This window comes from Pseudomonas sp. NUPR-001 (assembly GCF_052147955.1).
Taxonomy (GTDB): Bacteria; Pseudomonadota; Gammaproteobacteria; order Pseudomonadales; family Pseudomonadaceae; genus Aquipseudomonas.
Genome location: NZ_CP197353.1, coordinates 294,072 through 349,346 on the forward strand (window position 1 = coordinate 294,072; position 55,275 = coordinate 349,346).

Sequence of the window (55,275 nt, forward strand, 5' to 3'; positions counted from 1 at the left end):
CCTTGGCACGTTCCAGCAGTTGTGTGCGGTCGATCCAGCCCTGCTGGAACGCAATTTCTTCCAGGCAGGCCACCTTCAGGCCCTGGCGGCGCTCAATGGTTTGCACGTACTGCGACGCTTCCAGCAGGCTGTCGTGGGTACCGGTATCGAGCCAGGCAAAGCCACGGCCGAAACGTTCGACGCGCAGGTCGCCACGTTGCAGATAGGCGTTGTTGACGTCGGTGATTTCCAGTTCGCCGCGTGGCGAAGGTTTAACGTTTTTGGCGATTTCCACCACATCATTGTCGTAGAAATACAGGCCGGTTACTGCATAAGGCGACTTGGGTTTGGCAGGTTTTTCTTCGATCGACAGTGCACGGCCATGTTGATCGAAGTCGACCACCCCGAAGCGCTCCGGATCTTTGACCAGGTAGCCGAATACCGTAGCACCGGAGGGCTGGCGGATAGCCCGCAGCAGTTGCTCGCTGAAGCCCTGGCCGTGAAAGATGTTGTCGCCCAGGATCAGGCACACTGGATCGTTACCGATGAATTCTTCGCCAATCAAAAAGGCCTGGGCCAAACCGTCGGGCGAAGGCTGTTCGGCATAGCTGAGGGTGATACCAAACTGGCTGCCGTCACCGAGTAGCTGTTTGTACTGGGGCAAGTCATTCGGTGTAGAGATCAGCAGGATTTCCCGGATCCCGGCCAGCATCAGCACGGAAAGCGGGTAGTAGATCATCGGTTTGTCATAGATCGGCAGCAGTTGTTTGGACACGCCCAGGGTGATGGGGTGCAAGCGGGTGCCGGAGCCACCGGCCAGAACGATACCTTTGGTCATGCAATAAGATCCTTGAAGTTGCTGAAGCCAAGGCGCTGCCCTTGATAACTACCGTCCTGTACCCGTTGGCACCATTCCAGGTTTTCCAGGTACCACTGCACGGTCTTGCGCAGCCCGCTGTTGAAGGTTTCTGTCGGAGTCCAGCCCAGTTCACGTTCGATCTTGCTGGCGTCGATGGCATAACGCTGGTCGTGGCCCGGGCGATCCTCAACGAAGGTGATCAGGTCGGCATACTGCGCCACGCCTGCCGGGTGCTGTGGGGCGAGCTCTTCGAGCAAGGCGCAGATGCCGCGCACCACATCGATGTTTTTCTGCTCGTTGTGGCCGCCAATATTGTAGGTTTCGCCCACCTGGCCCTCGGTGACCACCTTGAGCAAAGCGCGGGCATGGTCTTCAACGAACAACCAGTCACGCACCTGCAGGCCATTGCCATACACCGGCAGTGGCTTACCGGCCAGGGCGTTGAGGATGACCAGCGGAATGAGTTTTTCCGGAAAGTGGAAAGGCCCGTAATTGTTCGAGCAGTTGGTGATCAGCACCGGCAGGCCATAAGTGCGCTGCCAGGCGCGGACCAGATGGTCGGACGCCGCCTTGCTCGCCGAGTAAGGTGAGCTTGGCGCATAGGGCGTGGTTTCGGTGAACAGGTCATCAACGCCATGCAGGTCGCCATACACTTCATCGGTGGAAATGTGATGAAAGCGAAAAGCTGCGCGCGCTTGCGCAGGCAGCGTCATCCAGTAGGCGCGTGTTGCTTCCAGCAGGCTGTAGGTGCCGACGATGTTGGTCTGAATGAAGTCTGACGGGCCATCGATCGAGCGGTCGACATGCGATTCTGCCGCAAGGTGCATGATTGCCTGGGGTTCAAAGCGCTTCAGCACCGCGCTGACCGTTGTCTGATCAGCGATATCGGCCTGGACAAATTCATAGCGGGTATTGGTCGCGATACGGGTCAGCGACTCCAGATTGCCGGCATAGGTCAGCTTGTCGAGGTTCAGCACCTCGTGCTCGGTATTGTCGATCAGGTGACGAATCAGGGCCGAGCCGATGAAGCCGGCACCGCCGGTAATGAGTATTCGCATGTCCAATGACCTTTGATGAATCTGTTGATGTTCGCTCAAGCCTAGCTCGCAAACAGTTATAAGCAGGAGCAAAGCGGTACCGCTGTCCGGGCAGGTTACTGTGCAATGCCTCGTTGTTCATCGCTTTTTACCGGCCATGCTTGCTTATCGGCCAAAGCGGTGGCGATATAAGCAGCAAAAAAAACGAGGTCGTACCATGCCGCTCAGTACCCTGATTCATCGCTCCACGCAGCCCTGCCCCGACGTCAGCGAGCAGCAGGCGCTGCTTTTAGTGCAGGAGCACTACGGGCTTGGCGGTACGTTGCAGTCGTTGGGCAGTCAGCAAGACCTGAATTTTCGCGTCGACAGCGCCCAGGGCCGTTATGTGCTGAAAATCTGTCACGGCGATTATGCCACTGCTGAACTGCAAGCTCAGCACGCGGCCTTGAGTTACCTACGTGAGCGCGGGCTGCCGGTACCAGCCGTGGTGGCTGCAGGTTCCGGTGAGCAATTGCTGGCGCTGGATGTGCAGGGCCAGCTGCTGCGGGTACGGTTGCTCGACTACATCGAAGGGCAGTCGCTGACTCGCCTCAAGCACATGCCGCCACAGCTGATTGCCGAGTTGGGCAGGCTCTGCGCGCGGATCGACCAGGCTTTGGCCGATTTCACCCATCCCGGCCTTGAGCGCACGCTGCAATGGGACCCACGCCACGCCCCGGCGCTGATTGCCCACTTGCTGCCGGTGCTCAGCGACGGGCCACGCAAGGCGCAATTGCTTGCGGTCACTGAAAAGGCCGAACAACGCTTGCGGCCCCTGCTTGAACAGCTACCGATGCAAGCCGTGCACCTGGACATCACCGATGACAACGCCGTGTGGCAGCGTGATGAACAGCGCCAATGGCAGCTACAAGGGGTGATCGATTTCGGTGATTTGCTGCACACCTGGCGCATCGCCGACTTGTCGGTAACCTGCGCGGCCCTGCTGCATCATGCCGAAGGCGATCCACTGCGCATTTTGCCCGCCGTTCAGGCCTATCATGCGCTCAACCCGCTGACCGAAGCCGAACTGCAGGCGCTCTGGCCGATGATCGTGGCGCGCGCTGCGGTGCTGGTGCTCAGCAGTGAGCAGCAACTGAGCGTCGATCCGGGCAACACCTACATTCGTGACAACCTGAGCCACGAGTGGGAAATCTTTGATGTCGCCACCAGCGTACCGTTCGAGCTGATGGAGGCTGCAATTCTGCACGTAACAGGCTTTGCCGCACCTGCCGTGGCGCAGCAAGGCGGGGTGCTGTTGCCAGGCCTGGTGGCGGGTACCGTAAAAACCGTGGACCTGGGCGTGCTGAGCAGTCATTGCCAGGCTGGCAACTGGGAGCAACCGGGGTTTGATCAGCAGTTGCTCCGCGAGCAGGCCGCTGAGCAAGGTGCGGCCTGTTCGCTGTACGGGCAGTATCGCTTGTCGCAAACCCATATCGACAACCCGCAAGAACCCGCCACTTTTGCCCTGAACGTTGAGCTGCAGGCCCCGGCGGGCACCGCGTTGCAGGCACCCTGGGCCGGTGTCTGGCTACAAACGGGCGCCGGTCAGGGATGCTTGAAGGGTGAGCAGTGCAGCCTGTGGCTGCGTGGGCTGGTGAATGCGCCGGAGTCCGGTGCGCAACTGAGCCAAGGCCAGCCGTTGGGCCAGACCGATGGCGTGTTGAGTGTGCAGCTGTGCCGTGTCGCCGACCTGTGCCCGCCCGCCTTTGTGGTGCCATCGCGGGCCGCGGCCTGGGCGGCCTTGTGCCCGTCGCCGCAAGCCGTCTTGGGGTTTGCTTGTGAGGCCGAGCCGCTGGTCGATGCGCAACAACTGCTGGCGCGTCGTGACGCCAGCTTTGCCCGTTCGCAGAAGCACTACTACGAGCAGCCACCGCATATCGAGCGCGGCTGGCGTAACTACCTGATCGACATGCAGGGGCGCTCGTACCTGGACATGCTCAACAACGTCGCGGTGCTCGGTCACGGCCACCCACGCATGGCCAGTGAATCCGCGCGCCAGTGGTCGCTGGTCAACACCAACTCGCGCTTTCACTATGCGGCGATCGCCGAGTTCTCCGAGCGTTTGCTGGAGCTGGCGCCGGACTCGATGGACCGGGTGTTCCTGGTCAACAGTGGTACCGAGGCCAACGACCTGGCGATTCGCCTGGCCTGGGCCTACAGCGGTGGTCGTGACTTGCTCAGCGTGCTAGAGGCTTACCACGGCTGGTCGGTGGCCACCGATGCGATTTCCACCTCGATTGCCGACAACCCCCAGGCATTGAGCACGCGGCCGCAGTGGGTGCACCCGGTGATCGCGCCGAACACCTACCGTGGGGCGTATCGCGGCGATGACAGCACCGCTGATTATCTGCGTGATGTCGACGCCAAATTGGAGGCTTTGGCCAGCGAGCAGCGGCAATTGGCCGGGTTCATCTGCGAGCCAGTGTATGGCAACGCGGGCGGCATCTCGCTGCCACCGGGCTATCTGCAACAGGCGTATGCCAAGGTGCGCGCGGCGGGTGGCGTGTGCATTGCCGACGAAGTGCAGGTTGGCTACGGGCGGTTGGGCGAGTACTTCTGGGGCTTTGAGCAGCAAGGCGTGGTGCCGGACATCATCACCATGGCCAAGGGCATGGGCAATGGCCAGCCACTGGGCGTGGTCATCACCCGCCGGGAGATTGCCGAGGCGCTGGAGGCCGAGGGTTATTTCTTCTCGTCTGCCGGCGGTAGCCCGGTCAGCTGCCGGATCGGCATTGCCGTGCTGGATGTCATGAAAGAGGAAGGCCTGTGGGACAACGCCCGCGATGTTGGCCGCTACTTCAAGGCACGCTTGCAGGCATTGGTCGATAAACATCCGTTAGCCGGTGCTGTGCATGGTTCGGGTTTCTACCTGGGGCTGGAGTTGGTGCGTGATCGCAGCACCCTGGAGCCGGCCAGCGAAGAAACCACCACCCTGTGCAACCGCCTGCGTGACTTGGGCATCTTCATGCAGCCTACTGGCGACTACCTGAACATCCTCAAGATCAAGCCGCCGATGTGTACCACCCGTGCCAGCGTGGACTTCTTCGTCGACAGTATCGACAAGGTGCTGAGCGAAGCGCTCTAGCCCGTGGCTTAAAAGCCGGATAAACCGATAACAATCGGTTTATCCGGCTTTTTTGTGGCTGAAATTTTTGATTTGTCACTTTTAAAGCCGATATTTATCGGATATAAAGTCGTCCATCACCCAGCAATCTGTTTTCGGTCGCCTGCACGGTCAGTCGGCCCGGTTGTCCTTCGAGGAGGTTTCATGAGCCGCACCGTCACTGTCGCCGCCACTCAGATGGCGTGTTCCTGGGATCGCCAGGACAACCTGGCCACCGCCGAAAAACTGGTTCGTGAAGCAGCTGCCAAGGGCGCGCAGATCATCCTGATCCAGGAACTGTTCGAAACCCCGTACTTCTGCCAGAAGCCGAATCCGGATTACCTGCAACTGGCGACGCCGGTTGAGACCAACGCCGCGATCGAGCATTTCCAGGCCCTGGCCAAAGAGCTGCAGGTAGTGCTGCCAATCAGCTTCTTCGAACTGGCCGGGCGTGCGCGCTTCAACAGCATCGCGATCATCGATGCCGACGGCAGCAACCTCGGTGTGTACCGCAAGACTCACATCCCGGATGGCCCTGGCTACCACGAAAAGTATTACTTCAACCCGGGCGACACCGGCTTCAAGGTCTGGCAAACCCGTTACGCCAAGATCGGCGTCGGCATCTGCTGGGACCAGTGGTTCCCCGAGTGCGCGCGCAGCATGGCGCTGCTGGGTGCCGAAGTGCTGTTCTACCCGACCGCCATCGGCAGCGAGCCGCACGACAAGACCATCTCCTCGCGCGACCATTGGCAGCGCGTACAGCAAGGCCATGCCGGCGCTAACCTGATGCCGCTGATTGCCAGCAACCGTATTGGTAACGAAGCGCAAGACGGCTACGACATCACCTTCTATGGCTCCTCGTTCATCGCCAACCAGTTCGGCGAGAAAGTCCAGGAGCTCAACGAGACCGAAGAGGGCGTGCTGGTGCATACTTTCGACCTCGACAAACTGGAGCACATCCGCAGCGCCTGGGGCACTTTCCGTGACCGCCGTCCGAACCTGTACGGCCCGGTGAAAACCCTCGATGGCGCGCTGGAATCCTGATCGTCCACTGACCCTGCTGCAGGCCCCGAATGCCTGCGGCGAACACTGCAAAGGTTTACACATGAAGACCCTGACCAGCACCCCACGCGCCGACGGCTTTTACATGCCAGCCGAATGGGCGCCGCAAACCCAGGTATGGATGGTCTGGCCTGAGCGTCCGGACAACTGGCGTCTGGGCGGCAAACCGGTACAAGCTGCACACGTGACGCTGGCCAATGCCATCGCCCGTTTCCAGCCGGTCACCGTGGCCGTTTCTGCCGCACAATACGACAACGCTCGCGCCCGTCTGGATGCGCCGAACATTCGTGTGGTTGAAATCAGCAACGACGACGCTTGGGTGCGTGACACCGGGCCAACCTTCGTCATCAACAACAGCGGCGAAGTCCGTGGCGTTGACTGGGGCTTCAATGCCTGGGGTGGTTTCGAAGGCGGGCTGTATGCGCCGTGGAACCGTGACGAGCAAGTGGCAAGCAAAGTTCTCGAAATGGAACGTTGCCCGCGCTACCACACCGAAGGCTTTGTGCTGGAAGGCGGTTCGATTCACGTCGATGGTGAAGGCACCCTGATCACCACCGAAGAATGCCTGCTCAACCACAACCGCAACCCACACCTCAATCGCGAGCAGATCGAAGCGGTGCTGCGTGACCACCTGGCGGTGGACACCATCATCTGGCTGCCCGATGGCCTGTACAACGACGAAACCGACGGCCATGTCGACAACTTCTGTTGTTACGTGCGCCCAGGTGAAGTGTTACTGGCCTGGACAGATGATCCTCAAGACCCCAACTACGCACGTTGCCATGCCGCACTTGAAGTGCTGCAGAACAGCCGCGATGCCAAAGGTCGCACCTTTACAGTGCACAAGATGCCGATTCCGGGACCGCTGTTCGCCACTGAAGAAGAGTGCGCGGGTGTCGATCCGGTTGCCGGTAGCCAGGAGCGTAACCCCTCGGTTCGCCTGGCGGGTTCCTACGTCAACTTCCTGATCGTCAACGGCGGCATCATCGCGCCAAGCTTCGACGACCCGGCAGATGCCGAGGCTAGAGCGATTCTGGCCCGAGTGTTCCCGGAGCATGAAGTGGTGATGATCCCAGGGCGCGAGATGCTTTTGGGCGGCGGCAATATCCACTGCCTGACCCAGCAGCAGCCGGCCCCATTCAAGGGCTGAATTTGCGCAAATAAAAAACCCGTCTTCGGACGGGTTTTTTTATGGGCGGGCGACAGTCGGCGTGAGCGCTGGCACACCTCTTGTATTTGTTTTGCATTGTATTTCAAACAGATAGGGCAAATCGGTTCTGTCACAAAGTTTGAGTAATTTAGCCGCTCACGGCCCAGGGAGTACGTGTTGAAATGAATGCAGTAAGTGAGTCGGCTTCGCCCTCATCGGCAATGAACCCGCAGTCACTCCAGCGAGTGGCGCAGTGGTTGAAAGACAACAGAGTTATCCGGGGCAGGAAGTCCGATCACCGTCGAGTGTTGCTGGCGCGTTACCCAACAGGCTTGATCACCGAAGCAGAGCTGGAAGCCCTGCTCGGTAGCTGAATACCTGTAGGAGCGGGCTTGCCCCGCGATACGATGTGACTGACAGATCGCTATCGCGGGGCAAGCCCGCTCCTACCGGGGTGGGTTAGAAGCTGTAGGTGCCGGTCACGACCAAGCTGCGCGGATCACCGAACTGGATCTGCGCGGCACTGGTTGCCGAGCTGTAGTAAGTCTTGTCGGTAATGTTGTTCAGCGCGGCGCGCAGGTCCCAGTCTTTGGCGCGGAAACCGGCCAGCGCGTCCCAACGGCCATAGCCAGGCAGCACCGCAGTGTTCTGGTTGTCGGCGTAACGTTCGCCAACAAAGGTCAAACCAGTTTCGCCGTACCAACCCATCTCCGGCTTCCAGGTCACGAATACGCTGCCATTGCGCTTGGCGACGTTGCTGACCCGATTGCCTTCCTGGCCGTTGCTGTCTTCAACGATGGTGGCGTCCTGAATACCGATCCCACCACGCATGTACCAGTTGCCAACGATGTTGCCGGTGGCCGTCAGTTCAATACCACGCGAGCGCTGCAGGCCGGTCATCAGCGTGACATCCGGCTGGTTCGGGTCGCTGGTGCGGCGGTTGTAGAGTTCCAGCTCGTAAATGGCCAGCGTGGTGCTCAGGCGCTCGTCGAGCCAGTCGCTCTTGACCCCCACTTCTTTCTGGCGGGTCTCTTCAGGGCTGGTCTCGTTGCTGTTGCCCGGGGCGCCTGGGGTAATACCGATCAGGCCACCACCCACTGGCGAGAAGGTCTTGCTCCAGGAGGCATAGAAGGAGTGTTCCTTCCACGGTGAATACACCACGCCCAGACGCGGGCTGGTGCTGTTGCTGTCCTGCTTCTCGGAAAGGTCGTTCTTGAGCTTGTTGGTGGTTTCCACTTCGAATTGGTCGAAGCGCACACCGGCCAGCACTTGCCATTGATCGTTCAGGCGCAGTTGGTCCTGGATGTACAGGCCGCGGCTATCGACCACCGTGTGGTTGTTGCTCGACGCGATCATCTGCCCGTTGTACTGCGCGTTACGGTCAGGGTTGTACACGTTCACGCTCGGCACTGGCGTGGCATTTTTGTACAGCAGCGGGTCACGACGCTGATGGCCGAACTCCACGCCAGTCAGCAAGGTGTGCTGCAGGCCGAAGGTGTCGAAGTTGCCTTCCAGTTCCACGTTGTTGAACAGGTTGCGGGTGTTGAGGTCTTGCTGCCAGCGTTGGCGGGTAACTTGCCCGGTCTTGGCGTTGTAGCCCGTCTGATAGGTGTTGTCGAAATCACTGTTGAGCTTGAACAAGCCCAGGGTGTGGCGCACCTGCCAGTTTTCGCTGAGCTGGTAATTCAGGCGCGAGCGCAGCGATTGCGCTTTGTCGTCGATGAAGTCGCGCTGGGTATCACCGTAGGTGGTGGAGCGGCTGACATCGGCCGGGCGGCCATTGATGCTCGGGATGCCGCGATCAGGGGTACGGTTGTAGCGGCTGTATTCATACTGCACCAGCCAGTTCAGGTCTGGGGTCAGTTGCCAGCTCATCGACGGCGCGAACAGCTGGCGGCTGCCGTCGATGCCATGACGGAAACTGTTGTTGTCCTGGTTGCCCATGTTCAGGCGCAGGCTGATGTTATCGCTCGGGTCGGCGCTGAGGTCGGCATACAGGCTGCGCAGGTCTTCGCTGCCGCCTTGCGCTTCGATGCTCGAACGGCGTCCGGCTTCGGGCAGCTTGCTGATGCGGTTGACGATCCCGCCCTGGCTGCCACGCCCGTACAGGACCGCTGCCGGGCCCTTGAGCACTTCGATGCGTTCAATGTTGTGCAGGTCGCGCACGTATTGGCTGTCGTCGCGGATGCCGTCCAGATAAAAGTCGTTACTGGCATCGAAGCCGCGGATGCGCACACTGTCAAAGCGCGTATCGGCGCCGGTGCTGACGTTCGGGATACCACTGAGCGCCTTGCCCAGGTCATTGCTGCCGTAGTCCAGTACGTTGCTGGTTTTTACCGCGTCGATGGTTTGCGGAACGTAACGTGCTGGTGTCGAAGTGCGGGTAGCGGTGCTGACTTCCTTGACCCGGGGATCGTCCTGATCACGGTCGCTTTCAGCGGTCACCGAAAGCTCGGGCAAGTTCAGGGGAGCGGCAACTGCCAGGGTGGAACCGAGAAACAGGGATACACCCAAGGTCAAGGGTGAGAGGCGGCAGGGGGCAGGCATTGAAAACATCCGAGGGTATTAGACGAAAGCGGGATTGAAAAAGCGCGCGAATGATAATGCGTGCTATTTACTTATGTTATTCGTTTCTCTTCTGCTTTCGTAGTTTTATGTTTCAATTTGTTTCGTGCTTGTCAGGGGCATTTCACGAATTTTTGACATGCTCATCTTTACACGGATAGGATTCGGTCAACGCCTGTAGGCCCATGAGCCAAGAGTCCAGAATAAAAGGCCCGCTGCGAACTTCGCAGGCGGGCTTTTTGTTTTCTGACCCGCGAGCGTCAACCCACGCAGGGGGCGTGGTTTTTGGCGTCGGCCGCAGTGCGTATTTGACTAAGTAATAAGGAAAATAAAATGTTGAAATCCAGGATCAGCCTGGTCGCGCTGGGGCTTATGGCCGCGACTCAGGTTTCGGCCAATGACCAGGCCAACGCAAAGGGCTTTATCGAAGACAGCAGCGCCAGCCTGCTGCTGCGCAACGCCTTCATCAACCGTGACAAGAAGCACGACACCCAGGACCAGCGGGAATGGGGTCAGGCTTTCATCGGTAAGTTCTCCTCTGGCTTCACCCAGGGCACCGTCGGTGTCGGTGTAGATGCTTTCGGTCTGTACGCAGTGCGTCTGGACGGCGGTAAAGGTCATAACGGCGGCGCCGGTATCGACTTCTTCAAGCCGGCTGATGGCGACTCGCCGACCAACCAGCAGAACTCCCCGCACAACCTGGCCCGTGGTGGCGCAGCCGTTAAATTCCGCGTTTCCAACACTGTACTGAAGTACGGTGACCAAATGCCGGAACTGCCAGTGCTGCAGTACGATGACGGCCGCCTGCTGCCAGAAAGCTACACCGGTACCCTGATCACCTCCAAAGAGATCAAGGGCCTGGAACTGAACGCCGGTCGTTTCACCCAGGAAGCGCGTAAAAGTGCTGAAGGCCGTGACAGCGGTGGCCTGAAAGCCATCAACGTGTTTGGCGGTAGCTACAAGTTCACCGACAACCTGTCGGCCTCGCTGTACGGCTCCGACGTTGAAGACGTGCTGAAGAAGCAGTACCTGGGCGTGAACTACGTTCACCCGCTCGCGTCTGACCAGTCCCTGACCCTGGACTTCAACGGTTACAAGACCAAGCTGGATCGCGACTTCGCTTCTGACGACCGTCGTGACAACACCATCTGGAGCCTGGCGGCAACCTACGCCTTCGGCCCGCACTCGATCACCCTCGCGCACCAGCGCAGCACCGGTGATACCGGCTACAACTACGGCTTCTACCAGAACGCCGGCGGTATCGGTGACGGTGGTTCGACCATCTACCTGGCCAACTCCTACTGGTCTGACTTCAACAACGAAGACGAACGCTCCTGGCAGCTGGGCTACGGCCTGGACTTCGGCGCCTTCGGTGTACCGGGTCTGACCTACAAAGTGGCTTACGTGCGTGGTGACAACATCAACACCCGTGGCTTCGGCGAAGGTGAAGAGCGCGAAATCTTCAACCAGTTCAAGTACGTGGTTCAGGAAGGTGCTGCCAAAGACCTGTCGATCAAACTGCGTAGCTCGTTCCTGCGTACCTCGAACAGCATGCGTCAGGCTGAGCTGAACGACGACGGCAACGAAGTCCGCGTATTCGTTGAATACCCGATCAGCATTCTCTGATCGATTCGCGGGGCAAGCCCGCTCCTACCGGTAGGAGCGGGCTTGCCCCGCGAGACGACCCCAGCGTCAAGCCGGGGTCGTATGTTTACGACGTGCAGCGAGTATCACTGGCTGCACCTCGCCTGTCTCCGGCTCAAAACTGTCACTGCGAGCCATCCGCCACATCCGCGCATAAAACTCACTGTCAATCGAGCCGCTGAGCAACTCGCCAGGCTTGAGGAACACGTGCAACTGCGAAAACAGCCGAATCTCGCTGGCACTGATACGCCGTACCAGGTGCTTGGGTTTAAGCTGCGACGGATGTTCAAGCCCCGCAGCCGCAAGCATCTCTGCCAGCGCATGCAAGGTATTGCGGTGAAAGCTGTACACCCGCTCGGCCTTGTCCGGCACCACCAGTGCGCGTTGTCGAAGCGGATCCTGAGTCGCCACCCCGGTGGGGCACTTGTTGGTGTGGCAACTCTGCGACTGAATGCAGCCAATGGCGAACATAAAGCCACGTGCCGAGTTGACCCAGTCCGCCCCGATTGCCAACACACTGGCAATATCGAAAGCGCTGACAATCTTGCCGCCCGCACCAATTCGCACCTTGTCGCGCAGGTTCAGGCCAACCAGGGTGTTATGCACAAACATCAAACCTTCGCGCATCGGCACGCCGATGTTGTCGCTGAACTCGCGCGGCGCAGCGCCGGTGCCGCCTTCCTTGCCGTCGACCACGATAAAGTCTGGAACAATGCCGGTGACCAGCATGGCCTTGGCGATGCCCATGAACTCCCACGGGTGACCCAGGCAAAACTTGAACCCCACTGGCTTGCCGCCCGACAGTTCGCGCAGTTGCGCGATGAACTGCAGCAACTCGATGGGCGTGCGAAAGGCACTGTGCGCAGCCGGTGAAATGCAGTCTTCACCCACCGTTACGCCACGGGTGGCAGCAATCTCGCTGCTGACCTTGTGCCCCGGCAGAATCCCGCCGTGCCCGGGTTTGGCGCCCTGGCTCAGCTTGATTTCAATCATCTTCACCTGCGGGTCACGCGCTTGCCTGGCGAAGCGGTCGGGGTCGAAGCGACCGGCAGGCGTGCGGCAACCAAAGTAGCCGCTGCCAATCTCCCAGATCAGGTCCCCGCCGTGTTCACGGTGATACGGGCTGATGCTGCCTTCGCCAGTGTCATGGGCGAAGCGGCCTTTCTTCGCGCCCTGGTTGAGCGCAGCGATGGCGTTGGCGCTGAGGGCGCCGAAGCTCATCGCCGAGATGTTGAAGATCGACGCCGAGTAGGGCTGACGGCACTGCGGGCCACCAATGGCGATGCGAAACGAGGCGGGGTCGGGGGTGTCGGCCGGCAACATCGAATGGCTGATGAACTCGAAGCCTGGGCGATACACATCGTTGAGCGTGCCAAAGGCCTTTTCGGCGCTTTCGTTCTTCGCCCGTGCATACACCAGTGAACGCTGGGCCCGCGAGAACGGCAGTTTGTCGTCATCGCCTTCGAGCAGGTACTGGCGAATCTCCGGGCGGATGGTTTCGATCAAGTAACGGATATTGCCCAGAATCGGGTAGTTGCGCCGCACGGCATGATGGCTTTGGCGCAGGTCGTTCAGGCCAACCAGGCTGAGCAACGCGCAGATCACCGTGAAGGGCCAGAGCCAGGCATGGCTGGCAAGGAAGGGCAGGCTGATGAAGGTGAAGAGCAGGCAGCCGGCCAGACAGGCGTAACGGCTGGGGAGCGAAGCTTTCATGAATCTTCCGCTGACAGGAGTAATCGTGCCTAGGATAGGGCAAGCACTGCAGCGGAAAACCCGTGAATTCGGTAAAAGACTTTTATCCCCGTGGTGCTTGCAAGGCCCGCGCTAGCGCGTTAGTTCGCTTGCTACTGATCCTTACTCCGCAACTTGCATAACTGCCGTGGGCAGCCTGCATGTTACAAGGCATTTCCAGTATTTTCAGGCGCCTGTGCACCATGTTTGCCACCTCTTCCGCCCCCAGAACACAGGGGTTCGGCCTGCTCTGCCTGGCCAGTTACCTGTTGTCGTTGTCGTACGGTTCGACGTTCTTGTTGTCGCTGCTGGTAAGCAGCCGTGGCGGTAACGAGCAGGATGCCGGGCAGATCATTTCACTGGCCATGCTCAGTACCGTGGTGGCGGTGTTGGTGAGCGGGCACCTGGCCGACCGCTTGGGCTCGGCGCGGGCCATTGTGCTGTCGGCGTTGTGCCTGGTGGCGGCGTGCCTGGGTTTTGCCCTGGTGCCCGGCACTGGCATAGGTTTGATGCTCTGTGGCCTAACCCTGGGCCTTGGTTGGGGCGCCTTTTACACCCTGGGGCCGATTCTGGTCAGCGAACGGGTCGATGCCCAGCGCCGCACCCACAGTTTTGCGCTGCTCTCGGGCAGTATGATGAGCGGCATCGGCTCCGGGCCGCTGGTGGGCAAGCTCGCCAGCCTGTTCGGCTTGCCGGTGCAAACGGCGTTCTTCAGCGCTGCCATGGCTGCATTGCTCGGCCTGCTGATCTTCAATTACCTGGCACGCTTGCCGTCGCCCGCTACCAGCCCGGTCAGCATCAGCCGACGCGCGTGTATCGAGGTGCTGGGCTCCAGGGCGCGCTGGCCGATCGTCATGGTCGGCCTGGGCGGGGCGATTTTTGGTGGCCTGGGCAGCTTTCAAACCTCGTATGCCGGCGCGCATGGACTGGACTACTCGTTGTTTTTCATTGGCTTCATGAGTGCCGCGATCAGTTGCCGGCTGCTGGTTGCTGGCTGGGTGGTCAAGCGCGATGCCTACTGGGCGTCGTGCGTGCTCTCGGGCTTTACCGTGCTGGCGGTGCTGGCGCTGGGCTGGGGGGTAGCGGGTAACCTTGGCTACCTGCTGGCCGCGGCATTGCTCGGGGTCGGTTATGGCCTGAACTACTCGGTGATCAACGGCCTGGCGGCCAACCAGGCACCGCCCGGCCGCACGCCACAAGCCTTGCTGCTGTTCAGCCTGGCGTACTTTCTAGGGGTGTTCGGCTACCCTTGGCTGGCAGGCCGCCTGATTGTCAGCAGCGGCACTGAAGCGATGATGGTCAGCCTGCTGATCATTGCCTTGCTCAACTGGGCGATCAGTGTTGCTCGCCTGTACGGGCGCCGACGCGCCGGGACGCTGTCGGCGCCCGCCTGAGCATTTACTGCTGAGGGGCGATGGTGAACATCAGCTTATCGCCCTCAAGATAAACAAGTGCTTCCTGGCCCAGCACGTCCACCGGGACGGCCGAAACGGCTTCGTGCTCGGGGACGATCTTTTCCAGCGTTTTGTTTACCAGGTCAGCGCGCCAGACGCAGGCAAAGTCGCCACTGTTGTCGAAGTACAGCACCGGCCGGGTTGGATTCCACATCGGGTTTACCACGCTCCAACCGTTATCGTTCTTGTCCATGATCCGGTCGTAGGTGTTGCCGTCGCGCTCGTACGGGTAATGCAGCATCACGTTTGTGTTGTTGTAGTTCAGGTCGGTGGCAATCATCGCCTTGGAAAAGCGCTTGGCACCGGATTCCGCAGAAAACAGCTGGGCCGAAGGCTGGGGTTGCTCCTTGGAGCCCAGGGTGTAAGCCATGCTCTGTTCGGCTTCGCCCTTCACCCGATGCCGGTAATAGAACACCCCGTCGATGATGCCGGCATAACGCTCACCCTGATCATTGGCGCCGATGTTGTTCCAGCCGCTGAAGCGAATGTCGCGGACAATCGGGTGCAGGCCGGGGCGGGCGTCGGAGTACTCGTACAGCGAGCCGAAGTAGCGTCTCTCATAGCTATTGCCAGCGTTACGGACCGTCTGGTCGACGTGTTCGCCAACAAAAACCACCGCGTTCAACACCCCGTCCAGGATTGCCACGTCAACTATCTGGGTATACAGGTGAGGGTTAACGCCTGGGACGGTAGCCAAGGCAAAGCGTTGCCACGGTGCGTCAGTGATCTGCAGGTAGGGCTGTTGGTCTGACGATGGCCGTAAGGTAGGTGCCTCGGCCTGAGGGTCTGGCTGTGCCGGAGTCAGCCGCGTGATTTGTTGATCGTAAGCGTTCTCAATGCATGTGGCCGATTTGCACAGGTTGCGTACTTCGCGCAGCCAGCGCCGTTGCAGTTCGCGGAAAACTTTCTGGTGTTGAAGGGGTTGGTACAGTGCGCTGAGCTGTTCGTCCTTGACCGACAGCGTCGGCGCTGTACACACGGCGGTCTCTACCAGCGTACTGGCTTTGCTGCAGTCGAAACTGGCGGCAAAGGCCGCAGGGCTGGCGAAAAAGGCGCAGGCCAGGGCAGCAGGTAGCAAGCGTGAAAAGGCGTTCATCAGACATCCATGTGCACGAGAGCGGGGCAGCGATGATACGGCAGCGGCGGCCATCACCGCAAAATCATGGCCTGACCAGCGTCACGGTTATCCACAAAACTATTGATCCTGGTTAATTCTTGTACAAATTCCCCGACTAGACTGACCGCTCAGCACCCTCAAAGGGGGAGATGGCATGACGATTATCGTGACCGGCGCCGCAGGCTTTATCGGCAGCAACCTGGTGCAGGCCCTCAACCAACGCGGCGAAACCGAGATCATCGCGGTAGACGACCTTCGCGACGGCGACAAGTTTGCCAACCTGGCCGACAGCGAGATTGCCGACTACTTGGACAAAGACGACTTTCTCGAGCGTTTTGCCCGTGGCCAGTTCGGCAAGGTGCGCGCTGTCCTGCATCAAGGCGCTTGTTCCAGTACCGTCGAAAGCGACGGACGCCTGATGATGGACAACAACTACCGCTTCAGCCGCGACCTGCTGGACGCCGCCCAAGGTCTGCAAGTGCCGTTGCTGTACGCCTCATCGGCGGCGGTGTATGGCGCCGGCAGGGACTTTCGCGAACAGCGCGAATGCGAGCGGCCCCTGAACGTCTACGGCTATTCCAAGTTTCTCTTCGACCAGCGCGTGCGTCGCCAGCTACCGGTTGCCCGTAGCCAGGTGGTGGGCCTGCGTTACTTCAATGTGTACGGCCCGCATGAGCAGCACAAAGGCGCGATGGCTTCCGTCGCCCTGCATTGCTTCAACCAGTATCAGGCGCATGGCAGAGTCAGCCTGTTCGGCAGCTACGGTGACTACCCCAGCGGCGGCCACCTGCGCGACTTTGTCTCGGTAGAGGATGTGGTCAAGGTCAACCTGTTCTTTCTCGACCGCCCGCAGCTCAGCGGTATTTTCAATGTCGGCAGCGGCCGTGCCCAGCCCTTCAACGACGTTGCCCTGGCCGTGATCAACCGCCTGCGCGAACAGCAGGATCTGGCGCCGTTGTCACTGGAAATGGCCTTGCTTGAAGGCATTCTGGAATACAGCGAGTTCCCCGAGCATTTGCGTGGCAAGTACCAGTGCTACACCTGCGCCGACCTTGAGCGTTTGCGCGGCGTGGGTTACCAGGCGCCAACGCTGACCGTCGAGCAGGGGGTTGCACGTTACTGTGACTGGTTGCAGGAAACGGCGGCCTAGTTTTGGGAGCAACTGTCCCACACCACCTGTGGGAGCGGCGGTTCGGCGACCCGACTTGCCCCGCGAACACGGGCGAAGCCCGTGCCATTCACCGCAGTGCCTGCTTCGCGGGGCAAGTCGGGTCGCCGCACCGCCGCCCCCACAGAGCCTAGTGCTGACGCAGGGTTTTGACATCGCCTTTGGCTGAAGTCTCGCGCAGGTATTCGGCCAGTGAGTCATCCATGGCCTGCAGCCAGCGGGTATGGTGCGGCACTGCCGCCGTGCCGGTGATTACCGAGCGGTAGGACTTGTCGCGATAGCCCATGATGTCCTGCTTCTTGTCCGACTTCCATTTGAGGAAGATACGGTTGACCGCGTCGATGTCGAAGCTCGGGTAATCGGTTTGCTCGATCAAGTGCTGGATATAGCGGCCTTGAAATTCGTACATCGATGCCGTTGTTTCCAGGGCTTGCTCTTCGGCACGCCAGCGTTCGCTGTCGCTGTGCATCGCTGTCTGATTCGGCAGGCTGATACGCCCGAGCATGTAATCGCGGGCAAACCAGGCCTGGGCGTCGAACAGGTTGAAGCTGTACCAGAGGTCTTGCATGCCCAGGTACATCAGCTGTGGGTTCTGCTCCCACACCACACCCTGGTAAAGCCCCAGTGGCCACAGGCGGTTGTTGGTTTTCAGCGCCAGTTCATCGGGCAGGAACGGGAAGTGATGCTGGTAGCCCGTGCACAGAATGATCGCATCGACGCGCTTGCTGGAGCCGTCGGCAAAAAACGCCAGGTCGCCTTCCACCCGCTGCAATTGCGGGCGTTCTTCCCAGCCCTTGGGCCACTTGTAACCCATCGGTTGGCTACGCCAGGCGCTGGTAATCGAACGTGCGCCGTACTTGAAACACTGCGAACCGATGTCCTCGGCGGAGTAGCTGCTGCCGACGATCAGCACGTCTTTACCCTTGAACTCCAGCGCATCGCGAAAATCGTGAGCGTGCAGAATGCGCCCGGAAAAACGCTCGAAACCGGCAAAGTCCGGCACATGCGGCGTGGAGAAATGCCCGCTGGCCACCACGACAAAATCGAACACCTGCTCGATGCTCTGGTCGAGGCTGTAGTCGTGGGCATTGACTGTGAAGGTACGGCTGACTTGATCAAAGCGCACCGCTTTAACCGCAGTATTGAAGCGAATGTAATCGCGCACACCGGCCTTCTTCACCCGGCCCTGGATGTAATCCCACAGCACTTCGCGTGGCGGATACGAAGAAATCGGCCGTCCGAAGTGTTCATCGAAACTGTAGTCGGCGAACTCCAGGCACTCCTTTGGCCCGTTCGACCACAGGTAGCGGTACATACTGCCGTGCACCGGCTCACCGTGCTCATCCAGGCCGGTGCGCCAGGTGTAGTTCCACATACCGCCCCAATCGGCCTGCTTCTCGAAACAGACCACCTCGGGCATCGGTGCGCCCTGGGCATGAGCGGATTGAAAGGCACGCAACTGCGCCAGGCCAGACGGGCCGGCGCCGATAATGGCAACACGAATAGTCATAAGATTTCCTGCCAGAAAACACTGAAAAAAATGCAAAGCGTCTCCAGCCCTGAGCGGTAAAAGCCCGAGCGATGGAAAGCGGAAAATTCAGGTGTCAGTGAGCAGGCGGAGGAACAGGGCGCTTGCGCTTGTGGGCCAGCAGGGTGTCGCGAGGTGGAATCGACAGCGTGTGAAACAGCGTCGAGAGGGGGGAGCTGCACAGCGAAAGGTCAGCGGCGAAGGAGGGCCCGAAAGGCTTGCCGAACAGCGCGGCAAACGGGCCCTGGGGGCGAAAGATACGTGTGTTCTCGTTCATGATGGGCTGATTCTGCCTCTTCTCGTTATGGATGCCTTTTTAGCTATAACGGATGGGGGCAGGGATTACAAGGTTGGCGGTCCCTGGGTGGGAGCGGGCTTGCCCCGCGATAGCGTTTTGTCAGCCATATCGCATCGCGGGGCAAGCCCGCTCCTACAGGTCAGTTCAAGGTTTGCTTGTCTGCGGCCGATACCGGTCAATTGTCCGGTAGAAGATGTACACAACAGACCATGAACAAAAATCTGCGTTTCAGTCACAAGATTCTGTTAGCCGCGTCATTGATCGTAATGCTCGCGTTTACCCTGTTCACCCTCTACAGCGATTACCTGCAGCGCAATGCGACACGCGTCAGCCTGGAAAACTACCTGGCTGAAATGGGTAAATCGACTTCCACCAACATCCGCAACCTGCTGGAAGGGCGGATCAATCTGGTGGAAAACCTGGCACAGAACATTGCCCAAGAGCCCGCCAACGCCGAGACGCTGATGGGCCAGAAAGCGCTGATCTCGAGCTTTCTCACCGTCTACCTAGGCAAAGTCGATGGCGGCTTCAGTGTTCGTCCAGACGCCAAGATGCCCGACGGCTATGACCCGCGCCCACGCCCCTGGTACAAGGACGGCATGAGCGCCAACGGCGCGATACTCACCGAGCCTTACATCGACCTGACCACCAACAAGATGGTCATTGGCATCCTCAGCAAGGTCTCCTCCAGCATCGGTGTGGTCGGCGGCGATCTGTCGTTGGACGGCCTGGTGGAAATCATCAACTCGCTGAACATCGGCGGCATGGGCTATGCCTTCCTGGTCAACGACCAAGGCAAGATTCTGGTTCATCCAGACAACACGCTGGTGATGAAGTCGCTGTCGGATCTGTACCCTGAGCGCACACCGAAACTGTCGGGTGAACTGACCGAAGTCGAGGTCGATGGCCAGCCGCGTCTGCTGACCTTTGCGCCGATCCACGGGCTGCCTTCGGCCAATTGGTACGTCGGTCTGTCGGTCGACAAAGACAAAGCCTATGCAATGCTCAGCGATTTCCGTACTTCGGCGATCATTGCCACGCTGATCGCCGTGGCCATCATCATCACCCTGCTCGGCCTGCTGATTCGCGTACTGCTGCAACCGTTGAACACGATGATCCGCGCCATGGAAGACATCGCCGAAGGTGAAGGCGACCTGACCAAGCGCCTGGCCATCCACAGCCACGACGAATTCGGCGCGCTGGGTAGCGCGTTCAACCGTTTCGTCGAACGTATTCACACCTCGATCCGCGAAGTGTCCTCGGCTACCGAGCAGGTCAACGAAGTGGCCTTGCGGGTGGTGAGCGCCTCCAACTCGTCGATGGTCAATTCCGACGAACAAGCCAACCGCACCAACAGCGTCGCGGCGGCGATCAACGAGCTTGGCGCCGCCGCCCAGGAGATCGCCCATAACGCTGCCCAGGCCTCACAACAGGCCAGTGCGGCGCGTCACCTGGCCGAAGAAGGCCAGCAAGTTGTTGATCGCAACATCGCGGCGATGAACCGCCTGTCGGACCTGATCTGCACCTCCAGCGCGCACATCGAGACGCTCAACAGCAAAACCGTGAACATCGGCCAGATCCTTGAAGTGATCACCAGCATTTCCCAGCAAACCAACCTGCTGGCGCTCAACGCCGCAATTGAAGCGGCGCGTGCGGGCGAGGCCGGGCGCGGTTTTGCCGTGGTTGCTGATGAAGTACGTAACCTCGCGCACCGCACCCAGGAGTCGGCGCAGCAGGTACAGAACATGATCGAAGAACTGCAGGTTGGCGCCCGCGAGTCGGTTGACACCATGGGCCAGAGCCAGCACCACAGTCAGGAGAGTGTCGAGATTGCCAATCAGGCCGGTGAGCGCCTGGGCAGCGTGACCCTGCGCATCGGCGAGATTGACGGCATGAACCAGTCGGTGGCGACCGCCACTGAAGAACAAACGGCCGTGGTTGAAGCGATCAACATGGACATCAACGAGATCAACATGCTCAACCAGGAAGGGGTCGAAAACCTGCAATCGACCTTGCGTGCCTGCACCGACCTGGAGCAGCAAGCCGCTCGCCTGAAACACCTGGTGGGCAGCTTCCGCATCTGACCCATTGCTGCCATTACACGCCTACACAGCCAGCCCTGTAGGCGTGTGGTGGCAGCTGTCACTCAGCGTCATCGTCAGGGACTTCATCGGTAACCAATACGCGCGCGTGAGCCGTGTGCTCATTTTCCATGCGTAGCCCGAAGTAGCGGGTGTCATTGGCGTCCCAGAAGGCTTCCACCTGAGCCATCAGTGCGTTTTCGAGCAGCACCTCGGCGCTGCGTTCCAGGATGATCGAGTAACGTGTTTCGGTGTTCATTAAAAAGGGGCTCGCAACGGTGGCGGGGGCTTGAAGAAAAATCGATGCCATTATGCCGCCCCGTCGATTTTTGGCCCTGACCGCTCATCGATTGGAGGGTGTTTCACGACGGCCGTGAACCTGTGGGAGCGGGCTTGCCCCGGGCAAGCCCGCTCCCACAGGGGGCTGCTCGAATAGCCATTCAAGGCAGTTCACCCCACCGGAGCGTTTCAGTACTTTCTTGGTAGTGCCTCAGGATCAAAGCCATGGTTTCCATCAACGTCTGTATCCACGAAGCGCTTAAGGCATGTGCTTATCGTGTTCTGGAAAAACAAGGCGTCACACCTTCTGAACTGATGCTTCAGGTGCTGATCTCCGGTGCCGAACGGGGCAAGTTGCCCTTAAAACAGAGGATGTTGACTGAGCAGACCAGGCTTTGCAGGCAACAGTGTACGAACGGCTTCCTGCTCTGCAGGAGCGGGTCAAGAAGGCGAGCAGTGCCCACGTTGTAATGCCATCGCCAGTAAGTCCCACTAGCCTCGCCGCTTCAATTCCTTCACCCGCTTGATCACGTACTGTTCGAACAGCGGATGTTGGTACACCGGCTGATAATCACCCCGGTCGGCGAACGCACGGATTATGGCCCCGCATATCTCAGCTTCGTTTCTCGTTTTGTTCTTGTTGAACGCCGCCGCCAGAATCGCATTGATGCTCTGGAGGTAAGCTCTCATGTCGGTGTCATCAAGAATGTTCGCGTAAACATCGCGCCACGGCCTTTGATCGACCTCTTGGATGTCTCGACCTACAAACACCCAGCTCATGTAACGTTGGCCGTCAATTTCGAAGCTTTCAAAGCGGCTGTCGGTGTGAAAGCAGGCGCGGGATATGAGTGTTTCTCGGGCCGGTGGGTAAGGGGCGGTAAATGATCGTTGTGCGTTCACCAGGCGTGATGCGCTATCGATTTGGACGCAGACGATGGGGTGGGGCAGTGAACGGAAGATTTTGTAGAACGTCGCTTCTTTGGAGGCACCAACCTTGGAAAGCACGGACCGAAAATACGCTTCCACATTGGCGTTTCGGTTGAACTCTTCAATGAGCCAGTTGGTGGGCATTAACAGTTCGGCTGCAAACCGATTCGCTTCTGCCTCCATCTGCAGGTAGGCAGCCCCCACTTCTCCGGGGTCGATGTGGGAAACGATGGTGCCGGTGTGCCAAGGGATGATGATGTGGCCGATCTCGTGGGCCAGGGTAAATTTACGCCGGGTAAGTGGGGCGCTAGCGTTGATCAGTATCTTTGGCTTGGCATCTCCACCTATGCCGACGGTAACTCCGTCTACGGCGAAGGGGAAATCGTGGAACTCCAGGTCGCCATAATGATTGGCGAGTTGTTCCAGGTCGAAGGGCGGGGTGAGTTTGCGAATGGCCAACACTCGGTTGGCCATTTTTTCTTCAGGGGTCAATGAATTTTGCCCATGCTGCGCAACCAGGCTTCGACCTTGGCTGCTTCAGCAACGGAAGGTGCGCGGGCTGCCATAGCCGAGCGATCACGGAGCAATTCGTCCTGCAGAGAGGTGCCGTATTTATGGGCAGTCAAAACGAATGGCAACACCGACGGTGTTGTTGACCACAGCTGGTATTCGTTCCACTCCATGCCCAGGAACTCATGTAGCTCCAGCTCTGCGCCTTGACGCCCTTCATGCCAGGCTTCCACGAACTGGTCGATTTCTTCTTCCAGCACCTCGCCTTGCAGGCACGCTTGGATAAAACTCATATGTCACCCTCAATTGGGGTTGATTCTGCGGCCGCGAACGGCAGGCTTCAAGGTAATGCCCGTGGTGGGGCAGACTGAACCCAGATGGAAGCCACGGCGATCAAAGACTTCGAACTCGCCATGGAGGGAATCCCATGAGTAGTACCGCTGCTCTACCGTATCAAAATAGTATTTTCTTTGGCCTTGGACAAACGCGACCTTGAAGCCGCTGACAATAGAAGGGTCTGGCCTCGGCTTACCACCCATTCACAGTTCCTTTCCGTGAGGCTCTGGGCCGGTCACTCTGCCGGCTAGGTGGCAACTGTAATGGATGCTTGTGCTGGAGGCATCCCAAGGCTCGAGCAGTTTCGTGTCAGGACGTATCGCAACCGAGGCACAAACAAAAAAGGCCCACCTTTCGGTGAGCCTCTTTTTACTGCGTATGGTGCCGGCACCAGGAATCGAACCCGGGACCTACTGATTACAAGTCAGTTGCTCTACCATCTGAGCTATACCGGCACAGGGGCGTCATTATAGCGATCAGTTTGCGTCTGTAAACTACTTCTGCAACTTTCCTTTCAAACGCTGTTTTCTTACCAGTCGCGGTGCAATGTCGTGGCGTCAGGTTCGGCCTTGGTTGGGTCGAATAACATCGGTTTGTGCTGGTGGCAGCCGCGCTTATTGCAGTGCGTGGAAGGCTGGACCGGGAGGGCGTTGTCGCTCATCTCGCGGGCTTGTGGCGTTTGCCAGTCAGGGCTTGGGCTGCTGCAGCCGGCCAGGGTGAGGGCGAGTGCAGCGAGGGGCAGTAGGGGTTTCATGTGGAATTCCGTTTTCTATAAGCCTGCGTCTTGAAGAGGGACGCGTTGGTTCATGGGGGGCTCTTGGTTCCAGGGCATGATCAGATATCTCCTGACTATGCGTATTAGGCTGTAAACCATGTCCCCGGTTTGTACCGGGGCAAGCCCGCTCCCACAGGGGGGGCAAAGCAGTTTGCTGGTCGGTGAATATACTTTACGAAGCTTTCAGCAGGCTTTAAGGGCTTTTAACTGAATAGCGGGAGATATACGCGATTTTTAATTAGTTGTTTTCTATCGATTTGACTTTAGCGATGCCTTGAGCTAATTTCGTGTTCATTATGTTGAACAGTAAAGCGTTTCTGCTCCCCACCTCTCGTCTGGTCTCCCGTGAAAATCACTGGACCGGCGGTCTGTAGCGCCTCCCTCGACAATCAGCGTTTTCTCTCTTTTTGTTTGTTGTTGCCCGTGGGAGGGCATCATGCGTTCCTGGATCTATTTGTTTATTGCCATCACCGCTGAGGTGATTGGTACCGCGTCGATGAAATTCGCCGCCACTGAGCATCCATTGCTTGGCCATGGCTTGATGTACGCCATGATCGGTCTTTCGTACTTTTTCCTCGCGCTGGCTGTTAAGCGTGTGCCTGTGGGCGTTGCCTACGCGTTGTGGGAAGGCATCGGCATTGTGCTGATTACGTTGATCAGCGTTACCTGGCTGGGTGAAAGCCTGGGCCTGCTCAAGGCTGCCGGCCTGGGTGTGATGATCGCCGGTATCCTGCTGATCAAGGCCGGTACTCGTCCTGCTCCTGCCGAGCGCAATGGGGAGGCCTTGCCATGCTAAGCATGAATTGGATTCCGTTCGCCTGGCTCGGCCTGGCGATTGCGCTGGAAGTCGTGGCGAACCTGCTGCTCAAATACTCCGATGGCTTTCGTAAGCGTGGCCTGGGGATTATTTCGATTCTGTGTGTGTTGGCGGCCTTTACGGCGTTGGCTCAGGCTGTTCGCGATATTGAACTGTCGCTGGCTTATGCCATTTGGGGCGGCTTCGGCATCCTCGCTACGGTCGCCATGGGCTGGGCCTTGTTTGGTCAGCGCCTGGCCGGGCGTGGCTGGTTGGGCCTGGTGCTGTTGCTGGCGGGTATGAGCCTGCTGAAACTGGCCTGATTTTGCTGCTTAGAGCAATTTGCTAAAGCGCTTATGCACAACGCACGTGCCAGCTTGGCAGTACGTGCGTCGGCGTGCCGCAGGCCGTTGGTCTTTGCGCAAATGGCTGTTTTTGCTGGCGATAAAACGCTGGATAAAAAACAGCCAAACGCGCAAAGCGCTTGGATCCAAGGTTTTTCAGGGCTTTTTCAAAAGGTTGCCCACAGAGTTATCCACAGGCTGTGCACCGTTGTCGCAGGCTACTGGCGTTCGGCCAGAAGCATCAGGTTGCGCGGGGTCAACGGCTGTTGGCAAAACACGCCTAACTGCACCCGGTAGCCTTGCTCCTGCAGGTACAAGGCACGGTCCAGTACCAGCCACAGTTCCAGCGGGCGACGGAACAGGTTGCGCAGCAGTTCCAGGTTGCGCACCTGCGCCAGGCGCTGCCAGCCCTGGGCCTGCAAAGCGTCCCAATCAGGGGTGTGATCGATGTGCAGGTCTTTGAGGGCCGCCAGGTCGCGGCAGTAGTCGGCAAACGGTTTGTGCAGCCAGCTCACCGGCAACGACGGTGTCGGCAGGTATTGATCCGTGCCGCGCAGCTGGCGTTGCAGCAGGTCGAAGCCCAGGCGCCTGGCCATCGACTCGTCGCGTTGGCGCCGCACCCTGGCGCCGGCGGTAACGGTTTCGCTCAGTGGCAAGCCAAGATCATCAATCGACAGTTGCAGGCCTGAAGCCATGGCAGCAGCCGAGAGTGCCTGATACTGCGGCGCGCGGATGCGGTTGTAGCAGCAGGGGGCAATCGCCAGCTGACGACAACCCGACTGGCTGGCCAGTTGAATCAGGCGCACGTGCAGGTCGCCGCAGGCATGCAGGGCGACGGCGGTGTGCTCACTGCTCAAGTGCCGCTCGGCATCTGCGGCCAGCACGTCTTGCAAATGATGCTGGCTGCTCAGGTTGTGATGCTGGCTGAGCGCTTGCCCGGCGGCGACCAGCGCGGGATCGTATTCCAGGCAGGTCAGTTGTTGGCTGTCGCCTTGCAGCAGGCGACGGCCGAGGTGGCCTTTGCCCGAGCACCAGTCGAGCCAGTGCTGCGGTTGAGCGCTGAAGTTCAGGTGGCTGGCAAAGGCTTCGATCTGCTGCCATTTGCGCCCGGGTACATCGACGTTCAGGCGGTGGCTCGCCGCAGGCACGGCATGTGTGGATAACTCACCGATCTCTGAAAGCTGCAGCGCGGCGCGTGCCAGCGCTGTGAAGGGGGCGGGTGCGTCGAGGTGTTCGGGGTGGTTGTGCGCCGCTTCTGCTTCGCTCAGCGAGCGCTGGCGCAACCAGTTGGCCAAGGCCGGGTGCTCGGCTTCCCAGGGTAGAGACAGTTGAGTAAACGGACGTGGCCGCCACAGTGACTGGTGCTCGCGCAGAAAACCGTCCAGGGCCTGGAAGCGGCTCAGTAACTGGTGATTTTCGAGTGGGCGGGGCGTGGTCATGGGGCGGTTACGAAAACGGGGCTGTGATAGCCCCGTTATACAGGTTTAGCGACCCTGGCAGGCGTCGACGCGCAGCCAGCGTTCAAGCAGCTTGAACGCCTGCACCAGCAGGAACGAGATCACCAGGTAGAACACACCGGCGGCGAAGAAGATCTCTACCGGCAAATAGGTGCGGGCGATGATGGTTCGGGCCATGCCGGTCAGTTCCAGCAGTGTCACCGTGCTCGCCAGGGCACTGGCCTTGAGCATGAGGATCACTTCGTTGCTGTAGGCCGGCAAGCCGATACGCGCAGCACGGGGCAGCATGATGTAGAACAGTGCCTTGGCCCTGGACATGCCCAAGGCCCGCGCCGCTTCGATTTCACCACGCGGAATGGCCTGCAGTGCGCCACGCAGAATCTCGGCGATGTAGGCGGCGGTGTGCAGGGTCATGGTCAGGACGGTACACCAGAACGGGTCGCGCAAGTACGGCCACAAGGCGCTGTTACGCACCGCTTCGAACTGAGCCAGGCCGTAGTACACCAGAAACAGTTGAACCAGCAGCGGTGTGCCGCGGAAGAAGAAGATGTAGCTGAAGGGCAGGGCGCGCACGTACCAGTGCCGCGAGGAGCGGGCGATACCCAGCGGGATGGCCAGGATCAAACCGGCAATCACGGCGATGGCCACCAGTTCCAGGGTCAGCGTGGCGCCTTGGGCCAGGCGTGGCAGCCACTTGATGATGACTTCCCAATTCATTGGTTAGGCCTCGCGAAGCCGCGTGCGGCACGTTTTTCCATGAAGTGCATGCCGGTCATGGCCAGAATGGTCAGCCCCAGGTAGATCACTGCAGCAACCATGTAGAAGGTGAATGGTTGCTTGGTCACCGTTACCGCGATCTGCGAGTGGCGCATGATCTCTTCCAGGCCGATCACCGAGACCAGCGCGGTGTCTTTCATCAGGATCATGAACAGGTTGCCAAGGCCGGGAAGGGCGATACGCCACATTTGCGGCAGGATCAGCTTGGAGAAAATCCGCCCTTTCGACAAACCCAGGGCCAGGCCCGCTTCACGGTGGCCTTTGGGGATGGCCAGGATCGCGCCACGGAAGACTTCGGTGGCGTAAGCACCGAAGCACAGGCCCAGGGCGATAACGCCAGCGGCAAAGGCGTTGAGCTCCAGGCCAGGAATATTCAGGGCTTCACCGAGCCGGTTCATCAAGGTGACGGTGCCGAAGTAAATCAACAATACCCACAGCAGCTCGGGGACACCACGCACCAGCGTGGAATAGAAACCACCGAGAAATTGCAGGGGTTTGTACGGCGAAGTCTTGGCCAGGGCGCCTAGCAGCCCCAGTACCAGCCCCAGCAGCAGGGCCGACAACGCGAGTTTGACGGTCATCAGCGTCCCGGCCAACAAGGCCGGACCGAATCCGTAGAGATCAATATTCATGGGCAGGTTTGTTCAAAGGACCGGCATTGCCGCAAGGGCAATGCCGGTCGGGGCGAATCAATAGATGCTGAACGGGAAGTATTTGTCGTTGATCTTCTTGTAGGTGCCGTCAGCAACGATTTCTTTCAGGGCAGCGTTCAGCTTGTTGCGCAGTTCGTTGTCGCCTTTGCGCACAGCGATACCGACCTTGTCGCTTTCGTTCACCGGCTCGCCTTTGAACTCGTAGTTCTGGCCTGCAGCGGACTTCAGCCAGTCGTAGTTGGCGTACTTGTCGGCCAGCAGCGCGTCGACACGGCCGGAAGTCAGGTCGAGGTAGGCGTTTTCCTGGGTGTCGTACAGGCTGACTTTGAAATCGCCGTCCATGCCGCCGTTATCGTCCAGCCAGGTAGCAGCCTGGGTGGCACGCTGGGTGCCGAGGGTCTTGCCTTTGAGCGATGCTTTGTCGGTTTTGAAGTCGACGTTTTTCGGCGCAATGAACTGCTGCTTGTTCGAGTAGTACGGGTCGGTGAAGTCCACGGCCTGCTTACGCTCGTCGGTGATCGACAGCGAAGAGACGATGAAGTCGAACTTCTTGGCGTTCAGGGCCGGGATGATGCCGTCCCAGTCGGAGGTGACCACTTCGCACTCGACCTTCATCTTGGCGCACAGGGCGTCGCCGATGTCTTTGTCGAAGCCGACGACCTGGCCACTGGCGTCCTTGTTGTTGAACGGCGGGTAAGCCGCCTCGATGCCCATTTTCAGTTTCTCGGCAGCCATTGCATTGGCCGAGAACACCAGCGTGGCGGCAGCGGCCAGGAGGAATTTCTTATAGGTCTGCATGCGTGTTGCTCCGTTAGCGGTTGCTGGACATGAATTGTTTACAGCGTGCCGAGTTCGGGTTTTCAAAAACCTGCTGCGGCGTTCCCTGCTCTTCGACCAGCCCTTGGTGCAGGAAGATGACTTCGCTGGACACCTGGCGGGCAAAGCCCATTTCGTGCGTAACCAGTAGCATGGTACGGCCTTCTTCGGCGAGGGCACGGATAACGTTAAGCACTTCCTGGACCATTTCCGGATCCAGTGCCGAGGTTGGCTCGTCAAACAGAATGACTTTGGGTTTCATTGCCAGAGTGCGGGCAATGGCGGCGCGCTGCTGCTGGCCACCGGACAGTTCAGCCGGGTAGCTGTGGCGCTTGTTGTGGATGCCGACTTTGTTGAGCAGGGCTTCGGCGTGCTCGATGGCTTCGGCCTTGCTTTGGCCAAGCACGCGGCGTGGTGCCTCAATGATGTTGTCGAGGATGCTCATGTGTGGCCAGAGGTTGAAGTTCTGGAACACGAAACCGATTTCGCTGCGCAGGCGATTGATCTGCTTGTTGTCGGCAGCCACCAGATCGCCGTTCTTCGCGGCCTTGAGCCGCAGCTCTTCACCGGCCACCAGGATCTGGCCCTGGTGCGGGTTTTCCAGCAGGTTGATGCAGCGCAGCAGAGTGGACTTGCCGGAGCCGGAGGATCCCAGGATCGAGATCACATCGCCATCGTGTGCCGTCAGCGAGATGCCCTTGAGAATCTCCTGATCGCCGTAGCGTTTGTGCAGGTTGCGGATTTCCAGCGCGGGCGTGGCCTCAGCCATGTGCGGTCCTCATGTGTTCTGGTGCGCTCCTGCCGTTGGCGGCCTTTCTTGGCGAGCGCCAAGCTAGCATAGCGGCGGAATGACAGCCAACAAGCTCGGGAGGGGCAAGGGGTTGCCGGGAGGGTGAGTGTCGCATCGCTGCAGCGGACTGTCGCGCGGATGACCACTTACCGTCCTTTCCGGGGCCGGAGCCTTGATGAAAAAAGGCGCGATGGTGCCAGTTTTGGCCGGGGCTGGGAAGTCGTTTGTGACCTTCACAGCCGCTTTGGCCCGTGAATGCGGCAATTGGTTGCGCCTTGAGGTTGCGCCTTTTTGCCCTGCGGTTGTGCGCGGGGTGTTACCGCTGGATGGTTTTGGTGCACCTGGGTATTTGTAAGTGGGTATTTCAGTAATTGTGTTTTTTCGCGGGTTTTTGATGGGCTTTCGGCCAGCTCCTGGCAGAAAGACCTGTAAGCCTTGTTGCACGGGGCTGTTAGAAATTTCATACGAACGGTCTCGTCGCTGGCGCGCTAATTGCGTCACTCCCCGGCAACAGGATGTAGCACTCTTTTCAGAAGGGTGCGCCTGACCGAAACAGGATTCTGAAAGCCACTCCTTTCAAAGGTAGTTTTATGAGCGGTACGCACAATTCCAATGACCTCGCTCAGGGGCTCAAACAACGGCATGTCACCATGCTGTCTATTGCTGGCGTGATCGGCGCTGGCCTGTTCGTGGGTTCGGGCCATGCCATTGCCGCCGCCGGCCCGGCCGTTTTGCTGGCGTATGCCGCCGCCGGTACCTTGGTGGTGCTGGTAATGCGCATGCTCGGGGAGATGGCCGTTGCCTCGCCCGATACCGGTTCGTTCTCCACCTATGCCGACAAGGCCATCGGCCACTGGGCCGGTTTCACCATTGGCTGGCTGTACTGGTGGTTCTGGGTACTGGTGATCCCGCTGGAGGCCAACGCTGCTGCAACCATCCTGCATGCCTGGTTCCCTGATGTCGGGATCTGGGTGTTCACCCTGGTCATTACTTTGCTGCTGACCGCTACCAACTTGTTCAGCGTGAAGAACTACGGTGAGTTCGAGTTCTGGTTCGCCCTGCTCAAGGTCATCGCCATCATTGGCTTCATTGTGCTGGGTGTGGCTGCGGTGTTTGGCTTGCTGCCCAACAGCCAGGTCAGCGGCGTCAGCCATCTGTTCGACACCCAGGGCTTCATGCCTAACGGCCTGGGCGCGGTGCTGGCAGCGATGCTGACGACCATGTTCTCGTTCATGGGTACCGAGATCGTTACCATCGCTGCGGCCGAATCCAAGGATCCGGGCAAGCAGATCAGCAAGGCCACCAACTCGGTGATCTGGCGGATTTTCCTGTTCTATCTGGTATCGATTTTCCTGGTGGTGGCACTGGTGCCGTGGAACAGCAGTGAGCTGGCAGAAGTCGGTTCGTACCAGACGGTGCTGAACCTGATGGGCATCCCGAATGCCAAGCTGATTGTCGATATCGTGGTCTTGATTGCGGTGACCAGCTGCCTGAACTCGGCGCTGTACACCTCTTCGCGCATGCTCTTCTCCCTGAGCAAGCGTGGTGATGCGCCAGCGGTGGCGCAGCGCACTACTTCCAGCGGCACCCCTTATGTTGCCGTGGTGCTGTCGACTGCAGCAGCCTTCCTGACGGTGATCGCCAACTACGTGGCCCCGGCTGCAGTGTTCGAGTTCCTGCTGGCCAGCTCCGGCGCGATTGCGTTGCTGGTGTACCTGGTGATTGCCGTGTCGCAGCTGCGTATGCGCCGTCAGCGTATGGCAAAGGGCGAGAAGATCGCGTTCAAGATGTGGCTGTTCCCGGGGCTGACCTGGGCGACTATCGCGTTCATTGTTGCGATTCTGACGGTGATGCTGATCCGCCCGGATCACCGCATCGAGATCATTGCGACCGGCTTGCTGTCGATTGCTGTGGTGGCGGCGGGGCTGTTGGTGGCGCGTAAGCGCAAGGCCGAGGCGGCTGGGCGTGTAGTGTTGGAGAGCTGATTGATCGCGGGGCAAGCCCGCTCCTACAGGTGATCCACTGTGGGAGCGGGCTTGCCCCGCGATAGTTACCCGAAATCAGCCAAACTGCTTCTGTTGTACCTTGGCCACTGCTTCGGAGGCCGAGACATACGCTTGCTGGAACTCATCGCTTTCCAGCCAGGCCATGGTGGTGTCTTCATCGGCACCATCGAGCCATTTGCGGTAAGCGGTGAAGACCATGACGATGTAGTCGGTGGCGTGCTCTTCCTTGTGGCCTTTAAGTACCAGGGCCAGCAGCGGGTCGACCAGGAACACCGAGATCAGCGGTACCAGGCCGCCTTCCTGGGCTTGTTTCATCTTCTCGAACAGGGCGTTGTAGCTGCCCGACTCCATGGCTTTGTTGAATACCTGCTCAACGCTGGCGCTGGAGCTCTCGCCGGAGCTTTTCACCGCCTGGCCGCTACGCACCATGCGGTTCTCGCGAGCCTTGGCGGCGGCGCGCTTGGCGCGTTTCTGTTGTTTGCTGTTGGAAGCCATCGGTGAACCCTGAGTCAAAAAATTTTGCCTATTGAAGCCTAGTTGGCACAGAAACCCAAGCGCCGCCGACGGCCTCGCTCAGGCAGGCTGCAGGAGCTCGCCACGGTCTTCTTCGGCCTGCACCCGTGCCGCGCGCTCAACCAGCAGCGGATCGGGCTGGTGGGCCACGCCAAGGTCCTTGCCGGGGTAGTCCAGCGAATGCAGGAAGTGACGGATGCAGTTGATCCGCGCGCGCTTCTTGTCGTCGGACTTGATCACCGTCCAGGGTGCATCGGCGGTGTCGGTGTGGAAGAACATGGCTTCCTTGGCCGCGGTGTACTCATCCCACTTGTCCAGCGACTTGATGTCGATCGGCGACAGCTTCCAGTGTTTGAGCGGGTCATCGCGGCGCGAGATGAAGCGGCGCAGTTGTTCTTCGCGGTTCACCGAGAACCAGTATTTGAACAGCAGGATGCCGCTGTTGCAGAGCATGCGCTCAAGATCCGGTGCCTGACGCATGAATTCCAGGTACTGCAGCGGTGAGCAGAAATCCATCACTCGCTCTACGCCAGCGCGGTTGTACCAGGAGCGGTCGAAGAACACCATTTCACCGGCAGTGGGCAGGTGCTGGATGTAGCGCTGGAAGTACCACTGGCCCTTTTCCTGCTCGGAAGGCTTCTCCAGGGCGACGATGCGTGCGCCGCGCGGGTTCAGGTGCTCCATGAAGCGTTTGATGGTGCCGCCTTTGCCGGCCGCGTCACGGCCTTCGAACAGCACGACGATGCGTTGGCCGGTTTCCTTGGCCCAGCTTTGCACCTTGAGCAGTTCGATCTGCAGTTCGTGCTTGGCCTTTTCATATTCGGCGCGACGCATGCGCGTGCGATAGGGGTAGCTGGCCGGCAGCTTGGCGTTGGTGCTGTCTTCATTGGAGCCGCGTGGCGCGGTGGCAACCTTGAGGGCGGCCGGTTTCTGGCTGATGCTGCTGATTTCACCGTCAGCGGCTTTACGCGTGGTCCGTGCTCGCCGTGGGCGAGGGCTGGCGGACGCAGGGGTGTGAGGCAGGCTGGCGTTGGACGATGTGTCTGAAGTCGGCGCAGGCAGAGGCAGGGCGGTAGATTCTTCGGTCATTGGGGGCCTGTTGGTTTTTCGAATATCCATCAGGCAGCTTACGGCGTTGTGCCAGTAGCGTACTGACGGCGGTCAACGGCTCTGGTTTTTTCCGGCACAAACAAAAAACCCCTGAATCTCGCGATTCAGGGGTTTCGGTATTAGTGGTGCCCAGAGACGGAATCGAACCGCCGACACGGGGATTTTCAATCCCCTGCTCTACCGACTGAGCTATCTGGGCAACGGGGCGCATTAAAAGACTTTTTCAGGGTTACGTCAAACTTTTTTTGAAAATTTTTTAAATTAATTCCGTCGCTTACGTTTTTCGGGGGTTATTCGCTAGGCGGAACGTAGCCTTCGGCCTTTTCGAATTCCTGGCCGGAGAAGAACTTGTCCATCTCGCCCTGGAGGAATTTGCGGTCCTCGGCGTTCATCATGTTCAGGCGCTTCTCGTTGATCAGCATGGTTTGCTCTTTCTGCCAGTCGGCCCAGGCCTTCTGCGAGATGTGCTCGAAGATGTCCTGACCTTTGGCACCCGGGTACGGTGGACGGTCCAGGCCTGGCAGTTCTTCTTTGTACTTGCGGCACATTACGGTGCGGGTCATCGCGGCTCTCCTGTAAGCAATACGTCGGCCGCGCGTTTGAGCAACTTTTTGACCGGGGCGGCAAGGCCCAGGCGCGGCGGGGTGGCGAGGTTATACCAGAGCCAGTCGGGCTCGGCCACGTGTGCCCGGGTGTCATCGACCCGGACCAACCATGGCTCGATCGCCAGCTGGAAATGGCTGAAGGTGTGGGTCAGGCCGTCGAGGGCCTGGCTGGAATCCAGGCTCAGGCCGTGCTGTTCGGCAAGGTCGTCGAGCTGGTCCAGGTTGTCGAGCTCCGGCAGGCTCCACAAGCCGCCCCACAGCCCCGTGGAAGGGCGGCGGTACAGCAGAATGGCACCTTCGCGGTTGGCCAGCAGCGGCATCACGGTACGCCGCTGTGGCAGCTCCTTGCGTGGCTTGGGTATCGGGTAGCGGATTTCCTGGCCGAGCATGTGCGCTTCGCAGCCGATCTGCAGCGGGCACAGCAGGCAGCTGGGTTTGCTGCGGGTGCACAGGGTCGCGCCGAGGTCCATCATCGCCTGGGTGTAGTGGTTGACGCGTTGGTGCGGCGTGTAACGCTCGGCGTTGGCCCACAGCACCTTGGCCACCTTCGGCTCGCCGGGGTAGCCTTCCTGCGCGGTGTAGCGCGCCAGCACGCGTTTGACGTTGCCGTCGAGGATCGGCGCGCGCAGACCCATGCTGATACTGGCAATCGCCCCGGCAGTCGACAGGCCGATACCGGGCAGATCGGTCAGCTTCTCGACATCGCGCGGGAATTCGCCGCCGTAGTGTTCAACGACGATTTTCGCGGTCTTTTGCAGGTTACGCGCTCGGGTGTAGTAACCCAGGCCGGTCCACAGGTGCAGCACTTCGTCTTCCGGCGCTGCGGCCAGGGCCTGCACGGTCGGCAAAGCCTCCATGAAGCGGCTGAAGTAGTTGAGCACGGTGCTCACCTGCGTCTGCTGCAGCATGATTTCCGAGACCCACACCCGATACGGGGTGATGCCCTGTTGCCAGGGCAGGTCATGCCGGCCGTTACGGTCGTACCATTCCAGCACCGCGCTGGAGAACTGCTCGGGGCTCATTTCTTGAACAGCCCCTTGAGCGCGTCTTTGACTTCCGGGCTCACCTTGTCACCTAGCTTCTCGTCGATCTTGTCACTGAGTTTCTCGCTGACTTTGTCACCGGCCAGCTTGGCGGCGACTTTGCCCAGGCCGTCTTTGTCCAGGCGGCAGGCTTTGGCGCCCAGCTCCAGCGGGCCACGGCAGCGCAATGGCAGTTCGAGGCCGACATAACGCTGGCCCACCTGGCAGGCAGGGTCAGGCATGTCGCGCTTGTCGCCTTCGACGATCACGCCGACGCGGTAGTCCATGCCCAGCACGCGCAGGTCGAGATCGCCATGGCCGTTGACGCTCAGGCCCGGAATACGCGCCTTGAGGTCGGGGTTGCTGGCCACGCCATTGCGCAGCACCAGGCTGCCTTTGAGCTCCTGGAACGGGGTGTCTTTGCCGCGTGGTTCGCCGCTCAGGTCTTTACGATTGAGGGTGGCGATGGCCTGGCACAGCTGCTGTTCGAGGTTGGCATTGACCAGGATGCCGTCGTTGATGACAAAGCTGGCGTTGCCGTTGAGGGTCTCGACCAGCGCTTTCTGGCTGTTGCCGGTGGCGGTCAGGTCGCTGTTCAAGGTCAGCAGGCCTTTGACCGGAGGGGTTTCGGTCTGGCTCTTGATGAAATGCTCGACTGGTACCCGGATGACCTTGGTGTTCAGGCCGATCTGCGGTACCGCCGGGCGAACGTCGAGGGTGCCCTTGGTTTCGAAGCTGCCGTCGTAGAGGCCGCCACGCAGCGCTTCCAAGGTGATCAAACCACCTTGGCCCTGGGTTTTCAGGTGGGCGTTGTCGATCGGCAGTTTTTCCAGGGTCAGCAAGCCGAAGCTCAGGTCAGCCTGCAGGTCGAGCTGGCGCAGGCGATCGACCGGCAGCAGCTTGTCGTTGCTCCAGGCTTCCTGGGTTGGGGCATCGGGCAGTGGCGTGTTACCGGCACTGGCCAGGGCGCTTTGTTCCTTGCTCTTGACCTCGGCCTGACGCGCCGCAGTGGCGCTGGCCGCCGCTTCGCTCTTGGCCGGCAGGTAACGATCGGCGTCGAACTTGTCGGCTTTGAGCTGGATACGCAGGGCCTGTTTGGCGAAGTCTTCGACGGCCAGGCGACCGCTGAAGGCGCTGTCGTCGAGTTTTACCGCCAGGTCTTCGAGGGCCAGGCTGTTCGGGGTGCCTTGCAGGCGGCTGACCATTTCGAACTTGCTTAGCGCGGTGGCGTCTGCGGTGGCAGGCAGGGTCACGCCGATGCTGTCGAGGAAGGTGCGCAGGTTGACCTGGGCGATGGACAGGCCACCGCTCAGTTGCGGGGTTTTATCCAGCTCGCGCAGGTTCAGCTCGCCCAGCGCGCGCAGTTGGTTGGCGGACAGTTTCAGACCGTTCCATTCGGCAACGTTGGCGGCCAGGTCGGCCAGCAGTTGGCCCTGGGCGGCGAAGGTCAGGGTTTTGCCTTGCAGAGGTTCACCAGAAGCCTCACCGCTGAGTTTCATGTCTTCGAACTGATAGCGCTTGAGGCGACGGTCGAAGCGCAGCTCACCGACCAGTTCGGTGCGGGCCTTGAGTACCGGCTGGCCCATGCTGACAAACGCCGTCATTTTCAGCGGGATGTTCACCCCTTCATGCACCGCGCCAGTGCTCAGCTGGATGCTCTCGGCGCCAAAGGTCTGGCCGCTGCGGGCATCGCTGTACTGCACCCGGGCGTTGTTCACGGTCAGGCTGTCGATGTCCAGCTTGACCGGGCGCTCGTTGGCGTCGCTCTTGCTCTCGGCCTTGGCGCTGCTATCAGCAGTGGGCGCTGGAGCCGTGCCGTCGGTGGTCGCTGCAGTGGCGGTTGGCAACGGTTTGCCGATGTCTTCCCAATTGCCATGGCCCTGTTCGTCACGGCTCAAGGTCAGGTTCAGGCCTTCGACGCGCACATCGCTCATCTGCACTTCGCGGCGCAGCAGCGGCAGTACGCGCACCGACAGACCAAGCATCTGCAGGTCGGCAAACGGTACTTTCGGGTTGTTCAGGGTGGCGATGCTGGCTTCATGCAGCTCCAGCCCCAACCAGGGGAAAAGGCTCCAGCCAATATCGCCATTGAGCGTCAGCTCGACGTGGGCTTTGTCGCGTGCAAGCTGGCGAATCTCGTCTTTGTAGTCGTTGGGATCGAAGAGGTGGGTCAGGGCAAAGCCTAAAGCCACAATGATCAGCAACAACCCGAGAAGCGCTAGCCCGAGGATTTTGCCGAACGCTTTCATGGGCGAGTCCTTGTAGTTCGATTCAAAATTTAGCCGCAGAGTATAGCGCCGTGCAGGTTGCTGCTGGCGACAGGTGCGGCCAATTGCGGAGTCTTCCCGCAGCGCGGGTTAGGGATTCGACAGCCAAGGACACGGCAGTTCCTTGCTCATAAGCCTCAGGTGTCGGGTAAAAGACGATATCAGTTTGCTTTCAAACAGAGGGGCTAATGCTACTCTTGCGCCCGCTCACCGGCCCTTATGTGGCGAAATGTCGCATTTTCTAGGGCAATTGCGCCAAAAACGATCAGTTGCCTGCAGGCCAAGGTCGTGAGCCGTGAGCTGACCATCTCTTGGGGGAAATACAATAATGAACAGCAGTATCACGGCAGGCGCGCTCACTGGCGGCCCTGGCTTCCTGTCCAAGGAGCGGATTATTGCCGCGCCCGGCTTCAATCGCTGGTTAGTGCCGCCGGCGGCCTTGGCGATTCACCTGTGCATTGGCATGGCCTATGGCTTTTCGGTGTTCTGGTTGCCGTTGTCGCAAGCCATCGGTATTACCGCGCCGGTTGCCTGTGCGCCAGACATGAGCTTTTTCGCTCGTCTGTTCAGTGCCGAGTGCGACTGGCAGATTTCGATGTTGAGCTGGATCTACACACTGTTCTTTGTATTCCTCGGTTGCTCCGCGGCTGTCTGGGGCGGCTGGCTGGAGCATGCCGGTCCGCGCAAGGCCGGGGTGGTTTCGGCGCTGTGCTGGTGCGGTGGTCTGCTGATGTCGGCGTATGGCATCTATAGCCACCAACTTTGGCTGATGTGGCTGGGCTCGGGGGTTATTGGCGGTATCGGCCTGGGCCTGGGCTACATCTCCCCGGTGTCGACCTTGATCAAATGGTTCCCGGACAAGCGCGGCATGGCTACCGGTATGGCCATCATGGGCTTTGGCGGCGGTGCGATGGTTGGCGCACCGTTGGCCGCAGCACTGATGAATCACTTTGCCAGCCCGGAAAGTGTGGGGGTCTGGCAAAGCTTTGTGGTGATGGCCGGCATCTACTTCGTGTTCATGATCGGCGGCGCCTTGGCCTACCGCGTGCCGCCTACCGGCTGGAAGCCCGAAGGCTGGACGGCACCCTTGAAGAAGGCCAGCAATGCAATGATCACCCACCGCCACGTGCATGTCAGCGTGGCGTGGAAAACCCCGCAGTTTGCCCTGATCTGGCTGGTACTGTGCCTGAACGTCTCGGCCGGCATCGGTATTCTCGGCATGGCTTCGCCACTGCTGCAGGAGGTCTTTGCCGGCAAGTTGCTGGGCAATGACCTGAGTTTCAGTGAACTGAGCACCGTGCAGTTGACCCAGATCGCCGCGATTGCTGCCGGGTTTACCGGGCTGTTGAGCCTGTTCAACATTGGCGGACGGTTTTTCTGGGCGTCGTTCTCGGACTATATCGGCCGCAAGAACACCTACTTCGCCTTCTTCGCCCTGGGTGTGGCGCTGTATGCGCTGATCCCGAACATGGGCCATCTGGGCAATATCGCCCTGTTCGTGGCGGCGTTCTGCATCATTCTGTCGATGTATGGCGGTGGTTTCGCCACGGTGCCGGCTTATCTGGCGGACCTGTTCGGCACGCAGATGGTTGGCGCCATTCATGGCCGCTTGCTGACGGCCTGGGCGGCTGCCGGTGTGCTTGGGCCGGTGCTGATTACCTACCTGCGCGAATATCAGTTGGCCCTGGGCGTGGAACGTGCGGCGGTTTACGACATTACCCTGTACATCCTTGCCGGTTTGCTGGTGCTGGGGTTTGTCTGCAACATGCTGGTACGCCCGGTGGCCGACAAATACTTCATGACCGACGCGCAACTGGCGGCGGAGCAGGCCTTGGGCCATGACCAGGGCAATGGCAATGCGCGGGTGCTGGAATGGCATGCGGCGCCCGGCAGCCTGCCGCTGGTGATCGCTGCCTGGCTGGCGGTGGGGATTCCGCTGGCCTGGGGTATCTGGGTGACCCTGCAGAAAACCGCAGTCCTGTTCAACTGACGCCTTCTGGTAGGAGCGGGCTTGCCCCGCGATTGCGGTGTGACAGGCAGTCCGCATCGCGGGGCAAGCCCGCTCCTACCGGGAGAAATTCCCCTGCCACATGTCATCTTCGTTTCATGCCGCGCGCTTCTGGGCCTATAATGATCGCCTTTTTCGCCCAATGATTTTGCGGAGCTGGTGATGGTCGAACGTAAGGCTTCCGTCGAGCGCAATACTCTGGAGACCCAGATCAAGGCCTCGATCAACCTGGATGGCAGCGGCAAGGCCCGATTTGATATCGGCGTGCCTTTCCTTGAACACATGCTCGACCAAATCGCCCGACATGGGCTGATTGATCTCGACATCGAGTGCAAGGGCGACCTGCATATCGACGATCACCATACCGTCGAAGACGTCGGTATTACCCTGGGCCAGGCCTTTAACCAGGCAATTGGCGACAAGAAGGGTATCCGCCGCTACGGCCATGCCTATGTGCCGCTGGACGAAGCCTTGTCGCGTGTGGTCATCGACTTCTCGGGCCGTCCAGGCCTACAGATGCACGTGCCGTACACCCGCGCGTCGGTCGGCGGCTTCGATGTCGATCTGTTCCAGGAATTCTTCCAGGGCTTCGTCAACCACGCCAACGTCACCCTGCACATCGACAACCTGCGTGGGCATAACACCCACCACCAGATCGAAACGGTGTTCAAGGCCTTCGGCCGTGCGCTGCGCATGGCCATCGAGCTGGACGAGCGTATGGCCGGGCAGATGCCGTCGACCAAGGGTTGCCTGTAATGCAGACAGTTGCCGTTATCGACTATGGCATGGGCAACCTGCACTCGGTGGCCAAGGCGCTGGAGCACGTTGGCGCCGGCAAGGTGCTGATCACCAGCGACGCTGCGGTGATCCGCGAGGCCGACCGTGTGGTGTTTCCGGGCGTGGGCGCGATTCGCGACTGCATGGCCGAGATTCGCCGCCTGGGCTTCGACAGCCTGGTGCGTGAAGTCAGCCAGGACCGTCCGTTCCTGGGCATTTGCGTAGGCATGCAGGCCCTGCTCGATCACAGCGAAGAGAACGACGGTGTCGATTGCATCGGTATGTTCCCGGGCCAGGTGAAGTTCTTCGGCAAAGACCTGCACGAAGACGGCGAGCACCTGAAGGTGCCGCACATGGGCTGGAACGAAGTGGCCCAGTCCATCGACCACCCGCTGTGGCACAACATCCCTGATCTGGCGCGTTTCTATTTCGTGCACAGCTACTACATCACCGCGGCCAAGGCCGTGCAGGTGGTGGGCCGTGGTCACTATGGCGTCGATTTCGCCGCTGCGCTGGCTGAAGGCTCGCGTTTTGCCGTGCAGTTCCACCCGGAGAAGAGCCATACCCATGGCCTGCAGCTGTTGCAGAACTTCGCCGCTTGGGACGGCCGCTGGTAATGAGCAAATCCAGGACCAAAGCCCCGATCATCACCCTCGCGCCGGAACAGGAGCGCGAGGCGTTGGATGTCCTCAAGCGCTTTCTCGAAGACCGTTTCGAGTTGCAGTTGGGGTCGTTCGAGGTGGCCGAGGTGCTGGAGCTGTTCAGCAAAGAGATTGCTCCGCATTACTACAACAGGGCGATTTTCGACGTGCAGACGCACCTCAAAGAGAGGTTCGAGAGCATCGAAAGCGACCTGTGGGCGCTCGAGAAGAACTGACTTCCCGGGCATCGCTGTTTACCGAATTGAACAGGTTTTCCAGATGCTGATTATTCCCGCTATCGATCTTAAAGACGGTGCCTGCGTACGTCTGCGCCAAGGCCGCATGGAAGATTCCACAGTATTTTCCGATGACCCGGTGAGCATGGCTGCCAAATGGGTCGAGGGCGGCTGCCGTCGTCTGCATCTGGTCGATCTGAACGGTGCCTTTGAAGGTCAGCCGGTCAACGGCGAAGTGGTTACCGCCATTGCCAAGCGCTACCCGACCCTGCCGATCCAGATCGGTGGCGGCATCCGTTCGCTGGAAACCATCGAACACTACGTCAAGGCTGGCGTCAGCTACGTGATCATCGGCACCAAGGCGGTTAAAGAGCCTGAGTTCGTTGCCGAGGCGTGCCGTGCTTTCCCTGGCAAAGTGATTGTCGGCCTCGACGCTAAAGACGGCTTTGTTGCCACCGACGGCTGGGCGGAAGTCAGCTCGGTGCAGGTGATTGACCTGGCCAAGCGTTTCGAAGCCGATGGCGTTTCGGCCATCGTTTACACCGACATCGCCAAAGACGGCATGATGCAGGGCTGCAACGTACCGTTCACCGCTGCCCTGGCCGCTGCCACCAAGATCCCGGTTATCGCTTCCGGCGGTATCCACAACCTGGGTGACATCAAGGCCCTGCTCGACGCCAAGGCGCCAGGCATCATCGGTGCGATCACCGGCCGGGCAATCTACGAAGGCACCCTGGATGTCGCCGAGGCGCAAGCCTTCTGCGACAGCTACAAAGGCTGAGGAGAACGCCATGGCCCTGGCCAAACGCATCATCCCTTGCCTGGACGTCGACAACGGCCGCGTGGTCAAGGGCGTCAAGTTCGAGAACATCCGCGATGCCGGCGATCCGGTTGAAATCGCCCGGCGCTACGATGAACAGGGCGCCGACGAAATCACCTTCCTCGACATCACCGCCAGCGTCGATGGCCGTGACACCACCCTGCATACCGTCGAGCGTATGGCCAGCCAGGTGTTCATTCCGCTGACCGTAGGTGGCGGCGTGCGTACCGTGCAGGACATCCGCAACCTGCTCAATGCCGGTGCCGACAAGGTGTCGATCAACACGGCTGCGGTGTTCAACCCGGAGTTCGTCGGCGAGGCTGCTGCGCACTTCGGTTCGCAGTGCATCGTGGTGGCCATCGATGCCAAGAAAGTCTCAGCACCCGGCGAAGCCCCGCGCTGGGAAATCTTCACCCACGGTGGCCGCAAGCCGACCGGCCTGGACGCGGTGGAGTGGGCCAAGAAGATGGAAGGCCTGGGTGCCGGTGAAATCCTGCTGACCAGCATGGATCAGGACGGCATGAAAAATGGCTTTGACCTGGGTGTTACCCGGGCCATCAGCGATGCCCTGGGTATTCCGGTGATTGCCTCGGGTGGTGTGGGTAACCTGCAGCACCTGGCCGACGGCATTCTTGAAGGTCATGCCAGTGCGGTGCTGGCAGCGAGTATCTTCCACTTCGGTGAGTACACCGTGCCGGAAGCCAAGGCGTTCATGGCCAAGCAGGGGATCGTCGTTCGCTGACGGTCCTCTATCGCGGGGCAAGCCCGCTCCCACAGTGGTGGGAGCGGGCTTGCCCCGCGATAGCTTCAGCCCAGATTCTTGCCGAGCAACGCGTGATACAACTCGCTGTCACCGAGAATCCCCACCACTGAATTCCCTTCCTGCAACACCAGCTTATTGCCGGTCTGATAACGGATCTGCAGTGCCTCACGCATGCCAATACTGGCACTGACCAGCGTCGGCTTACGCCCCAGCCCCTCTACCGCTTCACCCGGCGCCCAGTTCTGCAGGTCCATGCCATTGGCCCCCTGGCGCGCGCCTTTGATGGTGTTGCCTTCGGCCAGGTCCAGCCAGGAGTCGCCGCCCGGATCGATGCACACCGAGCCATTGATACGCTTGCACTTGTCCAGGGTGCGCATCAGGCTGCGGCCACACAGGACGTTGAGCGGGTTGGTGTGGGCGACAAAGGTGCGCACATATTCGTCGGCCGGGTTCAGCACGATCTCTTCGGGCTTGCTGTACTGGATGATCTTGCCGTCTTTCATGATGGCGATGCGGCTACCCAGCTTCAGCGCTTCGTCCAGGTCATGGCTGACGAAGACGATGGTTTTGCTCAGTTTGCGTTGCAGCTCCAGCAGCTCGTCCTGCAGGCCTTGGCGAATCAGCGGGTCGAGGGCAGAGAAGGGTTCGTCCATCAGCAGAATATCGGCGTCCATGGCCAGCGCGCGGGCCAGGCCAACGCGTTGCTGCATACCGCCTGAGAGCTCGTCGGGCTTTTTGTTGCGCCACTGCGTCAGGCCAACCAGTTCGAGTTTCTCGTCCACCAGCTTGCGCCGCTCTTTCTCCGGGCGCCCCTGCATTTCCAGGCCGAAGCTGATGTTTTCGCGCACCGTCAGCCAGGGCATCAGGGCGAATTTCTGGAACACCATGGCGATGCGTTTGGTGCGCATCATTTTCAGCTCTGCCGGGGTGCAGTGGGCGATGTCGATGTGCGAGCCTTCGTGCTCGACGAACAACTTGCCACGGCTGACGGTATTGAGGCCGTTGATGCAACGCAGCAAACTCGACTTGCCCGAGCCGGACAGGCCCATCAGCACGCAGATCTCGCCTTTGTTGATGTCCAGGTTGGCCTTTTCCACGCCGACGACCAGCCCGGTTTTCTTCAGGATCTGCTCCCGCGAAAGGCCTTGGTCTAGCAGGCTGAGGGCCTCACGCGGTCGGTTGGAGAAGATAACGTCTACATCTTCGAAGCGAATAATGCTCATGCTTCACTCCTCACCGGTACGTCAGGTTGTTTGCAGATACGGTCGAGCATGATCGCCAACAGTACGATCGCCAGACCGGCTTCGAAGCCCAGGGCGATGTCGGCGGTGTTCAGGGCGTTGACCACAGGTTTACCCAAGCCATCGGCGCCCACCAGGGCGGCAATCACCACCATCGACAGCGACAGCATGATGCACTGGGTCACACCGGCGGCGATGCTGGGCATGGCATGCGGCAGTTCGATGCGCGACAGCAATTGGCGGCGTGAGCAACCAAAGGCCTTGCCGGCGTCGAGTAGTTCCTGGGGTACATCACAGATGCCCAGGTAGGTCAGGCGGATCGGTGCGGCGATGGCGAACACCACCGTCGAGATCAGCCCGGGGACCACGCCCAGGCCAAACAGGGTCAGGGTCGGGATCAGGTAAACGAAGGTAGGCACCGTCTGCATCAGGTCGAGGACCGGGCGCATGGCCGTGTAGAACATCGGTTTGTGCGCAGCGAGGATGCCCAGCGGCACGCCAATGGCCACACAGACCATCGTCGCGAACAGCACCTGGGCCAGGGTTTCCATGGTTTCTTGCCAGTAACCCAGGTTGAGGATCAGCAGGAATGACAGCACGCAAAATGCGGTGAGCGCCCATTTACGCTGGATCAGGTGCGCGACGACTGCAATCAGGCCAATCAGGACGAAAGGGTTGAACCAGGTCAGCGCCCCGGTCACGCCGTGAATCATCAATTCCAGTGCTTCAGCGAAGGCATCGAAATAGTTGGCGCCATGTTGCGTCAGCCATTCAACGAAACCTGCGATGTACTGGCCCAGTGGTATTTTTTCATCGATCAGCATGATAGCGAGCGTCCACCTGCAAAAGATTGAAGACAGCCTGCGGCGGGCGAACCCGCCGCAGGTGGTGCTTACTGCGTGAGTTTGGCTTTGGCCGCCTCCAGGCCTGGTTTGCCATCAACGGTGGTGACTCCGGCCAGCCAGGTATCGAGTACCTGAGGGTTCTTTTTCAGCCAGGCTTTGGCGGCTGCATCGGGCTTCATCTTGTCGTCCAGAACGTTGCCCATCAGGGTGCTTTCCATGTCCAGGGTGAACGACAGGTTTTTCAGCAGCTGCCCCACGTTGCTGCATTCCTGAACGTAGCCCTTGCGGGTGTTGGTGAGTACCGTGGCCTTGCCATATTCGGGGCCGAAGAAGTCATCGCCGCCGTCCAGGTATTTCATCTTGAAGCGGGTGTTCATCGGGTGCGGTTCCCAACCGAGGAACACCACTGCGGTGTCGCGGCGCTGCGCCCGTTCAACCTGCGAAAGCATGCCCGCTTCGCTGGACTCGACCACCTTGAAGCCAGCGTCTTTGAGGCCGAAGGCGTTCTTGTCGATCATGCTCTGGATGGTGCGGTTACCGTCGTTGCCGGGTTCGATACCGTAGATCTTGCCGTCCAGCTCTTTCTTGAACTTGGGAATGTCGGCAAAGGTTTTCAGGCCTTTGTCATACAGGGCCTGGGGCACCGCCAGGGTGTACTTGGCGTTCTCAAGGTTGGCCCGTACGGTTTCCACCGTGCCGGCATCGCGGTACTGCTTGATGTCGTTTTCCATGGTCGGCATCCAGTTGCCGAGGAACACGTCCATGTTCTTGCCGTCGGCCAGCGACTTGTAGGTCATCGGCACAGAAATCATGGTGGTCTTGGTTTTGTAGCCCAGCGACTGCAAGACAACGCTGGTCATGGCCGTGGTGACGGTGATGTCGGTCCAGCCGACATCGGAGAAGTTGACGGTATGACACTGCTCGGGTTCGGCGGCCTGGGCCAGCAGCGGCATGCTCAGTAGCGCTGCGAGCAAGAGCGACGGTGAAGCTTTCATACGATGGACTCCTGATGTTTTTTCTCGGATGTCCCACGGGACCGCCGTGCTTTATGGTTTGCAGTCGGTCGGGCCGGGCTATCTGGCGATAGCGGGACGGGTGCCGTGCAATCGAGTCGATACCGATCATCTAACAGCGAAAATCAAACGCCTACAGGGTGCGTCGTATCCAGTACAGACAGGGTCGCATCCAGTGTCGGTGAGGTCGTTTACAGGTTTTTATTGCCCTGTAAACACAGTTTTGCTGGCTCTGCACCGCAAAAAAACGGCGCAGGAATGCGCGTGACAGCTGGCGGCGTTGCTGGGCAAGAGCGCGTCGGTTGCAGACGTCAAACGTCCGGTTAAAAGCCTGATGATGCGCGAATTCGGCGGATTGCCGCCTATTTAGCGTAGCAGTTGCAACGCCCTTGGCTTGGCGGGCGGGTGGCTGCTCAATCAGGAGGTAGGTGGCATGGCCATCAGCGTGTTCGACCTGTTCAAGATCGGCGTCGGTCCATCCAGCTCACATACCGTCGGGCCCATGCGAGCGGCGGCATTGTTCGTCCAGGGGCTGCGTGAGCGCGGGGAGCTTGAGCAGGTCCGGCGCATTGAAGTGCGCTTGTACGGCTCGCTCTCGGCCACTGGCATCGGCCACGGTAGCGACAATGCGGTGATCATGGGCCTGATGGGCGAATGGCCCGACGCAATCGACCCCGCGAATATCGCCCCGCGCATTGCCGCCCTGCGCGAAACAGACACGTTGCTGCTCGATGGCCGACTGGCTGTCGGGTTTGTCTGGGCGCGCGATATGCGTCTGCTCGACGAGAACCTGCCCTATCACCCCAATGCCATGACCCTGATCGCCGAGAGTGCGGCAGGCGAGCTGCACCGCGATACCTACTATTCGGTCGGCGGCGGCTTTGTGGTCGATGCCGCCCAGGCTGCAAGCGGTGTGCTAGACGCTGACAACACCGTGCTGCCGTACGATTTCAACAGCGCGGTGGAGCTGTTGGCGTTGTGCCGGGAAAACGACATGCGCGTGTCGCAACTGATGCTGGAAAACGAGAAGGTCTGGCGCAGCGAAGCGGAGATTCGTGCCGGCTTGCTCAAGCTCTGGCAGGCCATGCAGGCCTGTGTCGAAAACGGCCTTAAATACGAAGGTATTCTGCCTGGCGGGCTGAATGTGAAGCGTCGGGCAGCGAAGCTCTACCGCAGCCTGCAGGAGCTGAACAAACCCAATGTGATCGGCTCGACACTGAGTGCGATGGAGTGGGTCAACCTGTATGCGCTGGCGGTCAATGAAGAGAACGCCGCAGGCGGGCGCATGGTTACTGCACCTACCAATGGCGCGGCCGGGATCATTCCTGCTGTGCTGCATTACTACATGCGCTTTAGCGACGAAGTCAGTGAAGCCTGTGTGGTCGACTTCTTTCTCGGCGCGGCGGCGGTGGGCATTCTGTGCAAGAAGAATGCGTCGATCTCGGGGGCAGAGGTTGGATGCCAAGGCGAGGTGGGTTCAGCCTGTGCGATGGCTGCCGCAGGCCTGGCCGAAGTGCTGGGCGCCACGCCGGCACAGCTGGAAAACGCTGCCGAGATCGGTCTTGAACATAACCTCGGCCTCACCTGCGACCCGGTTGGCGGGTTGGTTCAGGTGCCGTGCATTGAACGCAACGCCATTGCGGCGGTGAAGGCGATCAACGCTGCACAGATGGCACTGCGTGGCGACGGCGAGCACTTCATCTCGCTCGACCGGGTGATTCGCACCATGCGTGACACCGGGGCTGACATGCACGACAAGTACAAAGAGACCTCGCGCGGCGGCCTGGCGGTCAACGCCATCGAGTGTTGAGCGCACGTTGCGCCGTTAATGCGCACGCGTGCCACCTTTTAGCGCGCGGTCAGATCCTACATCGTTAAACAGCTGTTACCCCGGGAAATGGCGCCTGGGGTGACACTTGTTTATGTCGCTTCTGGGCATCCTTCCCACAAGTGCTACCGAATTGCTCAGCTCACCGATGCAGTGGCGCTAGCACGCTGGTTTTCGCTAAAGGCACTACGCTGTAGCAATTGCCATATAGACGCAGCGCGACGTCGTTTTTGGGTTTTATTGAATACCCATTCAATTTCCGGCATGGCATTTGCGTTGTGATTGGCAAAGCCCCTGCATACGAATCGGGGCCGTGAGAAAAAAAGCCCGTGCCTGCCTGAGGCGCACCCTGCATTGTGTGAGGAGATACCGCGATGACGTCGTACAACTCCGGGACCCCAACCCAAAACCGCACACCCCAATCCATCGGCTTTCTGTTGCTGGATAACTTCACCCTCATCTCCCTGGCCTCAGCTGTAGAGCCGCTGCGCATGGCCAACCAGCTGTCCGGCAGAGAGCTGTATCGCTGGAGTACCTTGAGTGTGGATGGCGGGCAGGTGTGGGCCAGCGACGGCTTGCAGATCACCCCCGATGCGGCGATGCACAAGGCACCGCCGATGGACACGGTGATTGTTTGCGGCGGTATCGGCATTCAACGCACTGTGACCCGCGAGCACGTCACCTGGCTGCAGAGCCAGGCGCGTCAGTCGCGGCGTTTGGGTGCGGTGTGCACCGGCAGTTGGGCGCTGGCTTGCGCCGGTTTGCTTGACGGCTTCGATTGCAGCGTGCATTGGGAATGCCTGGCAGCGATGCAGGAAGCCTTCCCGCGGGTGAGCATGAGTACCCGGTTATTCACCCTCGACCGTAACCGCTTTACCAGTTCCGGCGGTACCGCACCGCTGGACATGATGCTGCACCTGATCAGCCGCGATCATGGCCGGGAGCTGTCTGCAGCGATTTCCGAGATGTTTGTCTATGAGCGCATTCGCAACGAGCAGGATCACCAGCGTGTGCCGCTCAAGCATATGCTCGGGACCAACCAGCCGAAGTTGCAGGAAATCGTTGCGCTGATGGAGGCCAACCTGGAGGAGCCGATCGACCTGGATGAACTGGCGGTGTATGTGTCGGTGTCTCGTCGCCAGCTTGAGCGGTTGTTCCAGAAGTACCTGCACTGCTCACCGTCGCGCTATTACCTGAAACTGCGCCTGATTCGAGCCCGGCAACTGCTCAAGCAAACGCCGATGTCGATCATTGAAGTGGCCTCGGTGTGCGGCTTCGTATCCACCCCGCACTTCTCCAAGTGCTACCGCGAGTACTTCGGCATTCCACCGCGTGATGAGCGTGTGGGTTCGAACACTGCACAACAGGTGGCGATGATGCCGATTCCACAGGCCATGGTGCTGTCGCCGCTGGCGGGGCCGATGTCGGCGTTGAGCCAGGCGCGCAATGAGTCGACGTTTGCCAGTGTGAGGCTGTAGATAGCGGATCGCGGGGCAAGCCCGCTCCTACCGTAGGAGCGGGCTTGCCCCGCGATGCTTTTAACGATTCTTAAACTGCGCCAATGCCGGCAGCAACTGCTGTTCGATGGCCTGGCGCACAGCAGGCAAAATGGTCGCATTGCCGGTATACATCTGCTCGACCATGCCTTTCAGGGCCTTGGCCCGTGGCTCGCTCAACCCCCGCACCGCGTATTCGCAGGCTTGTTCGGCGCTGGCGTCGGCTGGCATCTCGAAACCCAGGGCGCGCAATTGGCCCAGCAGGTCGTCTTGATCAATCAAATCCGCATGCATCATGGCTGTTGTCCTTGTTTGCAGGTGTGATCGCAGTCGATTCTGTGGGCACTGGGGCAGGGCGGCAAGGCCTGAATGTCGCAATGGCTGCTTTACCTAAGAACAGGTCGTTTTCGGGTAAATACGCCAGTAGGAGCGGGCTTGCCCCGCGATCAGCGCGGCAACCCGATCACCCGCCCAACAAACTCAGGCGCTGGCAAATCACCCTGCTCATCAACAACTCTCTGCAAGCGCGCCGCAACCTCAGGCGTGAACGGTGCCGAGCGCGGCCCGGCCAGGTCCACATGCAGCAGCATCTGCTCACTGGCCGCCAACGCTTCATCAAAACCTTCACGGTGCAGGCTGTGGTACAGGTGCAGGCGTTTGCGATCAAAACCGATGACCTGCGTCTGCACCCAGACCTGCGTACCAAGCTTTACCTCATGCAGGTAGTTCAGGTGACACTCCAGGGTGAACAGCGAATTGCCACTGGCACTGCGGTTGTCGCTGTCCAGGCCGATGCGGTCCATGAAGGCATCGGTGGCGTAGCTGAAAATCAGCAGGTAGAAGGCATCGCGCAGATGCCCGTTGTAGTCGACCCAGTCCTCTTGGACTGGGGTTTGATAGGTGGTCAGTGCAGGCATTGCGGGGCTCCATTCAGTCGCTGAACGTCATGCCATGTTTGGCTTTGGTGGTTTTCACCGCATCCAGCACGGCCAACAGGCAATCATCACGATAGCGCTCCAGCGCGCTGATGCTACGGTCGCCCAACTGCTCACGGGTGCCTTCGACCACGGCGTCGATCAAGCCGTCGGTCAATTCCGGCGCTGGCAGGTAGGTCCAGGGCAACTGCAGCGCGGGGCCGAACTGAGCCATGAAGTGGCGCATGCCGGCATTGCCCCCGGCCAGGGTATAGGTCAGGAAGGTGCCCATGAACGACCAGCGCAAACCCGCACCGAAGCGAATGGCATCGTCGATTTCACCGGTGCTTGCCACGCCGTCGTTGACCAGATGCAGCGCTTCGCGCCACAACGCTTCGAGCAGGCGGTCGGCGATAAAGCCGGGGACTTCCTTGCGGACATGCAGCGGCCGCATGCCCAAGGCGCTGTACACCGTTTTTGCTGCCTCGATGGCGTGCGCTGAGGTTTTGTTGCTGCCGACGATTTCCACCAGCGGCAGCAGGTACACCGGGTTGAATGGGTGACCGACCACGCAGCGTTCAGGGTGGGTCGCCGACTCATAGAACTCGCTGGGGAGCAGGCCGGAGGTGCTGGAAGCGATCAGCGCATCGGGTTTGGCGGCGGCGCTGATTTTGCGGTGCAGGTCGAGCTTGAGGTCGAGGCGCTCTGGGGCGCTCTCCTGGATGAAATCGGCATCGCCAACACAGGCTTCGATGCTGCTGACAAAGCGTAGCCGGTTCTGCGCGGCGCCAGGTGCCAGGCCCTGTTTTTCCAAGGCTGGCCAGGCGTTGGCGATGCGTTTGCGCAATGCTTCTTCAGCGCCGGGTGCCGGGTCCCAGGCCACCACATCCAGGCCGTGCGCCAGAGCACGTGCCACCCAGCCACTGCCGATTACGCCACTGCCCAGCGCGGCGAACGTCTTGATCTCGGTGATAAAGGTCATGGTGTTCTCCAGTGCTCAGCGACGGGTCAGGTTCATTTTTGCGCGGCCTTCGGCCGGGGTCAGCACCCGTGCGCCAAGGCGGCTGAGGATTTCGCTGGCGCGTTCCACCAACTGGCCGTTGCTGGCCAGTACGCCCTTGTCCAGGTACAGGTTGTCTTCCAGGCCGACGCGCACGTTGCCACCGAGCAGCACGGCTTGTGCAGCCATGGGCATCTGCATGCGGCCAATGCCGAAACCGGCCCAGGTGACACCTGCTGGCAGGTTGTCGACCATGGCTTTCATGGTGGCGGTGTCGGCTGGCGCGCCCCAGGGAATGCCCAGGCACAGCTGGAATAGGGGATCGTCGAGCAGGCCTTCTTTGATCATCTGTTTGGCGAACCACAGGTGACCGGTGTCGAAGATTTCCAGTTCGGCTTTGACTCCCAGCTCGGTGATGCGCCGGGCGCCTGCCCGCAGTTGCGCCGGGGTCGACACATAGATGCTGTTGCCATCGCCGAAATTGAGCGTGCCGCAGTCCAGGGTGCAGATTTCCGGCAGCAGGGCTTCAACGTGGGCCAAACGCTCCAGCGGGCCGATCAGGTCGGTACCGGCGCCGAATTCCAGCGGCGTTTCGCCGGGGCCGATTTCCAGGTCGCCGCCCATCCCGGCGGTGAGGTTGACGATGATGTCCACGTCGGATTCGCGGATACGCTCCATCACTTCCCGGTACAGCGCTACATCGCGGCTGAAACGCCCGGTTTGCGGGTCGCGGACATGGCAGTGGACCACGGTGGCGCCGGCTTTTGCCGCTTCCACGGCTGCGTCGGCGATTTGTTTCGGGGTGACCGGGACCAGGTGGCTCTTGCTGGCGGTGTCGCCAGCGCCGGTCAAGGCGCAGGTGATGATGACGTCGTGGTTCATGTGCGGTTTCCTTTGGGCGTGTTGGGGCCTTCGCGGGGCAAGCCCGCTCCCACCGGTGGGGCTAAATGGTCCCGGTGGGAGCGGGCTTGCCCCGCGATGCGGTCTGTCAGTTGGCAGTCAGCTTGAGGTTTTCGGCAGCAGGCTTGCCGTCAAAGGTGGTCACCCCTTCTAACCAGCGCGCCTTGTCTTCGGGATGATCGATCAGCCACTGGCGGGCCGATTGCAGGGCATCTTTGTGTTCGAGCAGCGGCTGCATCATGCGGCTCTCGTCTTCGGCGCTGAACTTCAGGTTGCTCAGCAGACGGCTGGCGTTCGGGCAGCGTTCGGCATAGTCGGGGGCGGTGACGGTCCACACGGTGGCGCGGCCTTCGTCCGGGCCCAGGGCGTCTTCGCTGCCACTGAGGTAGGCCATGTCGATATTGACGTTCATTGGGTGGGGCGCCCAGCCGAAGAACACCACGGCCTGTTTGCGCCGCACCGCACGATCCACGGCAGCGAGCATCCCGGCTTCACTGGATTCGACCAGCTGGAACTTGCCCAGACCGAACTGGTTCTTGCTGATCATCGCTTTGATCTGGGTATTGGCGCCGGAACCCGGCTCGATACCGTAGATCTTGCCACCCAGCTCTTTTTCGAATTTGGCGATGTCGGCGAAGGTTTTCAGGCCTTTGTCGGCCAGGTACTTGGGCACGGCGAGGGTCGCCCGGGCGTCGTCCAGGCTCGGTTGATCAAGAACCTTGACCTGTTTGGCATCGATAAACGGGGTGATGGTCTGGGTCATGATCGGGTTCCAGTAGCCAAGGAACATGTCCAGGCGCTGGTCGCGAATGCCGGCGAAGATGATTTGCTGCGAGGCACTGGTTTGCTTGGTGGTGTAGCCCAGGCCGTCGAGTAGCACTTGCGTCATGGCACTGGTGGCGATCACATCGGTCCAGTTGACCACGCCAAGGCGTACTTTCTGGCAAACAGCAGGTTCTGCAGCGAACAGCGGGGAGGTGAGGGACGCGCTAAGGGCAAGGGATAGCAGACTGCGGCGGATCAAGCTGTGCATGATGGCTCTCCAACGGCAGGGCGTATTGTTATAGGCCGGTCTCTGCGGACCGTGAATACACGCTACGCTGGAATCACGCTTTAAATGCGCACGGAGGCGACCATAACTAGCACACAGGCGACCAGCCAAAGAGGGTGCAGCCGATGCCGCAATCCATCCAGTTTTTGCTCTTGCCGGGGTTCTCTGCCATGGGTTTCATTTCGGCAGTCGAGCCGCTGCGGGTGGCCAACCGCTTCAGTGGCGAGCTGTATCGCTGGCGTGTGCTGAGCCTGGATGGCGGCCCGGTGCAGGCTAGCAATGGCATGTCGGTCAATGCCGATGGCGCGCTGGCAGACAGCCAGGGCGCCAGCCTGTTGTTGGTGGTCGCTGGCTTTGAGCCGCTGGCGTGTTTTGGCCCGCGGTTGCAGCAGGCGTTGCGTCGCCTCGATCACGACGGGGTGATACTCGGCGGGATCGATACCGGGGCGATGGTGCTGGCCGAGGCGGGCTTGCTCGATGGCCATCGGGCCACGCTGCACTGGGAGGCGCTGGAAGCCTTCAAAGAGCGCTATCCCCGCCTTGAGGTGATTCAGGAGTTGTTTGAAATCGACCGGCGCCGCATCACCTGCGCCGGTGGTACGGCTTCGATCGACCTGATGCTCGACCTGATCGCCCAGGCGCACGGCAGTGAGCTGGCGGTAAAGGTCTCGGAGCAGTTCGTGCTGGGCCGAATACGCGAGCGCCGGGATCACCAGCGCATGCAGATTGCCTCACGCTACGGCATCAGCAACCGCAAACTGGTGCAGGTCATCGGTGAAATGGAACAGTGCACCGAGATGCCGCTGAGCACCCTGGAGCTGGCGTCGAAGGTGATGGTTACCCGCCGGCAACTGGAGCGCCTGTTCCGCCTGTACCTGGACGATACGCCGAGCAATTTCTACTTGGTTTTGCGCCTGGAGAAAGCCCGGCAATTGTTGGCCCAGACGGACATGAGCGTCACACAGGTCAGCCTGGCCTGTGGCTTCGAGCTGCCGTCGTATTTCACCCGGCGTTACAAGCGCCACTTTGGCAAGTGCCCGAGGGAGGAGCGGCAGATGATGCGTGTCTCTTGAGTCAGGCCAGGAACTGATCGAGATTGGCCAATACTTTGATCCGGGCATCTATATGGTCGCTATGGGTGGCAAATGCAGCAGCACTGAACTCGGCTCCCAGGTGGTCAAGTTCCAGTATCAGTTGTGTCTTCGGGGCGTTTGGATCTTGGGTGCACAGCACATGGAACAGAATCGCCACAAAGGTTTCGCCGTCGTCCGAGTCGAGGGTGACGTTCAGGTGCGTAGAGGTGCTGTAATGCCGGTACTGCGCTTCGTGCTCGGCATGCAGTGAATTGATGACTTCCTGTGCCACTGCCTTGAAGCGCAAGTTCTTGGCTTGTGGTGCTGGCAACCAACCGTCAAAGACATCTTTCAGTACCGCTTGCGTAGGGGTATAGGGGATGTGCCGTCGGGTATGTTCAAACAGCTTGAAGCCAAGCGCCTCCAAGGTCTCCAGGACGCTGGAAAACCACTGTTTGGCATGCTTTTCCCTGGAGTATTGAGTATTGGCTTGAAGCTGCGCCAAACGCAGGCATTGAAAAATATGCTCTGCCGTAATGCTGGGCATGACGGTATTTTTCAGCATCGACAGAGGCGAAGAGAAAAGCTGCGTAGAGGGCAAATCTTGTGTTGTGTGTGTAGAAGTTTGGTTGGTCATGGTCTTGCCGCCTTCCGTTGCAGAGCTTAAGGCCAGGCGCCAGTCAACTGACGCCTGGCTATGTTATTACTCGTTCATGTCGAGGAAGTTGAGTGCCTGGCCGACCAGTTTGTCCAGTACAGGCTTACGCAGGGCGTCGAAATGACGAACACTGAAGGTACCTTGCTGCGACGCACGGTAGACCTTGGTGTTGGACTTATCGATCTTGCGGCCCATCGAGCCTTCAGCCTTCTCGGTTTTGTCGTAGCTCAACTGTACGCTGGTCATGTGCATGATCGGCAGGCCTTGTGGCGACATCTCACAGGCAGCAACCTGGATGGTGCTCGATTTGCCGGTAACGCCCAGGCTGCTCTGTTCCATCAGTTCGCGCGCTTTTGGCTTCTGGATGGAAATTTGCAGGGCGCGATTAACGCAGCCCGACAGGCGATGCTTGTGGCCCAGGCTGACGGTGACCAGATGTGCGGTCAGGGTTGCCGGGGTGAAGTCTTCTTTATCGATGGCTTCTTCAACGTGGGCGGCACCGGTGAGGGTCCAGCCGAACTTGGCCAGGCCTTCATTGTAGAAGTTGTACCATTCGCGCTGCTGGGTTTCCTTGTTGAACTTTTTGTTCGCCGAGATGCTCATCAGGCGCATGCCTTGCAGCACGTCCTCGGCAATACCGGCAGGGACATCGGCGGCGAAGATGCACACCGTTTCAGCGACCATGATTACGCGATCTTCGCCTTCTTTTTTCAGTGCGGCGATCGCTTTGTCCATGTCTGCTTGAGTAATGCTAGTGCCCATTTGTCTGTTTCCTTCATGTGAGTTTTACAGCCGACCCGAAGATGGGTGGCTTGAAACGCACTGTGGAGAAAACCGATGGGCGTGTTCAGCAGCACGCTTTTCCATTGGTGCAGACGCTGTGGCGTGGCCTTATTGCAGCCCCAGTGACTGCAGGTACTCCGAGCGATCATCGCTGCGCTGTGCCAGGCAGGTGTTCTGTGCTGTCTCGAAGGCCTTGCTGCCGGGCTTTTCGGCAAAAGTTTCGACCTTGCAGTCGGCATCGCGCAGTTGTTTCCAGAGGGCTTGGGCGTCGCGCAGTCGCCTGCTCAGGTCGTCAATTTGCGCGGTCTGGCCGTTGTATTGCTCTTTGATACGCTCAAGCTGGTCGTTGAAGGCGGCATCCAGTTCGCGCTCGGCGGTCTGGCGGCTGTACTTCGCGCATTCGTAGGTTTGCTGGTCGGTTTCGACGTTA

Annotated in this window: 53 protein-coding genes, 2 tRNA genes and 2 pseudogenes (2 of these 57 running past the window's edge); 22 read left to right on the top strand and 35 right to left on the bottom strand. The window is 59.9% G+C overall.

From position 1 onward, the window contains the following. Positions 1-817: the 5' portion of a glucose-1-phosphate thymidylyltransferase RfbA gene (rfbA, locus tag ACP6KB_RS01305; protein WP_442111523.1), read on the bottom strand. It extends 56 nt beyond the left edge of the window; only the first 817 of its 873 coding nucleotides appear in the window; the start codon lies at positions 815-817; the stop codon falls past the left edge of the window. After that, entirely contained in the window at positions 814-1,896 is a 1,083-nt protein-coding gene (gene rfbB / locus ACP6KB_RS01310; protein WP_442111524.1) for a dTDP-glucose 4,6-dehydratase, read from the bottom strand. Before rfbB ends, rfbA begins: the two co-directional genes overlap by 4 nt. Before the next feature lie 196 nt (positions 1,897-2,092). Between rfbB and ACP6KB_RS01315 the strand changes: the two genes are divergently transcribed. The 4 genes from ACP6KB_RS01315 (at position 2,093) to ACP6KB_RS01330 (ending at position 7,603) form a co-directional block, all read left to right on the top strand. Further along, the gene (locus tag ACP6KB_RS01315) at positions 2,093-4,999 is read left to right on the top strand and encodes an aminotransferase (protein ID WP_442111526.1); all 2,907 of its coding nucleotides are present in this window, start codon (positions 2,093-2,095) and stop codon (positions 4,997-4,999) included. Positions 5,000-5,182: 183 nt separating this feature from the next. Then, a complete protein-coding gene (gene aguB / locus ACP6KB_RS01320; RefSeq protein WP_442111528.1) occupies positions 5,183-6,061 on the top strand; it encodes an N-carbamoylputrescine amidase in 879 nt (292 codons plus the stop codon). Between the two features lie 61 nt (positions 6,062-6,122). Continuing rightward, positions 6,123-7,229, top strand: a complete 1,107-nt coding sequence (aguA, locus tag ACP6KB_RS01325; protein WP_442114239.1) for an agmatine deiminase — start codon at positions 6,123-6,125, stop codon at positions 7,227-7,229. Between the two features lie 182 nt (positions 7,230-7,411). Continuing rightward, positions 7,412-7,603 carry a hypothetical protein gene (locus ACP6KB_RS01330; protein WP_442111529.1) on the top strand — a complete coding sequence of 64 codons (192 nt, stop codon included), beginning with the start codon at positions 7,412-7,414 and terminating at the stop codon, positions 7,601-7,603. An 85-nt stretch (positions 7,604-7,688) separates the two neighbouring features. On the opposite strand, the gene ACP6KB_RS01335 is transcribed toward ACP6KB_RS01330, so the two are convergent. Continuing rightward, positions 7,689-9,776, bottom strand: coding sequence for a TonB-dependent receptor (locus ACP6KB_RS01335; RefSeq protein ID WP_442111531.1), 2,088 nt, complete (start codon positions 9,774-9,776; stop codon positions 7,689-7,691). 351 nt (positions 9,777-10,127) lie between these two features. Between ACP6KB_RS01335 and ACP6KB_RS01340 the strand changes: the two genes are divergently transcribed. After that, the gene (locus ACP6KB_RS01340; RefSeq protein WP_442111533.1) at positions 10,128-11,420 is read left to right on the top strand and encodes an OprD family porin; all 1,293 of its coding nucleotides are present in this window, start codon (positions 10,128-10,130) and stop codon (positions 11,418-11,420) included. 66 nt (positions 11,421-11,486) lie between these two features. Here ACP6KB_RS01340 and ACP6KB_RS01345 read toward each other — a convergent pair whose 3' ends face one another. Beyond that, positions 11,487-13,151 carry an FMN-binding glutamate synthase family protein gene (locus tag ACP6KB_RS01345; RefSeq protein WP_442111535.1) on the bottom strand — a complete coding sequence of 555 codons (1,665 nt, stop codon included), beginning with the start codon at positions 13,149-13,151 and terminating at the stop codon, positions 11,487-11,489. Between the two features lie 221 nt (positions 13,152-13,372). Here ACP6KB_RS01345 and ACP6KB_RS01350 point away from each other — a divergent pair, with 221 nt between their 5' ends. Beyond that, the gene (locus ACP6KB_RS01350; protein WP_442111537.1) at positions 13,373-14,563 is read left to right on the top strand and encodes an MFS transporter; all 1,191 of its coding nucleotides are present in this window, start codon (positions 13,373-13,375) and stop codon (positions 14,561-14,563) included. Positions 14,564-14,567: 4 nt separating this feature from the next. Here ACP6KB_RS01350 and ACP6KB_RS01355 read toward each other — a convergent pair whose 3' ends face one another. After that, positions 14,568-15,719, bottom strand: a complete 1,152-nt coding sequence (locus tag ACP6KB_RS01355) for a lysozyme inhibitor LprI family protein (RefSeq protein WP_442111539.1) — start codon at positions 15,717-15,719, stop codon at positions 14,568-14,570. A 175-nt stretch (positions 15,720-15,894) separates the two neighbouring features. On the opposite strand from ACP6KB_RS01355, the gene rfaD reads away from it, so the two are divergent. Then, complete coding sequence (gene rfaD, locus ACP6KB_RS01360) at positions 15,895-16,890, top strand: ADP-glyceromanno-heptose 6-epimerase (protein ID WP_442111541.1); 996 nt, start codon at positions 15,895-15,897, stop codon at positions 16,888-16,890. 148 nt (positions 16,891-17,038) lie between these two features. Here the strand turns inward: rfaD and ACP6KB_RS01365 are convergent, their stop codons facing one another. Beyond that, complete coding sequence (locus tag ACP6KB_RS01365) at positions 17,039-18,418, bottom strand: flavin-containing monooxygenase (protein WP_442111543.1); 1,380 nt, start codon at positions 18,416-18,418, stop codon at positions 17,039-17,041. Between the two features lie 94 nt (positions 18,419-18,512). After that, positions 18,513-18,713 carry a hypothetical protein gene (locus tag ACP6KB_RS01370; protein WP_442111545.1) on the bottom strand — a complete coding sequence of 67 codons (201 nt, stop codon included), beginning with the start codon at positions 18,711-18,713 and terminating at the stop codon, positions 18,513-18,515. Between the two features lie 287 nt (positions 18,714-19,000). Here ACP6KB_RS01370 and ACP6KB_RS01375 point away from each other — a divergent pair. Together ACP6KB_RS01375 and ACP6KB_RS01380 are read left to right on the top strand one after the other, a co-directional pair. Further along, positions 19,001-19,960: pseudogene (locus ACP6KB_RS01375) on the top strand (HAMP domain-containing protein); the annotation flags it as partial. Positions 19,961-20,221: 261 nt separating this feature from the next. Beyond that, positions 20,222-20,818, top strand: a pseudogene (locus ACP6KB_RS01380) (methyl-accepting chemotaxis protein); the annotation flags it as partial. A 58-nt stretch (positions 20,819-20,876) separates the two neighbouring features. Here the strand turns inward: ACP6KB_RS01380 and ACP6KB_RS01385 are convergent. Next, positions 20,877-21,074 carry a hypothetical protein gene (locus ACP6KB_RS01385; protein WP_442111547.1) on the bottom strand — a complete coding sequence of 66 codons (198 nt, stop codon included), beginning with the start codon at positions 21,072-21,074 and terminating at the stop codon, positions 20,877-20,879. A 245-nt stretch (positions 21,075-21,319) separates the two neighbouring features. On the opposite strand from ACP6KB_RS01385, the gene ACP6KB_RS01390 reads away from it, so the two are divergent. Then, positions 21,320-21,565 (top strand): type II toxin-antitoxin system RelB/DinJ family antitoxin, encoded by a 246-nt coding sequence (locus ACP6KB_RS01390; protein ID WP_442111549.1) that lies wholly within the window; start codon positions 21,320-21,322, stop codon positions 21,563-21,565. 21 nt (positions 21,566-21,586) lie between these two features. Here ACP6KB_RS01390 and ACP6KB_RS01395 read toward each other — a convergent pair whose 3' ends face one another. The 5 genes from ACP6KB_RS01395 to ACP6KB_RS01415 all read right to left on the bottom strand — a co-directional run bounded on the left by ACP6KB_RS01395 (position 21,587) and on the right by ACP6KB_RS01415 (position 23,621). Next, positions 21,587-22,513, bottom strand: a complete 927-nt coding sequence (locus ACP6KB_RS01395; protein WP_442111551.1) for an ImmA/IrrE family metallo-endopeptidase — start codon at positions 22,511-22,513, stop codon at positions 21,587-21,589. Next, the gene (locus ACP6KB_RS01400; RefSeq protein WP_442111553.1) at positions 22,510-22,824 is read right to left on the bottom strand and encodes a hypothetical protein; all 315 of its coding nucleotides are present in this window, start codon (positions 22,822-22,824) and stop codon (positions 22,510-22,512) included. Before ACP6KB_RS01400 ends, ACP6KB_RS01395 begins: the two co-directional genes overlap by 4 nt. Before the next feature lie 9 nt (positions 22,825-22,833). Then, positions 22,834-23,070 (bottom strand): colicin E3/pyocin S6 family cytotoxin, encoded by a 237-nt coding sequence (locus tag ACP6KB_RS01405; RefSeq protein WP_442111555.1) that lies wholly within the window; start codon positions 23,068-23,070, stop codon positions 22,834-22,836. Between the two features lie 176 nt (positions 23,071-23,246). Next, positions 23,247-23,322, bottom strand: a tRNA-Thr gene (locus ACP6KB_RS01410). A gap of 74 nt (positions 23,323-23,396) precedes the next feature. Then, positions 23,397-23,621: a hypothetical protein gene (locus ACP6KB_RS01415; protein ID WP_442111557.1), complete on the bottom strand. Its 225-nt coding sequence runs from the start codon at positions 23,619-23,621 to the stop codon at positions 23,397-23,399. 457 nt (positions 23,622-24,078) lie between these two features. On the opposite strand from ACP6KB_RS01415, the gene ACP6KB_RS01420 reads away from it, so the two are divergent. Both ACP6KB_RS01420 and mdtI read left to right on the top strand, forming a co-directional pair. After that, positions 24,079-24,438 carry an SMR family transporter gene (locus ACP6KB_RS01420; RefSeq protein WP_442111559.1) on the top strand — a complete coding sequence of 120 codons (360 nt, stop codon included), beginning with the start codon at positions 24,079-24,081 and terminating at the stop codon, positions 24,436-24,438. Then, positions 24,432-24,761, top strand: coding sequence for a multidrug/spermidine efflux SMR transporter subunit MdtI (mdtI, locus tag ACP6KB_RS01425; RefSeq protein WP_442111561.1), 330 nt, complete (start codon positions 24,432-24,434; stop codon positions 24,759-24,761). Before ACP6KB_RS01420 ends, mdtI begins: the two co-directional genes overlap by 7 nt. A gap of 239 nt (positions 24,762-25,000) precedes the next feature. Here mdtI and ACP6KB_RS01430 read toward each other — a convergent pair whose 3' ends face one another. The 5 genes from ACP6KB_RS01430 to ACP6KB_RS01450 are packed head-to-tail and all read right to left on the bottom strand — an operon-like array spanning position 25,001 to position 29,254. Then, positions 25,001-26,221: a methyltransferase gene (locus tag ACP6KB_RS01430; protein WP_442111563.1), complete on the bottom strand. Its 1,221-nt coding sequence runs from the start codon at positions 26,219-26,221 to the stop codon at positions 25,001-25,003. Between the two features lie 45 nt (positions 26,222-26,266). After that, positions 26,267-26,956 (bottom strand): ABC transporter permease, encoded by a 690-nt coding sequence (locus ACP6KB_RS01435; RefSeq protein ID WP_442111565.1) that lies wholly within the window; start codon positions 26,954-26,956, stop codon positions 26,267-26,269. Further along, entirely contained in the window at positions 26,953-27,648 is a 696-nt protein-coding gene (locus ACP6KB_RS01440) for an ABC transporter permease (protein WP_442111567.1), read from the bottom strand. The genes ACP6KB_RS01435 and ACP6KB_RS01440 overlap by 4 nt, the downstream gene beginning before the upstream one ends. 57 nt (positions 27,649-27,705) lie before the next feature. Continuing rightward, entirely contained in the window at positions 27,706-28,467 is a 762-nt protein-coding gene (locus ACP6KB_RS01445) for an ABC transporter substrate-binding protein (protein WP_442111569.1), read from the bottom strand. A gap of 13 nt (positions 28,468-28,480) precedes the next feature. Beyond that, complete coding sequence (locus ACP6KB_RS01450) at positions 28,481-29,254, bottom strand: ABC transporter ATP-binding protein (RefSeq protein WP_442111571.1); 774 nt, start codon at positions 29,252-29,254, stop codon at positions 28,481-28,483. 611 nt (positions 29,255-29,865) lie between these two features. Here ACP6KB_RS01450 and gabP point away from each other — a divergent pair. Next, positions 29,866-31,260, top strand: coding sequence for a GABA permease (gene gabP / locus ACP6KB_RS01455; RefSeq protein WP_442111573.1), 1,395 nt, complete (start codon positions 29,866-29,868; stop codon positions 31,258-31,260). 75 nt (positions 31,261-31,335) lie between these two features. Here the strand turns inward: gabP and ACP6KB_RS01460 are convergent, their stop codons facing one another. From ACP6KB_RS01460 to ACP6KB_RS01485, 6 genes are all read right to left on the bottom strand, one after another. Further along, positions 31,336-31,776, bottom strand: coding sequence for a hypothetical protein (locus ACP6KB_RS01460; protein WP_442111575.1), 441 nt, complete (start codon positions 31,774-31,776; stop codon positions 31,336-31,338). 78 nt (positions 31,777-31,854) lie between these two features. Further along, positions 31,855-32,883 carry a polyphosphate kinase 2 gene (gene ppk2, locus ACP6KB_RS01465; protein WP_442111577.1) on the bottom strand — a complete coding sequence of 343 codons (1,029 nt, stop codon included), beginning with the start codon at positions 32,881-32,883 and terminating at the stop codon, positions 31,855-31,857. A 144-nt stretch (positions 32,884-33,027) separates the two neighbouring features. Next, positions 33,028-33,103, bottom strand: a tRNA-Phe gene (locus ACP6KB_RS01470). 91 nt (positions 33,104-33,194) lie between these two features. Beyond that, positions 33,195-33,467 carry an oxidative damage protection protein gene (locus tag ACP6KB_RS01475; protein WP_133216489.1) on the bottom strand — a complete coding sequence of 91 codons (273 nt, stop codon included), beginning with the start codon at positions 33,465-33,467 and terminating at the stop codon, positions 33,195-33,197. Further along, complete coding sequence (gene mutY, locus ACP6KB_RS01480; protein ID WP_442111579.1) at positions 33,464-34,531, bottom strand: A/G-specific adenine glycosylase; 1,068 nt, start codon at positions 34,529-34,531, stop codon at positions 33,464-33,466. Before mutY ends, ACP6KB_RS01475 begins: the two co-directional genes overlap by 4 nt. Then, entirely contained in the window at positions 34,528-36,780 is a 2,253-nt protein-coding gene (locus tag ACP6KB_RS01485) for an AsmA family protein (RefSeq protein WP_442111581.1), read from the bottom strand. Before ACP6KB_RS01485 ends, mutY begins: the two co-directional genes overlap by 4 nt. A 346-nt stretch (positions 36,781-37,126) precedes the next feature. Between ACP6KB_RS01485 and ACP6KB_RS01490 the strand changes: the two genes are divergently transcribed. The 6 genes from ACP6KB_RS01490 (at position 37,127) to hisF (ending at position 42,022) form a co-directional block, all read left to right on the top strand. After that, a complete protein-coding gene (locus ACP6KB_RS01490) occupies positions 37,127-38,788 on the top strand; it encodes an OFA family MFS transporter (protein ID WP_442111582.1) in 1,662 nt (553 codons plus the stop codon). Positions 38,789-38,968: 180 nt separating this feature from the next. Continuing rightward, entirely contained in the window at positions 38,969-39,562 is a 594-nt protein-coding gene (gene hisB / locus ACP6KB_RS01495) for an imidazoleglycerol-phosphate dehydratase HisB (RefSeq protein ID WP_028942262.1), read from the top strand. Continuing rightward, on the top strand, positions 39,562-40,200 hold the full coding sequence (gene hisH / locus ACP6KB_RS01500; protein WP_442111585.1) for an imidazole glycerol phosphate synthase subunit HisH: 639 nt from the start codon (positions 39,562-39,564) through the stop codon (positions 40,198-40,200). Before hisB ends, hisH begins: the two co-directional genes overlap by 1 nt. Then, positions 40,200-40,460: a DUF2164 domain-containing protein gene (locus ACP6KB_RS01505; protein ID WP_442111587.1), complete on the top strand. Its 261-nt coding sequence runs from the start codon at positions 40,200-40,202 to the stop codon at positions 40,458-40,460. The genes hisH and ACP6KB_RS01505 overlap by 1 nt, the downstream gene beginning before the upstream one ends. A gap of 43 nt (positions 40,461-40,503) precedes the next feature. After that, entirely contained in the window at positions 40,504-41,241 is a 738-nt protein-coding gene (gene hisA, locus ACP6KB_RS01510; protein ID WP_134061226.1) for a 1-(5-phosphoribosyl)-5-[(5-phosphoribosylamino)methylideneamino]imidazole-4-carboxamide isomerase, read from the top strand. Between the two features lie 10 nt (positions 41,242-41,251). After that, positions 41,252-42,022 carry an imidazole glycerol phosphate synthase subunit HisF gene (hisF, locus tag ACP6KB_RS01515; protein ID WP_442111589.1) on the top strand — a complete coding sequence of 257 codons (771 nt, stop codon included), beginning with the start codon at positions 41,252-41,254 and terminating at the stop codon, positions 42,020-42,022. A 65-nt stretch (positions 42,023-42,087) separates the two neighbouring features. Here the strand turns inward: hisF and choV are convergent, their stop codons facing one another. The 3 genes from choV to ACP6KB_RS01530 form a co-directional block, all read right to left on the bottom strand. Further along, positions 42,088-43,266 carry a choline ABC transporter ATP-binding protein gene (gene choV, locus ACP6KB_RS01520; RefSeq protein ID WP_442111591.1) on the bottom strand — a complete coding sequence of 393 codons (1,179 nt, stop codon included), beginning with the start codon at positions 43,264-43,266 and terminating at the stop codon, positions 42,088-42,090. Next, positions 43,263-44,111, bottom strand: a complete 849-nt coding sequence (gene choW / locus ACP6KB_RS01525; RefSeq protein ID WP_442114240.1) for a choline ABC transporter permease subunit — start codon at positions 44,109-44,111, stop codon at positions 43,263-43,265. The genes choV and choW overlap by 4 nt, the downstream gene beginning before the upstream one ends. Before the next feature lie 65 nt (positions 44,112-44,176). Then, positions 44,177-45,124, bottom strand: coding sequence for a choline ABC transporter substrate-binding protein (locus ACP6KB_RS01530; RefSeq protein ID WP_442111593.1), 948 nt, complete (start codon positions 45,122-45,124; stop codon positions 44,177-44,179). Between the two features lie 451 nt (positions 45,125-45,575). Between ACP6KB_RS01530 and ACP6KB_RS01535 the strand changes: the two genes are divergently transcribed. Next, positions 45,576-46,952 carry an L-serine ammonia-lyase gene (locus ACP6KB_RS01535; RefSeq protein WP_442111595.1) on the top strand — a complete coding sequence of 459 codons (1,377 nt, stop codon included), beginning with the start codon at positions 45,576-45,578 and terminating at the stop codon, positions 46,950-46,952. 392 nt (positions 46,953-47,344) lie between these two features. After that, a complete protein-coding gene (locus tag ACP6KB_RS01540) occupies positions 47,345-48,448 on the top strand; it encodes a GlxA family transcriptional regulator (RefSeq protein WP_442111597.1) in 1,104 nt (367 codons plus the stop codon). Between the two features lie 60 nt (positions 48,449-48,508). Here ACP6KB_RS01540 and ACP6KB_RS01545 read toward each other — a convergent pair whose 3' ends face one another. The 5 genes from ACP6KB_RS01545 to choX form a co-directional block, all read right to left on the bottom strand. Beyond that, positions 48,509-48,763, bottom strand: a complete 255-nt coding sequence (locus ACP6KB_RS01545; RefSeq protein WP_442111599.1) for a hypothetical protein — start codon at positions 48,761-48,763, stop codon at positions 48,509-48,511. Positions 48,764-48,912: 149 nt separating this feature from the next. Continuing rightward, entirely contained in the window at positions 48,913-49,383 is a 471-nt protein-coding gene (locus ACP6KB_RS01550; RefSeq protein ID WP_442111601.1) for a thioesterase family protein, read from the bottom strand. 13 nt (positions 49,384-49,396) lie between these two features. Continuing rightward, positions 49,397-50,362 (bottom strand): L-carnitine dehydrogenase, encoded by a 966-nt coding sequence (locus tag ACP6KB_RS01555; RefSeq protein ID WP_442111603.1) that lies wholly within the window; start codon positions 50,360-50,362, stop codon positions 49,397-49,399. Positions 50,363-50,377: 15 nt separating this feature from the next. Beyond that, positions 50,378-51,262 carry a 3-keto-5-aminohexanoate cleavage protein gene (locus tag ACP6KB_RS01560; protein WP_442111605.1) on the bottom strand — a complete coding sequence of 295 codons (885 nt, stop codon included), beginning with the start codon at positions 51,260-51,262 and terminating at the stop codon, positions 50,378-50,380. Positions 51,263-51,368: 106 nt separating this feature from the next. Beyond that, positions 51,369-52,313: a choline ABC transporter substrate-binding protein gene (gene choX, locus ACP6KB_RS01565; protein WP_442111607.1), complete on the bottom strand. Its 945-nt coding sequence runs from the start codon at positions 52,311-52,313 to the stop codon at positions 51,369-51,371. Positions 52,314-52,456: 143 nt separating this feature from the next. On the opposite strand from choX, the gene ACP6KB_RS01570 reads away from it, so the two are divergent. Further along, on the top strand, positions 52,457-53,404 hold the full coding sequence (locus ACP6KB_RS01570; RefSeq protein ID WP_442111609.1) for a GlxA family transcriptional regulator: 948 nt from the start codon (positions 52,457-52,459) through the stop codon (positions 53,402-53,404). Position 53,405: 1 nt separating this feature from the next. Here the strand turns inward: ACP6KB_RS01570 and ACP6KB_RS01575 are convergent, their stop codons facing one another. The 3 genes from ACP6KB_RS01575 to ACP6KB_RS01585 all read right to left on the bottom strand — a co-directional run. Beyond that, the gene (locus tag ACP6KB_RS01575) at positions 53,406-54,041 is read right to left on the bottom strand and encodes a hypothetical protein (protein WP_442111611.1); all 636 of its coding nucleotides are present in this window, start codon (positions 54,039-54,041) and stop codon (positions 53,406-53,408) included. A 66-nt stretch (positions 54,042-54,107) separates the two neighbouring features. Next, a complete protein-coding gene (locus ACP6KB_RS01580; protein ID WP_442111613.1) occupies positions 54,108-54,824 on the bottom strand; it encodes a hypothetical protein in 717 nt (238 codons plus the stop codon). Positions 54,825-54,953: 129 nt separating this feature from the next. Continuing rightward, positions 54,954-55,275, bottom strand: the 3' portion of a protein-coding gene (locus ACP6KB_RS01585) for a lysozyme inhibitor LprI family protein (protein ID WP_442111615.1). It continues 80 nt past the right edge of the window; the window shows 322 of its 402 coding nt (coding positions 81-402); its start codon lies off the right edge, out of view; the stop codon is at positions 54,954-54,956.

Coding starts and splice junctions, on each gene's coding strand:
- ACP6KB_RS01340 (WP_442111533.1), top strand. CDS start 10,128: ATGTTGAAATCCAGGATCAGCCTGGTCGCGCTGGGGCTTATGGCCGCG.
- ACP6KB_RS01405 (WP_442111555.1), bottom strand. CDS start 23,070: ATGGGTGGTAAGCCGAGGCCAGACCCTTCTATTGTCAGCGGCTTCAAG.
- choX (WP_442111607.1), bottom strand. CDS start 52,313: ATGCACAGCTTGATCCGCCGCAGTCTGCTATCCCTTGCCCTTAGCGCG.
- ACP6KB_RS01350 (WP_442111537.1), top strand. CDS start 13,373: ATGTTTGCCACCTCTTCCGCCCCCAGAACACAGGGGTTCGGCCTGCTC.
- rfaD (WP_442111541.1), top strand. CDS start 15,895: ATGACGATTATCGTGACCGGCGCCGCAGGCTTTATCGGCAGCAACCTG.
- ACP6KB_RS01420 (WP_442111559.1), top strand. CDS start 24,079: ATGCGTTCCTGGATCTATTTGTTTATTGCCATCACCGCTGAGGTGATT.
- ACP6KB_RS01400 (WP_442111553.1), bottom strand. CDS start 22,824: ATGAGTTTTATCCAAGCGTGCCTGCAAGGCGAGGTGCTGGAAGAAGAA.
- ACP6KB_RS01385 (WP_442111547.1), bottom strand. CDS start 21,074: ATGAACACCGAAACACGTTACTCGATCATCCTGGAACGCAGCGCCGAG.
- ACP6KB_RS01535 (WP_442111595.1), top strand. CDS start 45,576: ATGGCCATCAGCGTGTTCGACCTGTTCAAGATCGGCGTCGGTCCATCC.
- ACP6KB_RS01530 (WP_442111593.1), bottom strand. CDS start 45,124: ATGAAAGCTTCACCGTCGCTCTTGCTCGCAGCGCTACTGAGCATGCCG.
- ACP6KB_RS01430 (WP_442111563.1), bottom strand. CDS start 26,221: ATGACCACGCCCCGCCCACTCGAAAATCACCAGTTACTGAGCCGCTTC.
- ACP6KB_RS01390 (WP_442111549.1), top strand. CDS start 21,320: ATGGTTTCCATCAACGTCTGTATCCACGAAGCGCTTAAGGCATGTGCT.
- ACP6KB_RS01450 (WP_442111571.1), bottom strand. CDS start 29,254: ATGGCTGAGGCCACGCCCGCGCTGGAAATCCGCAACCTGCACAAACGC.
- ACP6KB_RS01440 (WP_442111567.1), bottom strand. CDS start 27,648: ATGAATATTGATCTCTACGGATTCGGTCCGGCCTTGTTGGCCGGGACG.
- ACP6KB_RS01315 (WP_442111526.1), top strand. CDS start 2,093: ATGCCGCTCAGTACCCTGATTCATCGCTCCACGCAGCCCTGCCCCGAC.
- ACP6KB_RS01560 (WP_442111605.1), bottom strand. CDS start 51,262: ATGAACCACGACGTCATCATCACCTGCGCCTTGACCGGCGCTGGCGAC.
- ACP6KB_RS01555 (WP_442111603.1), bottom strand. CDS start 50,362: ATGACCTTTATCACCGAGATCAAGACGTTCGCCGCGCTGGGCAGTGGC.
- mdtI (WP_442111561.1), top strand. CDS start 24,432: ATGCTAAGCATGAATTGGATTCCGTTCGCCTGGCTCGGCCTGGCGATT.
- hisH (WP_442111585.1), top strand. CDS start 39,562: ATGCAGACAGTTGCCGTTATCGACTATGGCATGGGCAACCTGCACTCG.
- ACP6KB_RS01570 (WP_442111609.1), top strand. CDS start 52,457: ATGCCGCAATCCATCCAGTTTTTGCTCTTGCCGGGGTTCTCTGCCATG.
- rfbB (WP_442111524.1), bottom strand. CDS start 1,896: ATGCGAATACTCATTACCGGCGGTGCCGGCTTCATCGGCTCGGCCCTG.
- ACP6KB_RS01490 (WP_442111582.1), top strand. CDS start 37,127: ATGAACAGCAGTATCACGGCAGGCGCGCTCACTGGCGGCCCTGGCTTC.
- ACP6KB_RS01365 (WP_442111543.1), bottom strand. CDS start 18,418: ATGACTATTCGTGTTGCCATTATCGGCGCCGGCCCGTCTGGCCTGGCG.
- ACP6KB_RS01545 (WP_442111599.1), bottom strand. CDS start 48,763: ATGATGCATGCGGATTTGATTGATCAAGACGACCTGCTGGGCCAATTG.
- ACP6KB_RS01370 (WP_442111545.1), bottom strand. CDS start 18,713: ATGAACGAGAACACACGTATCTTTCGCCCCCAGGGCCCGTTTGCCGCG.
- ACP6KB_RS01580 (WP_442111613.1), bottom strand. CDS start 54,824: ATGGGCACTAGCATTACTCAAGCAGACATGGACAAAGCGATCGCCGCA.
- ACP6KB_RS01475 (WP_133216489.1), bottom strand. CDS start 33,467: ATGACCCGCACCGTAATGTGCCGCAAGTACAAAGAAGAACTGCCAGGC.
- choV (WP_442111591.1), bottom strand. CDS start 43,266: ATGAGCATTATTCGCTTCGAAGATGTAGACGTTATCTTCTCCAACCGA.
- ppk2 (WP_442111577.1), bottom strand. CDS start 32,883: ATGACCGAAGAATCTACCGCCCTGCCTCTGCCTGCGCCGACTTCAGAC.
- ACP6KB_RS01485 (WP_442111581.1), bottom strand. CDS start 36,780: ATGAAAGCGTTCGGCAAAATCCTCGGGCTAGCGCTTCTCGGGTTGTTG.
- ACP6KB_RS01550 (WP_442111601.1), bottom strand. CDS start 49,383: ATGCCTGCACTGACCACCTATCAAACCCCAGTCCAAGAGGACTGGGTC.
- aguB (WP_442111528.1), top strand. CDS start 5,183: ATGAGCCGCACCGTCACTGTCGCCGCCACTCAGATGGCGTGTTCCTGG.
- hisB (WP_028942262.1), top strand. CDS start 38,969: ATGGTCGAACGTAAGGCTTCCGTCGAGCGCAATACTCTGGAGACCCAG.
- aguA (WP_442114239.1), top strand. CDS start 6,123: ATGAAGACCCTGACCAGCACCCCACGCGCCGACGGCTTTTACATGCCA.
- ACP6KB_RS01575 (WP_442111611.1), bottom strand. CDS start 54,041: ATGACCAACCAAACTTCTACACACACAACACAAGATTTGCCCTCTACG.
- hisF (WP_442111589.1), top strand. CDS start 41,252: ATGGCCCTGGCCAAACGCATCATCCCTTGCCTGGACGTCGACAACGGC.
- ACP6KB_RS01355 (WP_442111539.1), bottom strand. CDS start 15,719: ATGAACGCCTTTTCACGCTTGCTACCTGCTGCCCTGGCCTGCGCCTTT.
- ACP6KB_RS01415 (WP_442111557.1), bottom strand. CDS start 23,621: ATGAAACCCCTACTGCCCCTCGCTGCACTCGCCCTCACCCTGGCCGGC.
- mutY (WP_442111579.1), bottom strand. CDS start 34,531: ATGAGCCCCGAGCAGTTCTCCAGCGCGGTGCTGGAATGGTACGACCGT.
- ACP6KB_RS01505 (WP_442111587.1), top strand. CDS start 40,200: ATGAGCAAATCCAGGACCAAAGCCCCGATCATCACCCTCGCGCCGGAA.
- ACP6KB_RS01460 (WP_442111575.1), bottom strand. CDS start 31,776: ATGGCTTCCAACAGCAAACAACAGAAACGCGCCAAGCGCGCCGCCGCC.
- ACP6KB_RS01335 (WP_442111531.1), bottom strand. CDS start 9,776: ATGCCTGCCCCCTGCCGCCTCTCACCCTTGACCTTGGGTGTATCCCTG.
- ACP6KB_RS01345 (WP_442111535.1), bottom strand. CDS start 13,151: ATGAAAGCTTCGCTCCCCAGCCGTTACGCCTGTCTGGCCGGCTGCCTG.
- ACP6KB_RS01435 (WP_442111565.1), bottom strand. CDS start 26,956: ATGAATTGGGAAGTCATCATCAAGTGGCTGCCACGCCTGGCCCAAGGC.
- ACP6KB_RS01540 (WP_442111597.1), top strand. CDS start 47,345: ATGACGTCGTACAACTCCGGGACCCCAACCCAAAACCGCACACCCCAA.
- ACP6KB_RS01445 (WP_442111569.1), bottom strand. CDS start 28,467: ATGCAGACCTATAAGAAATTCCTCCTGGCCGCTGCCGCCACGCTGGTG.
- gabP (WP_442111573.1), top strand. CDS start 29,866: ATGAGCGGTACGCACAATTCCAATGACCTCGCTCAGGGGCTCAAACAA.
- ACP6KB_RS01330 (WP_442111529.1), top strand. CDS start 7,412: ATGAATGCAGTAAGTGAGTCGGCTTCGCCCTCATCGGCAATGAACCCG.
- hisA (WP_134061226.1), top strand. CDS start 40,504: ATGCTGATTATTCCCGCTATCGATCTTAAAGACGGTGCCTGCGTACGT.